The sequence below is a fragment of the Armatimonadota bacterium genome (genome assembly GCA_031432545.1).
In the GTDB taxonomy this organism is placed as follows: Bacteria; Sysuimicrobiota; Sysuimicrobiia; order Sysuimicrobiales; family Sysuimicrobiaceae; genus Caldifonticola; species Caldifonticola tengchongensis.
The window spans coordinates 683,133-727,673 of sequence record JAVKGX010000001.1 but is presented as its reverse complement, the minus strand read 5'-3'; the positions used below and the strand labels follow the sequence as shown (position 1 = coordinate 727,673).

Genomic DNA, 44,541 nt, shown 5'->3' with positions numbered 1-44,541 from the left:
GTTTGAGGCAACATACTTAGTCGCTGTGTTGACGTTAGGCCATATATCTGCGTGTTGAGGCCAGTACGGCTCCCAAATTTCAAAGGTTATGCGTCCTAACAACAGGTCAAATGGCATATTCATCTGACTTCTCAGGAACTTTCCAAGAACATCATCGGGAAATAGACTTATCCACCCGCCATACGGGAAGCCACCGCTTGTATCTTCGTCTGGTCCGCCTGGGGCTTGAATAACTCCATCAAGGGAGATATGTTCAAGCACAATGACTTTTCTCATGATTCAATTCCTTCAACGTTTGGAATACGTAAAGTGATGTTGCATTTTCAGCGAAGCCAGCTAACTCATGTTTAGACCGACCAGCCTAACACCCCGTCCCTGTCAGCCTAAGACGACGGGGCCAGTTGCCCGTCCCACCCGCAGTCGCTTGTCCCCTCCGAGTTCCCGCCATCCCGCCGGGCCCCCCTTGCCAGGCATTATACTGCCCCACCGGTCAGCCTAACACCCCAAGGTCAGCGAGGCTCAACCGGGGTGTAGCCCGTCCATCGGGCTCCTGACCCCCTTCCCGCCGCGATTCAGCACGTGGGTGTAGATCATCGTGGTCTTCACGTCCTTGTGGCCGAGTAACTCCTGCACCGTCCGGATGTCGTACCCGTCTTCCAGGAGGTGTGTGGCGAACGAGTGCCTGAAGGAATGGCAGGACGCGTGTTTGGTCACCCCCACCCGGCGGATCGCCTCCTTCACCGCCCGCTGGATGACCGACTCGTGCAGGTGGTGCCGGTGGCGCACGCCCGTCGAAGGCTCGACATAGTGGGACGAGGACGGGAAGACCCACTGCCAGGCCCACTGGCGGTCGGCCCCTGGGAACTTGCGGGCAAGGGCGTCCGGCATCGGCGCCCGACCCAGGCCTCGCGCCAGATCCTTCGCATGCTGGCGGCGGATCCGCTCGAGATGAGCCTGCAACTGGCCAGCCACGGCGGCGGGCAACATGGTCACCCGGTCCTTACCGCCCTTGCCGTCGCGGACGGTCACCTCGTGGCGCTGGAAGTCGATGTCCTTCACTCTCAGGCGCAGGCACTCCAGCAGGCGCAGCCCGGAGCCGTACAGCAGCGCACAGACCAGACGCGTGGTCCCATCGAGACCGTCCAGTATTGCACTGACCTCCTGACGGCTCAGGACGACCGGCACCCGTCGAGGGCGCCTCGCCCGCACGACCCCTTCGACCCGGCCCAACGGGTGCTGCAAGACGCTGTGGTACAGAAAGAGGAGGGCGGCCAGGGCCTGGTTCTGCGTCGAGGCGGCCACACGGTCGCTGACGGCCAGGTGGGTCAGGAACGCGTTGACTTCCCGCTCTCCCATCTCGCCGGGATCGCGCCCACCATGGAACCCAACGAACCGCGCAATCCAGGCCGCATACGCCTGTTCGGTCCTCCGGCTGTAGTGGCGGGCACGGAGGGCCTGACGGGCCCGATCCAGGAGCCCGGGCGGCCCAGGCAAGGGGTGAGCAGCCGCAGGGTCGGCCGGTGTGGCCGATTCCCGGCGGCGATCTGCAGGGCGAAGCGCAGGGTCCACCTCAACAGGACGGCCCGCAAACAGCGCCAGCAGGCGCGCGAGGACTCCATCGGTGCGGGGAACTGTCCAGTACTTCCCCTCAGGATGCCAGCGGCGGCCGGCGATGGTCTTGATCTTCGCCACGCACTGCGGGTCGTACGGAAAGTGGACGACGAGCCAGCCCACCTCGCCGGGCCCGATCCAGATCGCACGCCGGGCGTGCATCGTGTACCCCCAGTCTCCGCTTCGGTGGATCAAACGCTCGTCGAGCTGGAATTCGCGCCTGAACTGCCCGACGTCCAACCCATGCACAAAACGTTTTCCCGACGCTGCCCGTAATGGGTAGGGGAGCGATCAAAGGAGGGGTGTGACGATGCGCCGCTCGCTGGCCGTACCGCTGGCCGTGACGATCGCCGTCTTCTCCCTGACTCCGGCCCTGGCACACCGGCATTCCGGGCGCGTGAAGTCCGGACGCGTAAAGTTCGAGGGAACCGCCGTCGCCCTGGCGCCCTGGAACAGCACGTTCAGCGTCCACGTGGACCGCAGCGGCTTCGCACTCGTGACGGTTTGGGTCCAGAGCTTCACGCGCTTCGAGGTCGACCGGCGTCGCGACACCCGGCGCGGTAGCCTGCGCGACCTGCGCGTGGGCGACCGCGTGGAGGTCGAGGGGCTGCGGCTGGACGATGGGCGTGTGCTGGCCCTGAAGGTGGAAGTCGAAGGACGCCGCGACGCCACAGCAGGGCGGATCGCGACCGGCGTCATCGTCCTGCGCGGTCCCAACGTGCTCACCGTCTTGCAGCGCGACGGCAGCAGCCTTCGGGTATGGTTGACGGACCAGACACGTGTCGTCGGACAGCGACAGTCCGTCGCCTCCCTCTCCCACGACGACATCGTGAACGTCCGGGGCACGGTCGGCGACGGTGCGCTGGTGGCGAGGCAGATCGAAGTCACGTTCGCCGCCGCGACGTCGATTGGCGGCGTCGTCACCGCCAAGAACAGCCCGACGAGGCTCCTGATCCTCAACGGCCTCGTTGCCGTGGACGTGGCCGGCGACGTCTTCCTCATCTCGGGCGGTAGGCTCGGGTCGTTCGAGGAGATCCCACTGGGCAGCATGGTGACCGTCTGGGGTGCCCCGGCGTCCGGCGCGGGGATCGGCGGTTCGTTTCGGGCGCGGGTGATCGTGTACTGAGACCGCCGGCCTCCGAGGATCGACCCCTACACCCGATACTCAGGCGGCGCAACTCCTCCCGGACGCGCACGATGCAGTCGCCCGCCCCCGGTGCATCAACCGCACGCCCACCCGGTCGGCCTCGAACTCGCGGCTGAACCCCCGCGTGAGCAGGAAGCGCACGAAGTCGGCGACTGCAGCGGCGTCCGGATTCCCGCCCGTCAGCACCGCGGCCACGACGGCCGGCGTGAAGTTCCGTTCGAGCAGTTGCACGTGGTGCCGCTGGTTTGCGTGGGCGACCTCATGCGCCAGCACCGAGCCGAGTTCTTGATCGTTGCGCACGAATTCCAGCATCATACCCGGAGAACGTCGTCCGAAGCGACGCGGTTCGCGGCATCGCGCTAGGCCCGGACCTCCGACCGGAACGCTCTGGCCGCTTCCCCGATGCGCCGGAGCGCCTCCTGGATGTTGGCCAGGCTGTTGGCGTACGAGATGCGCAGATATCCCCGGCCATACTCGCCGAAGGCGGTGCCGGCGAGTACGGCGACGCCGGCTTCGTCGAGGAGGTAGTCGGCAAAGCGCCGGCCGTCCGGGTCGAGCGCACTCACGTTGGGGAACGCATAGAAGGCACCGGCCGGAGGACGGCAACGGATCCCCTCGATCGCGTTGAGACCCGCGACGATGGCATCCCGGCGGTGGCGGAACTCCGCCACCATCGCGTCGACCTCTTCCTGCGGTCCCTCCAGCGCGGCGATTCCGGCGATCTGGGTGAACGCAGCCGTGCACGAGTTCACGTTGATCATCAACTGCGTGACCGCCTGCGCGACGCGCGGGGGCATCACCCCATACCCCAGCCGCCACCCGGTCATCGCGTACGTCTTGGAGAACCCGTCGAGGAGGATCGTGCGCTCGCGCATGCCGGGAAACGCCGCGATGCTCACGTGTTCTGTGTCGTAGAGGATGCGGCTGTAGATCTCGTCCGACAGCACGTAGATGTCGCGCTCGGTGCAGATCTCCGCGATCGCCGCGACGTCCTGAAGCGACAGCACCGACCCACACGGGTTATGCGGCGAGTTCAGGATCAGCATGCGCGTCCGGGGGCTCACCAGGTCGCGCAGTTCGTCAGGGTCGGCCCGGAAGTCGTGCTCCTCGCGCAACGGCAGCGGCTTGGGGACCGCGCCCACCCAGCGGATCATCGACTCGTAAATCGGGAATCCCGGATTCGGGTAGATGACCTCCTCGCCCGCGTCGACGAGCGCGAGGATCGCAAACGACATCACCGGTTTGCCGCCGGGCGTGATCACCACCTCGGAGGGATCCACCGACAGCCCGCGAGTGCGCGAGACGTAGCGCGCGACCGCCTCCCGCGCCTGCGGCAGACCGGCCGCCGGCGTGTAGTGGGTGTAGCCTTCCTCCAACGCCTGCACCGCCGCCTGCTTGATGAACGCGGGGGTGTCGAAGTCGGGTTCCCCAATTTCCAGGTGGACGACGTGGCGCCCCCGCGCCTCCAGCGCCCGCGCGCGCGCCAACACCTCGAATGCCGTCTCGGTTCCCAGGCGCGACATCAGAGAAGACAGCTTGGATTCGTGCACGACGGTGCCTCCCCTCCGCCCTTCAGGCGGTGATCCGCGTCCCCGTATCCCCCCGCAGCGCACTCAGCAGCGAGTCGGGCGAGGTGATCACGACCTGCCTGCCCCCGGCCTCCAGGTAGGCCACCGCCGCTTCGATCTTGGGTCCCATGCTGCCCGGCGGGAAGTGTCCTTCTTCCAGATATCGCCGGGCTTGGGCGGCCGTCATGTGATCCACCCAGCGCTGCGTCGGCCGGCCGAAGTCTAGCGCCACCTGCGGCACGCCCGTGGAGATCAAAAACAGCTCGGCATCGAAAGCCTGCGCGAGCAACGACGACGCCAGATCCTTGTCTACGACCGCCTCGACGCCGCGCAGCGTCCCGTCCCGTTGCCGCACGACCGGGATGCCGCCTCCGCCCCCAGCGATGACGATGTAGCCTTGTTGGAGCAGGATGCGGATCGCATCCAGTTCGACGATCTCCAGAGGGCGCGGAGAGGGCACCACGCGCCGCCACCCCCGCTCCTGCTCCATCATCTTCCAGCCTTCCTCGCGCTGCAGTGCGAGCGCCTCTTCCTCCGTATAGTAGGGACCGACCGGCTTGGTCGGCTGGGCGAAGGCCGGATCATGGTCGTCCACGACCACGCGGGTGACCAGCACCGCGATCGGTCGTCGGACTCCGGGGCGCGTGAACGCCCGTTCGAGGCTCTCGAGCAGCAGATAACCGATGCTGCCCTGCGTCTGCGCGTCGAGGACGTCCAGCGGCAGTCTCGGCAGCAATCCGGCTTTGGCGGCCACCTCCGCCCGCAGCATGTTGAACCCCACCTGCGGGCCGTTCCCGTGGGTCAGCAGGATGCGCCAGCCCTCGGCGACCATGCCCGCGATCTGCTCTGCGGTCTCGCGCACCGCCTCCCGCTCCGCGGCCACCGACACGTCACGTTCATCCCGGATCAAGGAGTTGCCGCCGATCGCCACGACCGCGAGGCCTCGCATGACGATGGGGTCTTCGCCGCTGGCGGCGCGCTTCCCTCGGTCGCACGTGCGCTGCAGGTCGGCTATACTGCCGGAAGACTCACCGGGAGGCAAGCGCGGGTGCGACCGCTGCGCGTGGTGCAGTATGGGCTCGGGCCGATCGGGCTGGGGATCGCCCGCGTACTGCTGGCGCGGCCACACATCGAGCTGATCGGCGCCGTCGACGTCGCGCCCGAGAAGGTCGGGCGCGACCTGGGAGAACTGCTGGGGCGTGAAGCGGTGGGGATCCCGGTCGTGCCAAACGTGCGGGAGGCGCTCGAGGCCGACGTGGTCGTCCACGCGACCCAGTCCCACCTGCACCAGGTAGAAAGCCAGCTCCTCGAGATCTTCGCGGCCGGCGCTGACGTCGTCTCGACGTGCGAGGAGCTCGCCTACCCCTGGTTCCACCATGCGGAGGCCGCACACCGCCTGGACGTCGCGGCGTGCGAGCACGGCGTCACCGTCACCGGCGTCGGCGTGAACCCCGGGTTTGTGATGGACCTGCTGCCGGTCGTCCTGACGGCCCCGTGTGCCGCGGTACGACGGGTGGTCGTACAGCGACGGGTCGACGCGGCCCGACGGCGAACCCCGCTCCAGCGGAAGGTCGGCGTCGGGCTGACGGAAGAAGAGTTCAGGGACCGGGCGGCCTCCGGCGGGTTGGGGCACGTGGGGCTGCCCCACTCCGTGGCGATGATCGCGGCCGCCCTGGGCTGGGAGGTAGGTGCGATCACCGACCGTGTCGAGCCCGTCCTGGCGGAAGGCGGCTCCGAGGTGGCCGGCCTGCACCAGGTGGCATCGGGCATCGGGGCCGGGGAGGAACGGATCCGGTTGGAGCTCACAGTGGCGGTCGGGGCCGAAGCGCCCACAGACGTCGTACGGATCGAGGGGGAGCCCTCACTTTCCGTGGAGATCGTGGGCGGGCTGCACGGGGACGTGGCCACCTGTGCGATCGCCGCCAACGCGATCCCCACCGTGCGGGCCGCCCCCGCCGGGTTGCGGACGGTGATCGACCTGCCGCCGATCCGCTGCGCGGGCTAAGGGTCGCGCACCGTCATCGCCACCGCCGCCGCGCACACCCCCGCAGCGCCCGCCGTGCGCAGCGCGCGGGCGCAGGCGGCCAGCGTGCTGCCCGTCGTCACCACATCGTCGATCAGCAGCACCTGCAACCCGCGCACCGCACCGCGGACGGCGAACGCGCCGTCCACGTTGTCGCGCCGCTCCGACTCGTCTAGGCCGGCCTGCGGTTGCGTATCCCGTCGTCGCGCGAGCAGCCGGCGAACCGGCAGGCCGCAGCGCGCCGAGACGGTCCGGGCGATCTCCTCCGCCTGATTGAAGCCCCGCCGTCCTTCCCGCCGCGGGTGCAACGGCACGGGTACGAGCGCGTCCGTGGCCCCGAGCCGCGACTCGCCGAGGATCGTCCCCGCGAGCATCTCGCCCAGCGGTTCGGCCAGCGCGAGCCTCCTGGCGTACTTGAGGGCGTGGATCGCTTCCCGCAGCAGGCCGTCGTAGACGCCGAACGCCCGGACGCAGTCCAACGGGTGGCGCTTCCACTTGCGGCAGGGGATGCAGGTGAACACCAGGTCGGCAGGACCCCGCAGCGGCCTCCCGCACTGCTGACAGACGGGTGGGGCGATTCGCTCGAACGAGCCCGTGCACGTCGTGCAGACCGGGAACGCATCCGGGGCGCCGCACACCTGGCAGCGGGGCGGGAAGAGCAGGTCCAGCAGCGCCCGCCCCCACGGCTGGAGCACCGACCGCACCGCCGGTTGCGCCGTTCCGTGTCGCATCCCACAGACCGAACGTCCAGGGGCCGCGGATTCGCGCACGCCTCCTTCGGCCGCTCCCACGGGACGGACTCCGGCAGCGGACGGCGATCCGATCCGTCAGGCCGAAGCACCGGTGTAGCGGCGCAGCCCTACCTTCCAGAACGCGCGCGACAGCGCCAGCAGCCCCACCGCCAGTGCGGCCGCCCCCCCGAGGGTGACAGGATCCAGGCGGCCGGTCAGGCCCTCGGCCGGGACGGTTACTGCGAACGCGATGGGCACGACGAACGTGAGCGAAGCCCTCAGCCACGCCGGGTAGATCCCCACCGGCCACTGTCCGGCCGTGTACATGCTCTGGAAGATGACGAGGATGTTTTCGACCCGGACGAACCAGAAAGTGAACGTGGCCAGCGCCAGTAAGAAGCTGTAGACGATGGCGGCGCCGCAGGCGAGCGCGACGCCGAACGCCAGCGCGTCCGCCACCCCGATCCGACCACCCAGCCGACCGACGGCCGCGGCCAGCACCGCCACGCCCACCAGGACATCGACGATCCTCCAGACCTCGACCCGCCGCACACTGACCAGCAGCTGGGCATCCTCGGGTTTGGTGAGGGTGAAGTCGAGCGTCCCCCGGCGCACGTCCTCGAGCAGCAGTTGCATGCTCGGCTGGATGACCGCGTTGATCGCGCCGCGGATGAGAAAATAGACGCCGACCAGCGCCGCGACTTCCTCCGGATGCCAGCCCGCCAGCGTCTGGGTGTGGCCGAAGACGGTCCACACCCCGCCCAGCGCGAACCCCAGCCCTCCCAGGGTCTGCAGCGCCTGCACCGCGAAGTTCGCGCGGTACTGCAGTTCGGCCGCCAGGCCGACGCGCAGGTACGTCCACGCGATCCGGATCAGGCGCATCTCAACCGCCCACCGCCGCGTAGCGGCGCACACCCGCACCGTAGGCGGCCCGCAGCGCGACCACGCCGATCCCGATCCAGGCCAGCTGGGCGGCGAACCCCACCGCGGCCTCCTCCGGTCGCAGGCGGCCGAGGAGGAGTTCGACGGGAAACGCCATCACCCAGCGGAAGGGCAGCCACTCCGCGATTGCGCGCAGCGGCCCCGGAAGCAGGGACAACGGCGCGAAGAATCCCGCGAGCAGGGCGAAGACGTACCAGTATAGGTTGTTCACCGCCGAGATCCGCGTCGTCCAGAATGCGGCCATGGCCAGCGTCCACTCCAGCGCAAAGCGCAGCGCGAACGCCAGCACCAGCGCCGGCACGAACGCCGCCACGGCCCACGGCACGAACGCGACCGACGGACGGAACAGCCACACCAGCAGCGCCACGACGGGGCTGAGCACCACCAGCGTGAGCAGCTTGTAGGCCACGTTGTCGGCCAGATCCGAGACGACGGGGTGGATCGGGCGCAGCAGCACCGTCGAGAAGTCACCGTGCCGGATCCGGTAGTCGTACTCCCACATGATCCACGTGAAGGTCAGGTGGTCGACGACCATCACCGCGAGAAAGTAGGCGGCAAACTCTGCCGGCCCGAAGCCCCCGACGGTCTCCCCGCGGGAACGCGCGACCGCCGACCACACGCCCAGCGCGATCACCGGTTGCAGTACGAGATCGAGCAACCAGATCACCAGCACCGCCCGGTACTGCAGCTGCGCGGCCACCGTCGTGCGGAAGTAGCCGCCGAAGACGCGCAACAGCTGCCTCACGCCGGCACCGAGAAGACCTGCTCGATCACTTCCTCAATAGGCGGATCCTCGACGCTGAGGTCGCTGACCGGGAGATCGGCCAGCAGCCGCGCAATCACACGGGGCGTGTCGGCCTTGGCGACCCGCAGCGTCACGCGGCCTTCCTCGCGCGACAGGATCTCCCCATACTCGCGCAGATCGGGCGACACCCCGTCGGCGAGAGCCACCGTCAGCACCTTCGTGGGAGCGAAGCGCTCGACGAGCGAGGAGAGGTCTCCGTCGAACAGCAACCGTCCGTGGTGAATGACGATCACCCGGCGGCACAGCGCTTCCACGTCGGCCATGTAGTGGCTGGTCAGCAGCACCGTCGCGCCGTGGCGGCGGTTGTACTCGCCCACGAACTGGCGGATGCGCCGCTGCATCACCACGTCGAGGCCGAGGGTGGGTTCGTCCAGGAACAGCACGCGGGGGCGGTGCAGCAGCGCGGCCGCGATCTCGACCTTCATCCGCTCGCCCAAAGAGAGGTTGCGCACCGGCTTGCGCAGCAGGCCTTCGAGGTCGAGCAGTTCGGTCAGCTCGCGCACCGTTCGGCGGTAGTCGGCGTCGGGAATGTCGTAGATCGCGCGGTTCAGCTCGAACGAGTCCGCCGCGGGGATGTCCCAGTTCAGCTGGTTGCGGCTGCCCATGACGAGCGTGATCCACCGCAAGAACTGGCGCTCGCGACGCCACGGCACGTGCCCCAGGACGCGTGCTTCCCCCGCGGTCGGGTGCAGCAGACCCGACAGCATCTTGAGGGTGGTCGTCTTGCCGGCGCCGTTGGGGCCTAGGAACCCCACGATCTCCCCCGCGGCCACCTCGAAGGAGATGGACCGGACAGCCTCCACGGCCCGCCACCGCCGCCGCACCAGGCTGCGGATGGCCGCTGCGAGGCCGGCCTCGCGCTCGGGAACCGTGTAGGTCTTGGACAGCCTGCGGACTTCGATGTCCACCATCTCAGGACGCCTCGCGCAACGGCTGTCCTGGCCGCGCGGGGTCAGGTCCCCTCTTCCCAGGACTCCAGGTAGCGGCGCTGGTCGGGGGTGAGGTCGTCGATCCGGATGCCCATCGCCTCGAGCTTGAGGGAGGCGACCCGCCGGTCGATCTCCTCCGGCACCGGATACACCCGCCGCTCCAGGTTGCGGCCTTCTTGCGCCAGCCACTCCACGCACAGTGCCTGGTTGGCGAACGACATGTCCATCACCGCCGCCGGGTGGCCCTCGGCCGCCGCGAGGTTCAGCAACCGTCCTTCGGCCAGCAGGTACAGGCGGCGGCCGTCGGGCAACGTGAACTCCTCGACGTGCTCGCGTACCGCCCGCCGGGAGCGGCTGATGGCCTCCAGCGCGGGGATGTCGATCTCGACGTTGAAGTGGCCGGCGTTGGCCAACACCGCCCCGTCCCGCATCAGCTCGAAGTGTTCTCTGCGCAGGACATCACGGTTGCCGGTCACCGTGACGAAGATCTCGCCGACGCGCGCGGCCTCGGACATCGGCATCACCGGGAATCCCTCCATCACGGCCTCCAGCGCCGCGAGGGGGCTTATTTCCGTGACGATCACGTGCGCCCCCATCCCCCGCGCGCGGGACGCCACCCCGCGCCCGCACGACCCGTAGCCGCAGACCACCAGACGCCGCCCCGCCAGCAGCAGGTTCGTCGCCCGCAGCAGCCCGTCGATCGTAGACTGCCCGGTCCCGTAGCGGTTGTCGAACCAGTGCTTGGTCTTCGCGTCGTTGACCGCCACGATCGGGTAGCGCAGCACGCCGTCCCGCGCCATCGCCCGCAGGCGGACCACGCCGGTCGTCGTCTCCTCCGTCCCGCCCACCACACCCTCCAGCAAATCCGTGCGCCGGGCGTGCAGCGTGCTCACTAGGTCGGCGCCGTCGTCCATCGTGACGTGTGGCCGGATCTCCAGAGCCCGCTGGATGTGGTCGTAGTAAGTGTCCCGATCCTCCCCCCGGACGGCGAAGACGGGAATCCCGTAGTGCCCCACCAGCGCCGCCGCCACGTCGTCCTGCGTGGACAGCGGGTTGCTGGCGCACAGCGCCACCTCCGCCCCGCCGGCGGCCAGCGTCCGCATCAGGTTGGCCGTCTCCGTCGTGACGTGCAGGCAGGCTGCGATCCGCAGCCCGCGCAGCGGCGCCTCGCGCTCGAAACGCTGCCGGATCGTGCGGAGCACCCTCATCTCGTGGTCCGCCCACTCGATGCGCTGCCGGCCGCGGGGTGCCAGACCGAGATCCTTGACGTCGTGGTGCACTTAACCCTCCCTGGTCAAAGGTGGCGGGGTGGTGGTCCTGGCCGCCCGCCGCCTTCCACCATACAACAGAAGGTATCGCAGGCGGCGCGGACGGAGGATCTCACCGGGGCGGTGGCGGGGGATACTTTCGGGACGATCGCGACCGGTGCTCGCCCCCGGGCGCCGGACGCGCTACTCGATGAAGTCCTTCAGCCGCTTGCTGCGGGAGGGGTGGCGCAGCTTGCGCAACGCCTTCGCCTCGATCTGACGGATGCGCTCGCGCGTGACGCCGAACTCCCGACCGACCTCCTCCAGCGTGCGCGGACGGCCGTCGTCCAGCCCGAAGCGCAGCCGCAGCACGTTGCGCTCGCGCGCGGTCAGCGTGTCCAAGACGCCCTCCAGCTGCTCTTTGAGCATCGTGAACGACGCCGCTTCGGCGGGCGCCAGCGCGTCGGCGTCCTCGATGAAGTCGCCGAGGTGGCTGTCTTCCTCCTCGCCGATCGGCGTCTCCAGCGAGATCGGCTCCTGCGCAATCTTCATGATCTCCCGGACCCGCTCGGTGGGCAGCTTCATCTCCTCCCCGATCTCTTCCGGCGTGGGCTCCCGCCCTTTCTGCTGCAGGAGCTGACGGGCGATCCGCGTGAGTTTGTTGATGGTCTCCACCATGTGTACGGGGACGCGGATCGTCCGCGCCTGATCCGCGAGCGCGCGCGTGATCGCCTGGCGGATCCACCACGTGGCGTAGGTGCTGAACTTGAAGCCCTTGCGCCAGTCGAACTTCTCCACCGCCCGTATCAGCCCCAGGTTGCCCTCCTGGATCAAGTCGAGAAACAGCATTCCCCTGCCGACGTACTTCTTGGCGATCGCGACCACCAGGCGCAGGTTGGCTTCGATGAGCTTGCGCTTGGCCTCCTCGTCGCCGCGCTCCATGCGCTTGGCGAGTTCCACCTCCTGCGCCGCGGTGAGCAGCGGGACGCGGCCGATCTCCTTGAGGTACATCCGGACCGGGTCGTCGATGGAGACGCCTTCGAGCGGCTCGATCTCCGCGGCCTTGGCCTGCTCCTCGTCCTCGTCGTCCTCCTTGTCCTTCACCGCGATGTCCATCTCCTGGAGGACGTTGAAGACGCGCTCCGACTCCTCGGTGTTGTTCTCCACGGCCGGGATCGCCTTGACGATCTCGTCATAGAGCAGATGGCCCTTCTTGCGGCCGAGCTCGATGAGCTCCCGCAACTCCGGCGACAGGTCGTCGCTCAGCGGCCTGACGTCCACGACGGCTTTCTTCCGACTCGCCATGGGGTACGATTCCCTTCCCGAAGACCGCCCTTCAGCCGGTCCTCGCCGTGCTCTCGGTTGGCGCGGCACTAAGCCGCTGCAGCTCCTGCTGGATCTCACGCACGCGGTCCGAGTCTCCGCGGCGCTGGGCCTCCTCAATTGCGGCAACGAGCGCGGCTCGCCGTTCCTTCCGCTGCTCGGCGCGGATGCGCGCGATGCAGCCCTCGACGTCCAGAACCGCCGGACGCTCTCCGAAGATCAGCCGGTTCAGCACCTCCCGCGCCGGCTCGGGCAGATCCCTGCGGATCCGATGGATTTCGGTATCGGTCCCCGAAAGCCTGCTGAAGATCTCCCGGTGGATCGGGTCGCTGAAATCCGCCTCGCCCAACGCCCCGACCAGGCGCAACCGCGCCTGCTCATCCTCTAACATCAGCGTCAGGATGTGCCGCTCTGCAACCGCCCGCGCGTTTCCCCGTTCTGCCCACGCCCGCACGGGATCCGGTGTGCGCTCCGGCCCCGCCGGAGCCCGCCGAAGGGCGCGCAGACGCGCCCGGACGGCCTCCTCCGGCACGGCGAGCCGCTGCGTCAGCTGGGCGATGTGCTCGGACCGGGCGACGTCGTGGCGTACGCTGGCGATCAGAGGCAGGACTTCGTCGATGATGCGTACCTTTCCTTCCGTGGTGTCAGACCGATGGCGCGCCATCGCCTGCTGCAGGGCGAACGGGAACAACGGCAGCGCCCCATCCAGGGCACGGCGGAACGCATCGCGGCCCCGGGCTCGCAGGAACGCGTCGGGATCCAGCCCGTCGGGCAGGAGGACGGCTCGGACTTCGACCCCGGCGTCCTCGAACAGGGGCAAGGCACGTTCCGCGGCCCTGCGGCCTGCCTCGTCGGAGTCGTAGACCAGGATCACCAGCGACGTGAACCGGCGCAACAGGGCCGCCTGGTCAGCCGTGAGCGCGGTGCCCAGCGTGGCGACGGCCTCTGTGACGCCGTGCTGGTGGCAGGAGATCGCGTCCATGTAACCTTCGACGACGACCGCGCGCCCCTGGGACCGGATCGCCTCGCGGGCCCAGCCGAGCCCGTACAACGTCCTTCCTTTGTGGAAGACGGGGCTGTCGCGCGAGTTCAGGTATTTGGGTTGATCGTCGGGCCGCAGAACCCGACCCCCGAAGGCCACGACGCGGTCTTGGAGATCGAGGATTGGGAAGATCAGGCGGTGGCGGAACGCGTCGTAGTGACCCTCTCCGCCCGGCCGCGGGTGGACCAGCCCGACTCTCTCCAGCGTGGCGGCGGTGTGTCCTCCCGCGACGAGGTGCCGCAGCAGGTGGTCCCAGGCATCAGGCGCGTACCCCAGGCGGAAGCGCTCGCGCGTTGCCCCGTCCACGCCCCGCGATTCGAGGTAACTGCGGGCCTCGCGACCGGTCTCGGGATGTGCCAGGTTGCCCTCGAAGAAGCGCGCTGCGCCGTCCAGCGCCCGATACAGCGTCTCCCACTCGCTGCGGCGGCGGCTGTCGTCCCCAGCGGCCTCGATCGCCACGCCGGCGCGACGCGCGAGTTCACGGGCCGCCTCGGTGAACGAGACGTTCTGGATGCGCATCACGAAGTCATAGACATCGCCCCCGGCGTGGCAGCCAAAGCAATAGAACAGGCCGCGCTCGCGGTCGACCGTGAAGCTGGGGGTCTTCTCGCTGTGGAATGGGCACAAGCCCACGTAACGCCTGCCGCGCTTTCGCAGCGTCACGTGGGCGGAGGCCAGCTCGACGATGTCCGTCCGGCTGCGGATCTGCTCGCGGATCGCGTCGGTCACCACGTCGGTTCCACCCGTCTTTCGGGGCCGGAGGTCTCGCGCCGCGTGTCGGGGCGGACAAAAGGCAAGGTATTAGGGCCCTCGGCTGCGGCCGCGGGCCCTACCTGCTGATCCCCCTTTGCCTGTCCCAAACGGGATAACGAATGGCCATTCGGGTACCATCCGGAGAATCCCTGCGTCGCCTCACCCTCAGCGGAACAGGGGCGCGAACACCAAGGCGACGACCGTCATCAACTTGATCAGGATGTTGAGCGACGGGCCGGCGGTGTCCTTGTACGGGTCGCCGACGGTGTCGCCGATGACGGCGGCCTTGTGCGCGTCGGAACTCTTGCCTCCTAGGTGTCCTTCCTCGATGTGCTTTTTGGCATTGTCCCACGCGCCGCCGGCATTCGCCAGGTACAGCGCCAGCGGCACGCCCGTGACGATGGCGCCCGCCAGCAACCCGCCCAGCGATTCCTTGCCGAGCGTGAAGCCCACCAGCAGAGGGATGGCGACGGCGCTGAGGCCGGGGGCGATCATCTCGCGCAGCGCTCCGGAGGTGGCGATCCCCACACACCGCGCATAGTCGGGCCTCGCGCTGCCCTCCATGATCCCCGGGATCTCCCGGAACTGCCGCCGCACCTCGGCCACCATGACCTCGGCCGTGCGGCCGACCGCGCGCATCGCCAGGGCGGCGAACAAGAACGGCACGATCCCGCCGATGAACAGCCCGGCGATGACGTCAGGATCCATGATGTTGATCGCCTCCAGCGCCACCGCCTGGCGGTAGAAGAAGAACAGCGCCAGTGCGGTCAGAGCCGCCGACCCGATCGCAAACCCCTTGGCGATCGCCGCGGTGGTGTTGCCGGCGGCATCCAGCTGGTCGGCGACCCGGCGCACCTCCGACCCCAGCCCGGCCATCTCCGCGATGCCGGCGGAGTTGTCGGCGATCGGACCGTAGGCGTCCACCGATACCGTCATGCCGGTGATCGACAGCATGCCGATGGCGGCCAGCGCGATCCCGAAGAAGTCGGCCAGACGAAACGCGAAGATCGTGGCCAGCGCGATCACGACAAGCGGGACCACCGTGCTCAGCATTCCCTGCGCGGTCCCGGCGATGATCACGGTCGCGGGGCCGGTGCGCGCCGACTCCGCCAGGCGTTGGACCTCGCGTCCGGACGTGTAGTACTCGGCGACGAGCCCGATGACGACCCCGGCCGCAAGTCCCAAGACGACGGCCCAGAACGCCCCGATCTGTCCGAACAGGGTCTGCACGACGACCCACGAGCCGGCGGCCATGAACAGGGCCGAGGCGAACGTCCCCGCACGCAGCGCCGCCTGCGGGTGCCGGCCACGTCCGGCGCGGACGAAGAACGTTCCCAGCAACGACGCGACGATGCCCACGGCGGCCAGGCTCAAGGCCAGCAGCACACCCCGCTCCCCGTGCTGCGCCAGACCGATGGCCAGGCCGGCGATGACCGATCCGACGTAGGATTCGAACAGGTCGGCCCCCATGCCCGCCACATCACCGACGTTGTCGCCCACCGCGTCGGCGATCACCGCAGGGTTGCGGGGGTCGTCCTCGGGGATCCCCGCCTCCACCTTGCCGACCAGGTCGGCGCCGACATCCGCACCCTTTGTGTAGATCCCGCCTCCGACGCGCGCGAACAAGGCCACCGAAGACGCCCCCAATGAGAAACCGATGACCTCGTTGGGGTCGCGCAGCCACAGATAGAGCAGACCCACGCCCAGCAGGCCCAACCCGACGACGGTCATGCCCATCACCGCGCCGCCCGGGAACGCCACCGCCATCGCGCGGTCCACCCCGTCCCGCGCCGCGCTGGCCGTCCGGGCGTTGGCCCGCGTGGCGATCTGCATCCCGAAGTAGCCAGCGAGGATCGAGCATCCGGCGCCGAACAGGAACGCGACCGCCGTCTGCCAGGTGATCTGCGGCACCAGGCCCGGCGCGGCGAGGATGACGAACAGGACCAGCACGAAGACCGCGATCGCCCGGTACTCGCGCGCCAGAAATGCCATGGCACCTTCTTGGATCGCACCCATCAACGCGCGCATCTGATCGGTGCCGGGATCCCGCCGGGAAACCGACACCGCCAGATACCCCGCGTACACCAACCCGATCGCGCCCGCCACCGGTGCCCAAACCATCGTGTCCAGACCCATCACCTCCGTTTCGTGGTCGGCGGTCCGTGGTCGCACGGACACACGTGCCGGCCGTTTGCCGAGCGCAGGCCGCACACCACGGCGCTCACAGTTGCCAGCTTCTCGGCAGAAACAGGGTCTCTCCCATCCGGACAGCGTACCGGTCCGTCATCCCGGCGAGGAAGTCGCAGACGACGCGCGGGATCGCCTCGCCGTGCTTGATCCACCGCCGGTATTCCGGCGAGATCTCCTCGGGGTGCGCCACCAGGTAATCGAACAGCATGCGCACCAGGCGCTGCGCGCGCGGCTCTTCGCTTTTGGCCTGCGGATTCAGATACACCCGCTCGAACAGGAACTCCTTGAGTGCATTGAGGGCTTCCCGCACGGGGTCGCTCATTTGGATCTGGGGGGCGTCCTCGCTGCAGGCGACCACGTCCCGGACCAGCGTGTCCACCCAGCGCCCACGGGTGGCTCCCAGCACGTCGCGCACGCCGCGCGGGATCTCGTCTTCGTCCACCAACCCGCCGCGTATGGCGTCGTCCATGTCGTGGTGCACGTAGGCGATGCGGTCGGCCACCCGCGCGACCTGACCTTCCAGCGTCTGCGGCAGCCCCTCGTCGTCCGGCCCGATGTCGGCCCGACCCTTGCTGTGGCTGCCAATGCCGTCGCGGACTTCCCAGGTCAGATTCAGCCCCCACTCCACCGTCCCGTCCGAACGCCGGTGCGGTTCCAGCAGCTGAACCACGCGCAGGCTCTGCTCGTAGTGCCGGAATCCGCCGTACGGGGCCATCGCCGCGTCCAGGGCCGCCTCGCCGGCGTGGCCGAACGGGGGGTGTCCCAGGTCGTGCGCGAGCACGATCGCTTCGGTCAGATCCTCGTTGAGCCTGAGAGCCCGCGCGATTGTCCGCGCGATCTGGCTGATCTCCAGCGTGTGCGTCAGCCGCGTGCGGTAGTGATCTCCCTCCGGCGACAGGAAGACCTGCGTCTTGTGCTTCAGACGCCGGAACGCCTTGCTGTGGATCACGCGGTCCCGGTCGCGCTGGAAGCAGGTACGCAGGTCGTCTTCGGGCTCTGGCCGCTCGCGGCCGCGCGACCGCGAAGCCAGCGCGGCCCGGGGCGAGAGGGCGCGCGCCTCCCACTCCTCCGTACGCTGTCGAATCCGCCGCAGGTCCGCCACGTTCACTGTGTTCCCCCCGCCGCGCCCGCTTCCCTCGTGGCCCCCGTACCGGGGACGACGAGCCGGCCGAAGTCGGCCACCAGGCGGAAGCTGCGTACGACTTCTGCCAGCAGCGCATGGCGGGCGGCGCGCACCTCGGGATCCGGATCGTTGATCAGCACCGCATCGAACAGCGCCGCTACGGGCTGGCAAAAGCGCGCCAGCTCGGCCAGCGCCTCGTCGTGTCGGCCTTCCGCAACGAGGGCCTGCACCGCGGGTGCGACGGTCTGGATCGTCTCGCGCAGCGCCCGCTCCGCCGGGTGCTCGGCCCGCAGCGGACCTCCCGGCCGGGGGGACTCGGGGCCCAGGATGCGGCTGGATCGGTCGAACGCCTCGTACGCGCGCGGGAAGGCGGGACTGGTGCGAAACCGTTCCAGCGCCGCGGCGCGTGAGGCGACCTCGACCGGGTCGTCGTTCCCCGCGACCCCGTCGGCCAGCACGGCTTCAACGGTGTCGTGCGGGTACCCGCGCTCGCGCAGCCAGCCGACCAGCCGGTCCCGCACGAAGTCTTCGACTGCGGCGGCGGATCGCTCCCCCTCCGGGTAGCCCGACAGCGCCCGGCGGAGCAACTCGTAGATCGAGAGTCGCAGGCGCCAGCGCTCCAGGATGTCCAGCAGCCCGGACGCCGCACGGCGCAACCCGTGGGGATCGGCGGAGCCGCTGGGTGCGTGGCCGGCGCTCAACAACCCCGCCAGAGTGTCGGCCCGGTCGGCCAGGCCGAGCAGCGCCGCCAACAGGTCCTGGGGCAGTTTGTCGTCGGCTCCGCGCGGACGATAGTGTTCGGCGATCGCCCTCGCCACCGGCTCCGGCTCGCCGTCCAGCCGTGCGTAGATCCCTCCGACGATGCCCTGCAGCTCCGGGAACTCCGCGACGACGTGCGTGCCGAGATCCGCCTTGCACAGGTGCGCCGCGCGCAGCAGGTGTCGTCGGCTCTCGGTGTCGAGGCCGACGCGGTCGGCCAGCCAGCCCGCCAGCGCGACCACGCGCTCGGTCTTCTGGAGCATCGAGCCCAGGTCCCGGTGGAACACGACCTCGGCGAGCCTGCCCAGGCGGTCTTCAAGCCGCTGCCTGCGGTCCTCGTCGTAGAAGAACCGGGCGTCGGTCAGCCGCGCCCCCAACACCCACTCGTTCCCCTCGCGCACTGTATCGATCGCGAATTCGTCGCCGTCGCGCACCGCGACGAAGTACGCCAGAAGGCCGCCGTCGCTGCCCCGCACGGGAAAGTACCGCTGGTGGTGTCGCATCACCGTCACGAGGATCTCCGGCGGCAGGGACAGATGCGACGGGTCGAAGCGTCCCAGAAACGCGGTCGGGTACTCCACCAGGAATGTCACTTCCTCCAACAAGGAGGCGGTTACCTCGGCCTGCCCGCCCACCTGCGCCGCGAGGGATACCGCTTGGCGACGGATGCGCTCGGCGCGACGGTCCGCGTCACCGATGACGAAGTGGCGCTCCAAGGTGGCTTCGTACGCATCGGCGCGCTCCAGTACGTGGGGACCGGGACTGAGCGTGCGGTGTCCCCGCGTGCTCCTGCCGCTGTACACCCCGGCGACCTCGAACGGCACTACCTCGTCGTCCAGCAGCACCGCGATCCAGCGGATCGGCCGCCCAAAGCGCAGGTCAAGCGCACCCCAGCGCATCGTCTTCGGGAAGGCCAGACGGGTGACGACTGCGGGGAGCCGATCCGCCAGGACCTCCGCCGCCGGCCTACCCGGTATCCGGACGCGCGCGAAGACGTACTCTCCTCCCTCGCCGCGCCGGCGCTCGAGCATCTCCACCGCGACCCCCACGGAGCGGGCGAAGCCCTCGGCCGCTCGCGTCGGCTTCCCGTCCTCTCCGTATGCCGCTCTGGCCGCCGGGCCCCGCACCTCGCGCTCGGTTTCGGCCTGCCGGGCGGGGATCCCGGCCGCGAGCACGGCCAGCCGCCGCGGCGTGGCCCACGTCCGCAGCGAGGCCGCCGGCAACTGCTCGGCCGCCAACAGATCCGCGATCGCTTCCTGCAGCTGACGGGAAGCAGGACTCACGAAGCGCGCTGGCATCTCTTCGGTTCCGATTTCGAACAGCAGGTCGGGCACGGGACGACCTCGGTGCTCAGTGCTCCTTGCCAAGCAGCGGGAATCCGAGTTCTTCGCGGCTTTTCAGGTACTGTTCGGCCACCCGGCGTGCCAGCCTTCGGTTGCGCGCCAGCAGGGCGGCGCGCTCGTTCACCCCGACCGCGCCGCGCGCATCCAGGAGGTTGAAGACGTGTGAGCACTTCAGCACGTAGTCGTAGGCCGGCAGCACCAGCCCCGTCTCCAGCGCCGTCTGCGCCTCCTGCTCGTAGGTCTCGAACAGCGTCCGCAGCCGCGAGACGTCGGCGACCTCGAATCCGTACCGAGAGAACTCGACCTCCTCCTGGCGGCGCACCTCGCCGTAGGTGACGCCGGGCGCCCACTCCAGGTCGTAGACGCTGGCGCGGCGCTGCAGATACATGCACAGCCGTTCCAGGCCGTACGTGATCTCGGCGGCCACGGGGCGGCAGTCCAGCCCGCCGCACTGCTGGAAGTAGGTGAACTGCGTGATCTCCATGCCGTCCAGCCAGACCTCCCACCCCAGGCCCCACGCACCGAGGCTCGCGTCCTCCCAGTCGTCTTCCACGAAGCGCACGTCGTGCGCGCGCAGATCGATCCCCAACGCCTCCAGGCTGCGCAGGTAGATCTCCTGCACGTCGTCGGGCGAGGGCTTGAGGATCACCTGGTATTGGTAGTAGTGGCCCAGCCGGTTGGGATTCTCACCGTACCTCGCGTCGGCCGGTCGCCGCGAGTACTGGACGTAGGCGGTGTTCCACGGCTCCGGGCCCAACACGCGCAGAAACGTAGCCGGGTGCTTCGTGCCCGCGCCGACTTCCACGTCGTACGGCTGCTGCAGTACGCAACCGTGCTCCGACCAGTAGTGGTCGAGGGCGAGGATCATCTGTTGGAACAGCATCGCGCCTCCTGCCCACCGTGGCTCTCCAAGACAAAAACCCCGTCCCGCTCAGGGACGGGGGCACCGCGGTTCCACCCTGCTTCCGGACGGGCGCACGCGTGGCACGCGCCCCGACCGGCTCTCTGGTGCCCTATACCGGGAGCACCCGTGCGACCCTACCGGCCTGCTCTGCCCTCGGACCGCCCGCTCCGGTGCGCCACGCCGCGTTCTGCCTGCCCGGTTGCACCGCCCCCGGGCTCGCTGGTCGGCCGACCGCGACGCCTCACCTTCCTCGCGCTCCTCGAAAGGATAGCACAACCCCGCCACGCCGCAAGCGCGGCCGCCGTCCCCTAACCGATCCCCAACGGCTCTTCTTCGCGTGCGCGGCCGCCGCGCGGAGCGGAGGTGAGCACCGAAGCGACCGCGAACGCCACCAGCCCGGCCGCGGCCCACGCGACCGGCAGCTCGATCGTCTTGTCCTCCGTCCGGATGCGCAGGACACCGCTGCCATCCGGCCGCACCACACCGCGCAGTGCGTCGATTGCCTCAGACACCATGGCCAGCGCGCGCTTCGCCCGCTCCAGGTCCACTTCCATACCCACACCTCCGCGTGCGTCCTTCTCGAATAGCATAGCAGGAGGTCCGTAGCGGCCAGAAAGCGCTGCCGGCGGTGCGCTATCCGATGTCGCCTCCCAGCGTGTGGAGCACGCGCAGGGTGCGCAGCGGACCCTCGATGCGGCTTTCGGCGTAGACGGCCACCGCGCGGGCGACCTCGCGGCGAGCGCGCCGCGAAAGGCGCAGACGGCCGATGTCCTGTACGTGCGACCGAACCAGAAAGCCGATCGCGCCCGCTGCCTCGCCGCCGATTTCCAAGGCTTGCGGGTCCTCGCGCGCGCACCGGCCGCACACCAGCCCGCCCAGACGCGCGCTCCACCTCGGCGTCGGCTGGCGGCCGCACACCGCGCACCGGTCCGTCACCGGAAGGTAGCCGAGCGCGGCGAACAGATGCAGGGCGTACCAGACGGTTGCGATCGCCGGATCGCCGGAGGCGATCGCCGACTGCGCCGCCAGCAGGATGCCGAACACCTCCGGGTGCGGCTCGTGCTCGGCCAGCAGCCGGTCGGTGAGTTCGGCAGCCAGCGACGCGTACGCCATGCGCTCAAGGTCGTCGCGCAGCGGCACGAAGCCCTCCACGACCTCCACCTGGGCCACGACGTCCAGTGCCCGGCCCCGGGCCAGCAAAAAGCGCCCGTGCGTGAACGGTTCCAGGCGCCCGCTCAGCGGACTGGCCGTGCGGCGGACGCCTCTGGCCCGGGCCGAGATCTTGCCCCACTCGCGGGTGAGCAGGGTCAGCACTCGGTCGGCCTCACCCAGGTTTCGCCGGCGCAGGACCACCCCTTCGGCCTTGTAGACGGGCATCCGCTAACCGCCGAGCAACGGCCGGAAGAACCACACCGCCACGGAGAAGTACACCAGGACGTTGATCACGTCCATCGTCGAGGTGATAAAGGGGCCGGCGGCCACCGCCGGGTCCTTGCGCAACACCGTAAGCACCAGCGGCGCCAACGACCCCAGCACGGAGGCCGCCGACATGGAGACCAGGAGGGTCGTCCCCAGCGTCAGGCCCAGCCGCAGGTCGCCCTGCCAGACCAGCCCGATGGCCAACCCGACCGCGCCGCTGGCCAGACCTGCCGTCACGCCGACGACCCATTCGCGCAGCACGAACTGGCGATAGGAGCGGCGGTCCACCTCCCCCGTCGCGATCGCCCGCACCGCCATCGCCGCCGACTGCACGCCCATGTTGCCCGCTTGGTCGTTGAGCATCGGGATGAAGTACGCGAGCGCGATCACGGCTTGCAACGCGTGTTCGAAGCCGCCGATGATCCGCGCGCCGACGGCCTCCAAGCCGAGCAGCACCAGCAGCCACGGCAGCCTCTTGGAGGCTCGGATGGCTGGCGAGTCCACCGCCTCGACCTCCTCGACGAGGCCGGCCAGGCGGTAGGCGTCCTCCGACGCTTCCTCGCTGACCACGTCCATCACGTCGTCCACGGTCACCACGCCGACCACGCGGCCCTGGCGGTCCACCACCGGGAGGGCCAGCAAGGCGTACTTCTCGAAGGTCCGTGCCACGGTCTCCTGATCGTCGTCCGCGCGGACCGCGATGACGTCCCGCCGGGCGATCGCCGACAGCGGTACGTCGGGGTCGGCCAGGATCAGGTCGCGCAGGGACACCACGCCGCGCAGCCGGCGATCGGCATCGACCGTGTAGACGTAGTAGATGGTCTCGGCATCGGGTGCGCTGGCGCGGAGGCGTTCGAGGGCCCGGGCGACGGTCATGTCCTCCCGCAGCGTGACGACCTCGCTGGCCATGAGGGCACCGGCGGTTCCCTCGGGCCACGCCAGCAGCGGCGCCACGCGGGCCTGTTCGGCGGCGTCCATGTCGCGCAGCAGTTCTGCGGCCCGCGCAAGCGGCAGTTCCCGCAGCACGTCGGCCATGTCATCAGAGGACATCTCCTCCAGCACGCCGGCGGCCAGGTCGGGCCGCAGGCGCTCGAGAACCGACCGCTGGCGCTCGGGCGGCAGGTGCTCGAAGACCACACCCGCCCGATCGCCCAGCGCAGCCAGCACGCGCAGGACGTCCTCGTCGCGCAGTCCCTCGGTGGCCTCCGCGACGTCCGCGGGGTGCGCCGACGCCAGCGCCCGGGCCAGCGCCTCGGCGCCGTCGCCGAGGATGCGGCGGAATTCGATCCGCGAGCGCTCGGTCACCACAGCCCTCCGTGGAACGCGAACGTCGCGAGGAGGAGGTAGATCGTGAGGGTGGTGTTGTCGGTCAGGGTCGTCGTGAGCGGCCCCGAAGCGACCGCCGGATCGAGCCCCAGGCGGTTGAGGGCGAACGGCACGAACATCCCCAGGGGAGCGGCGACCACCAGTGCCAGCCACATCGCCCCCCCAACGACCACTCCCAGGCGCAGGTCCTGTTGCCAGACAGCCGCAAAGCCGCCGACCAACACACCGCACGCCAGACCGACCAACGCGCCGGTCCACCCCTCGCGCCGCGCCTGGCGCCACCGGTCGGGGCCGAACCGACCGGTGGCCAGCCCCCGGACCGCCAACGCCAGCGACTGCGTGCCGACGTTGCCCGCCGTGGCGGCCAGCATCGGCAAGAAGAACGCTACGGCCACCATGGCCTCAAGGACCTCGGTGAACCGGCTGATCAAAGTGGCGGCGATGAGGTTGAGCAGCAGGTTGAAGACCAAGAACAGCGTACGCCGGGCCACGGCGCTCCACGGAAAGGCGTACGTCCGCATGTCCGCGCGTGCTGGGGCACCGACGAGGGCGAGCACGTCCTCGGTGCCTTCCTCTCCCACGACGCGCAGCAGGTCGTCGGCGGTGACGATGCCCAGCAGCCGGCCCGCGCGATCGCAGACGGGCAGTGCCAGCAGGTCGTACTTCTCGAGAATCCGCGCGGCCTCTTCCTGGTCGGTGTCGGGGGAGACGGTGACCGGATCGGTGCGCATGATCTCGCGAACCGGCGCGTCCACGGGTGCGGTGACCAGGTCCCGCAGCGAGACGACGCCCCGCAGGACGCCTTCGCGGTCGGTGACGTAGACGTAGTACGGGAGTTCGATGTCCCGACCGATGCGGCGCAGCTCCGCGATCGCATCTTCGACGCGCAGGTGATCGGCGACCGAGACGAACTCGGTCGTCATCAATCCGCCGGCGGTGTCCTCGGGGTAGCACAGCAGGCCGGAGAACTCCTCGGCCTCCTCGCGGCCCATGCGGGCCAGCAGCCTGCGCGCCCGCTCCGCCGGCAACTCACCCAGCACGTCTGCGGCCTCGTCGGCCTCCATCTCGAGGATCAGGTGAGAGGCCTGCTCGTCGCTGAGCCGGTCCAGCAGCTCGACGCGGACGTCGTCAGGCAGCTCCTCCAGGACGTCTGCGGCCTTGTCGGGTTCGAGGAGCAACAAGAGGAACAGGCGCTCGGGCTGCTCTAGATCGGTGAACAGGTCGGCTAGGTCGGCCGGGTGGAGTTGGGCCACGAGCGCCCGCAGCTCCGGGAGCCGGCGCTCGGCCAGATAGCCCTTGGCGCGTTCGAGGCGGGCGGAATCCATGGGCTACCGCCTGAGTCCTGTCCTGCCGAAGAGGTCGTCATCTCGATGCGCACCCCGTGCCTGCATAGGATAGTCGCTCGCAGGGAAGTGGACAAGCGGAAGGTCGGTCGGCTCGCTGTGGCGAAGGCGTCCGGGTCGATGCGTCAGTTGATCCCCGTCGCCCGCGACGAACCGCTCGACGCTCTCTACTTGGACCTCCAGCTGGGGGAGGGCGGGCAGCGTCCGTACCTGTACGTGAACATGGTGAGCAGCGCCGATGGGGCGGCCACGATCGGCGGGCGGTCGCGGGGTCTGGGCGGGGAAGCCGACCGGATCGCTTTCCGTCGCCTGCGCGAGACCGCCGACGCCATCCTGGTCGGGGCCGGCACGGCACGGGACGAAGACTACAGGCCTCCCCGCCTGTCCGCCGAAGGGCAGCAGAGGCGGCGCGCGCGCGGACAGGCTCTCGCCCCACGCCTGGTCGTCGTGACCGGCCGCGTGAGCCTCGATCCTGCGGCGCGGATGTTTTCCGATCCCGAAAACCGCCCGCTGATCGTGACAACCGAGCGATCCGGTCCGCGGGCCCGGGCGATGCTGCAGGCCGCCGCCGACATCCTCACGGCGGGGGCGCACGAGGTGGACTTCGATGCCGCGCTGCGTCGCCTGCGCGAGATGGGCATCCGCCGGCTGCTGTGCGAGGGAGGACCGACGCTCAACGCGGCGCTGATCTCGCGCGGGCTGGTGGACGAACTGTTCCTGACGATCGCGCCGATCGTCGTCGGTCGGTCCCCGCACCGCATCGTCACCGGCGACCTCCCCGGCCCGCGCCGGCTGGCGTTGCGTGAACTCCGCGAACACAGAGGCGAACTGCTCACCCGGTATGCGTTCGAACCCAGTGAGTCTGAGCCCTAGTCCTCTTCCGCCGGCGGCGCTCGGACCGTCTTCGCGACGTCCCGACTCATTCCACATCTCCGCGTGCCCATCTCGGTGTCGCACCTTCCCGCACGCTGCGCGTTGGAGAACGATCCCACTCACGGCGGTCGGCCCCGGAGGACCGGTGCGGGGCGCCGGCGAAGGCACGGCAAGCAGGACCGCCGCGGGCTCGAAGCGCACGGGTCGGGAACGCCCGCGGGACAGGAGAAAGCGATGCCGCAGGCTGCGGGCACCGAGCAGATCGATCTCGTCGTTCCCAGTCGAGCGGAGTACATGGCGGCCGTACGCCTCGTGACGGCTGCGGTCGCCGCCCGACTGCCCTTCACGGTGGAAGACGTCGAGGACCTGCGCCTGGCGGTCGCCGAGGCCTGTACCGCCGGTGTCCTGGCCGGCGCCGATCCGGGTACGTTTCACGGTCTGCCCAGATCGGCTGGAGATCCGGGTCGCGTACGCCGGCTCCGCCCTGTCCTCGCCCGACCATCCCGAACTGGGGCTGGTGCTCATGCGTGTGCTGATGGACGAGGTTCGTACCCTCGCAGAAGGCTCGGAGCAGGTGACGCTGCTACCCAAGCGGATCGGGGGCTAGGACGCAGACGGCGTGGATGTGCGCGGGCAGTCGCCTCAGGAAGACCTCATTCTGGCATATCACCGGACACGCGACCCGAAACTCCGTGAGCAGGTGGCCCTGGCACATGCGCGCCTGGCCATCTACTTCGCTGTGAAGTTCACCCACCGCGGCGAGGCCCTCGAGGATCTCGTCCAGGTCGCCCACGCCAGAACCCCGATCGCCTCTCCCCCGGCGCACAGGGGGACGCCGAGGGCCCGGCGCACCTCCAGGTCGCGCAGCGCCGCCGCGACATCCACGAGCTCTGCGGGCGGGGCAGCATCGTCCGCCGAGAGCACCAGCGGCGCGTCGCCGTCCAGCAGCCGCGCCACGACCGGATCGCCTCCGGGGACCACCGCGCCGTCTGAGACCAGCGCGCGCAGACGCTCCACCTTCTCCGCGTCGGCATGGTACAGCGCTCCGAGGCGCAGCCGGCCCTCCTCGAAGGTGGCGATTGCGCACCACTCCCCGAACACCTCGGTGCAACGTTGCGCGACGCGGTGCAGCAGAGGATCGAGTTCGCGCTGGCGGGAGAATTCCACCATGATCTCGGTCAGAAAGCGGGCGTGCCGTTCTCTTCGGCTGCGCTCCTCTATTTCCCGCTCCAGCTGTCTGCGGTAGGTGCGGTACCGTGCACCCCTGAGTGCGATCACCCCGGCGCTGAGCAGAAAGAGGGTGGCGGAACCCAGCGAGGCCGGCACGTTCCAGAAGAACGGCCCGTATGGCGCCAGGATGAACAGGTCAGCCAGCACGGTGCTCGCCAGCGCGGCGATCGCGCCCCTGAGTATCCCGTGCAGATACGAGGCGACCAGCACACCGGGCATGTACAGGAACAGGTAGGCGGCGTGCGGATAGCGCGGACGGACCAGCAACGCCGCCCTGGACGCGCTGGCCGAGGTCGAAGACCGCGTCCTGTGCGAACAGTTGCAGGCTCTGCTCGGCCGCATGCCGGCGCGCGAGCGGGCAGTCGTCGAGGCTTGCTGCAGCAGCGGCGAAGCGCCGCGCCGCCTGGCTCGCACTCTGGGCATCAGCCTCTCGCACGTCTACCGACTGCACAAACAGGCCATCGCCCGCATTCGCCGCAGGCTGTCGGCCTGAGCGGCCGCAGACCTTGCCGGCGCTACCCGCTGCGGCGCTGCGGTAGTAGACTCCTGACGGGTCGGGGGAGGGCTAGGTACGTGGAGACGATCCTCCAAGCCGGCGGCCTCCGGCTCCCGGCGCGGGTGGGAGCGGTGGCAAACACGGCGGCTGGCTTGCGGCTGTCCGGCCGCGTCAGGATGCTGCACCCTTTCGGCCCGACGCGCTTCTTCCGCCACGGATGGCAGTCGTGGAGCCTGTGCGGATGGATGCCCCTCGACCGCCCTCCGGCGCCGGGCGACGCACTGCGGCCGCAGACCGACGACCCCGTGTGTGCGGGCGCTGCGGCGTGGACCGGCAGCGGTGTGGGCGCCCTCGAGGTCGGTGACCGCCGCATCCTGCTGCTGGGCGCTCTGCGCCCGGGTGCGTTTCGTCGTCCCAGACCGCGAAGTCGATTTCGCACCCCACGTCCTGTGAGCACCGCCGGCGCCGTGTCCTTTCGCGACCTGTTCGGCAGCCCGCCCGCCGCGGTGGCCTGCGCCCCCGCGCGCGTCAACCTGCTCGGTGAGCACACCGACTACAACGAGGGCTTCGTGCTGCCGGTGCCGCTGCCGCTGGCGACCTGCGTGGAAGCGGGCGTGGCCGAGGGCCTGGTGGAGGCGTACAGCGTTGCGTTCGGTGAGCGCAGGGCCCGCGGGGTCGATGCGGGCCCGCAGGGAGACTGGCTCGACTATCCGGCCGGGTGCGTCTGGGCGCTGCGGCGCGAGGGCTTCGACGTCCCCGGCGTGAGGCTGCGGATCGACAGCACGGTGCCCCTGGGCGTGGGGCTGTCGAGTTCCGCTGCTCTGGAAGTCGCGGTCATGCGGGCCGTGCGCCAACTGTACGGGCTGGCACTCGACGACTTGCACCTGGCGCAACTGGCCCAGCGTGCGGAGGTCGAGTTCGTCGGCGTCCGCTGCGGCATCATGGACCAGATGGTCGCCTCGGTGGGGCAGGCCGGGACGGCGCTGTTGTTGGACACGCGCGACCTCCGCTACGAGCACTTGCCGCTGCTTCCGGGGCACCGGATGGTGGTGATCGACTCGGGCGTGCGCAGGCACCTGGCTGAAGGTAAGTACAATCGGCGGCGCGTAGAGTGCGAGCGCGCTGCGAGGCTGCTGGGTGTGTGTGCGCTCCGCGACCTCACCCCCGACGACCTCCTGCGCGCCGAAACCCTTCCGGATCCGCTGCCACGCCGTGTGCGGCACGTCGTCTGCGAGAACGCCCGGGTGTGGGCGGGTGCACAGGCCCTGCGACAGGCCGACGCCATCACCTTCGGCCGCCTCATGTCGGAGTCCCACCGGTCGCTGCGGGACGACTTCGAAGTCTCCACACCCGAACTGGACCGGCTCGTCGAGGCGGCGTTGCGCGCGCGTGCGCTCGGCGCCCGCCTCACCGGTGCCGGCTTCGGAGGGGCCGTAGTGGCCGTCGTGCCCCTGGAAGCGCTAGACACCTTTGGCAGCGGCCTCGCGCGGGCGGCCCCCTCCGCCCGCATCCTCGTGCGGTGAGTGGCGACGCTAGACGCGCTCGCGGACCTCAGTGCGCGGGAAGTACTCCAGCCCCCTCCGGCGAGCCTGGTACATGTGGCGGTCGGCGCTGGCCAGCAGCGCGCTGGCGCTGTCGCCGTGTTCGGGGAGGCTGGCGATGCCGACGGTGACCTGGATTCCGCCCTGCCAGCGTGCAGTGGCGGCCGGCAACCCCGCCAGCAGCCGGCGCGCCGCCACCTCGGCTTCCGGCAGGCTGGTATCCGGTAGGATGACCACGAACTCGTCCCCCCCGAACCGGCAGGCCACGTCCTGCCGACGGCAGACGGCGCGGATCTGCGAGGCGGCCGCCACCAGCAGCTCGTCGCCCACCCGATGCCCCAGCGTATCGTTGATTGCCTTCAGGCCGACCGCGTCGACCAGCAGCACGGACAGGCGGTGACCGCCGCGCAGCGCCCGGTGGATTTCCTGCACCAACCGTTCTTCCAAGTATCGCCGGTTGTACAGACCGGTCAGCGGATCCGTCCTCGCCTGCACGCTCAGTAGCTCCCGCAGGCGGACGCCCTTGAGGATGGCGGCGACCTGGTCGGCGAACATCCTGGCGACTTCGACAGACTCCCGCCCGAACGCGTCGGATCGGCTGTGGTTGTCCAGGTTCAGGAATGCTTCGAGCCGGCCGTCCAAGACGATCGGCACACCGAGGGTGGAACGCAGGCTGGCCATCGCGCCGTACAGCGCGATCCTCTCCCAGCCTGCGGCCGGACGGCTCTGGGCGACCCGCGCCCGGGCTTCCTCACCCGAAAGGATACGGGGAGTGCCCTGCCGCAGGGAGGAGGCATCCAGCCCGTACCACTTGAGCCGGTCCTCCTCGCTGAACCGCACCTCCCGCAGCCGCGAGACGTCGTAGCCGACCCCAGCGACGAAGGCGAAGCCGTCTGCCTCGCGGATCGACAGGCTGCCCCTCTCGGCTCCCGGGACCAAGGCCACCGCCTCTTCGACCGCGCGCTGGCACAGCGGCTCCAGATCCAGGCTGCCGTCGGCCAGCGTTCGCGTGGTCTGCAGCAGCGCGTCCCGCTGCGACACCGCCCGTGAGAGGGCCTCGTACAAGCGGGCGGTCTCGATGGCGAGTGCGATCGGCGGCCCCACCAACGCCAGCAACTCCCTGTCCTCCGGCGGGATCGCGTCGCGACCGGCGGCATGGATCACCAGCACGCCCACAACACCGGTCTTGCCCTCCAGCGGGAGATACACACCGGACATACGCCCGCCGACGCTGTCCGGCGACACCGGTGGGTACGTGCGCGGGTCGGTCGTCAGGTCGAAGACGTACTCCGAGCGTCCGCTGCGATAGACTTCCCAGCTGACGCCGCGGCCTCGGGGCACCGTCGCGGGACCCCAGCGCCGGGCCAGGCCGGAACACGCGGTGACGACGAGGGCATCACCCGTCTCGTCCGGCAGCAGGATCGAAGTGCCGGCGAAGCCACCTGCAGTGTGCAGCGCGTCGGTGAGCCGCTGTGGCAGGGATTCCGGATCGTGGACACCGACCTGGAACTCGCGGATCAGCCTCCACAACAGGCGGACCCTGCGGTCGGCGTGGCCTACAGTCGCGCCTACGGTCATCGTCACTCCGCCAACTGCCCTGCCCCCCACCCCTTGCAAAAAAGCAATTCCCGTGCCGTGCGGTCGTGGGCCCGGGCACAATCCTGCAGCGGGTGCGGTTGCTTCGGGTGTGCCTTCGCCCCGGGCATCGCGCGGGATCGGAGCCGGGGTCCGGAAGGTGGAGCCGGCGAGGGGATTTGAACCCCTAACCTGCTGATTACAAATCAGCTGCTCTGCCGTTGAGCTACGCCGGCACCCACGACAGCATAGCGCACCGGACGGCGGAGGGGTACCAAACAGTCACCCTAGCCTGCGGGTGGTTCGTAGTAGCAGACGGCTTCGCCGTCCACGGTCGTCTCACCGTGCTGGTTCGTACACCACACCTTCAGCGTGAGGATCGGCTTGTCCTCGCGAATCCGGACGACCTCCGCAGCCGCGGTGATCGTATCCCCGATCCGCGTCGGCTTGAGGAAGCGCATCTGACAGGACAAGAAGATCGCACCGGGACCCGGCAGGTGCATCCCCAGCACGGCCGACAGGAACGCGCCCGACAGCATCCCGTGCGCGATGCGACCTCCAAACCGCGTCTTCTGCGCGTATTCGGCATTCACGTGCAGGGGGTTGTAGTCACCGCTGAGGCCCGCGAACGCCACGATGTCTGCCTCCGTGACGGTTCGCGCCATCTCCGCCCGCTGTCCGAGGCGGAATGGAAACCTCCGTGGGGTGCGCCGCCGACCGCTCATGAACCCCTCCGCACCGATGGGATGCCAAATGCCATCTTGCCCCCGATCCGAGGGTATAATCTATTCACCAACCGCCCGGAGGTCGCCTCTTGCGGGATCAGTACGGCCGGCCCATCCGCGACCTGCGCATCTCCCTGACGGACCGGTGCAACCTGCGCTGCGTGTACTGCATGCCGGCAGAGGGGATCGCGTTCCGCCCGGCCGCCGAGCTGCTGCAGGAGCCCGAGATCTTGCTGCTGACGCGGATCGCGGCGGAGCTGGGCGTGCGTAAGGTGCGGCTGACGGGTGGCGAACCGACCGTCCGGCCGGACCTGGTGGGCATCGTACGCGGCATCGCCTCGATCCCCGGGATCGCAGACGTCGCCCTCACCACCAACGGTGTACGCCTGCGGGACCTGGCCCGACCCCTGGCGCGGGCCGGGCTGCGGCGCGTGAACGTCAGCCTGGACACGCTGGACGCCGAGGCATTCCGGCGGATCACCCGTGGCGGCCGGCTGAGCGACGTGCTCGAAGGGCTGGCAGCCGCAGAAGAGGCAGGGTTGCGACCGATCAAGATCAACGCGGTCGTCGTCCGCGGGTTCAACGACGACGCGGTGGAGGATCTGGCGGCCCTCACCCTGCGCCGACTCTGGGAGGTCCGGTTCATCGAGATGATGCCGTTCGGGACGGTCGGGGACTTCGCGACCGCCGGCGTGGTGCGCAGCGAGGAGACGATGGCCCGCATCGAGGCCCGGTTCGGGCCGCTGCGGCCGGTGGATCTGTCCGGAGAGGACCCCGCGCGCACCTACCGCCTGCCGGGGGCGATCGGCATTCTCGGATTCATCAGCCCCGTCAGCGAGCCGTTCTGCGCGAAGTGCGGGCGGCTGCGGCTGACCGCCGACGGGAAACTGCGGCTGTGTCTGCTGCGCGACGACGAGGAGGACCTGCTGACACCCCTGCGGGCGGGCGCTTCCTATCAGGAACTGCGCGACCTCTTCGCGGCCGCGGCCTACCGCCGGCCGTTCGGCCACGCCCTGGCCGAGCGCATGTACCCGCACAAGCGCGCGATGATCCAGATCGGCGGCTAGATCCGGCCTAGCCGTCTTCTGGGTCCACCCATTCTTCCTCGCGGGGTTCGAACGCCTCCCCGCAGCGCGGGCAGACCACTTCCTCGTCCGGCTCGGCGGGGGCCAACCGCAGGATGGGATGCGCACAACGAGGACACACGACGCGGATCATGATCCGTCCCCGACGCTCGGGCACCGGTCGGCCGAGCGCAGGCCGCCTGCGGATGTCGCTTATTCTTCTTGTTCCAGGTTCCTCTCGAGTTTGCGCTTGACCCGTTGCAGGGCGTTGTCGATGGACTTAACGTGGCGGCGCAGCTCGTTGGCCATCTCCTGGTAGGACTTGCCTTCGAGGTAGGCGCTGAGCACCCTGTGCTCCAGCTCGCTCAGGTTGCGGCGGATCCGGGCCCGCATCCGGGCGGATGCCTCCTCGTTGATGACCAGCTCCTCCGGGTCGGACACCTTCATGCCGCCGATCACGTCCAGCAGCGTCCGATCGGAGTCGTCGTCGTAGATCGGCTTGTTCAAGGAGATGTAAGAGTTCAGGGGGATGTGCTTCTGGCGGGTGGCGGTCTTGATCGCGGTGATGATCTGGCGCGTGATGCACAGCTCCGCGAACGCACGGAACGAGCTCAGCTTGTCGCGCCGGAAGTCGCGTATGGCCTTGTACAGGCCGATCATGCCTTCCTGGATGATGTCTTCACGATCGGCGCCGATGAGGAAATACGCCTTAGCCTTGACGCGCACGAAGTTGCGATACTTGTTGATGAGGAATTCGGAGGCTCGATCGTCGCCGTTCTTCGCCGTCTCCACGAGGTCTTCGTCCACCATCTCCGCGTACGGTGCTGACGCTTCCTTTCGCGCAACGGCCACCGGCATCGCCTCCGATGTCGACTGTGTGGTGGAACCGCTTGAGAGGTCTATAGCCAAAAAGCCAAGCACATTATAGAGACGCTCTATCCGGAGGGTCAAGCAAACGGCACCGGTCCGTCGGCGCGGCCGAGCGCCGACGAAGTCTCGGTGGACCCCGCCGCCGTGCGCCCCTTCTTCAGGGTCCCCTCAGCGCTGCCTGCTTGCGGGTTCCGAACTTCACGATCTTCGGGACGGGCTTGTAGTACGAGTGGGCCACGACCTCGCGGCGGACGACGACACCCTGCTCGCGGACGATACGGACCGTGGTTGCCCGGAAACCGCGCTTGGCTGCCAGCACCTGGGTCGCGCCGACGGGCAGCCCGGGATCCGGCCGGCGGATCTCGCCTTCGGGCGCCGGCAGCACCTGGACGTCAGTCACGAGGATCGCCACTTCACGGCCCGAGCGGCGCGTGCCGTAAAGCGAGATCGTCAGCGCGCGCCCCCGCACCTCCGCCCACATCAGCAGCGGCGGCCCGTCGTTGCGAAACCGCAGGTCCAATGAGCCGTACGAGACCGCCGCGTCCCGGCCCAGCGGCAGGTAGCTCACCGGCGCGCTGTGGTTGGTGCGAGCCAAAATCTTCAGGTCCGCGAACAGCACCACGTTGAACAGCGTCGAGGACACCTGGCAGACGCCGCCTCCGTCGCCCGGCACGAACTCGTCGTTGAGGATCACCGGTGCCTCCCGGTATCCGGCGGCGCGCGTACGCGGTCCGACGACACGGTTGAAGGAGAATTCCTCGCCGGTGAGGAGGAGGATGCCCCGGAGCTTGCTGGCCGCCAGAGCGATGTTGAAGTTCCGGTTGGGCACGTCGGGGAAGTGCGTCGTGTAGGTCGCCACGACCTCCCGGATCCCCATAGCCTGCAGCCGTTCGGCCGTCCACCGCGGCCGCACCGCCGCGAGGGGCAGCGTCACCCGTTCCCACCCTTCCCGCGCGGCGACGGCGAGGATGCGAGCCGCCGCCGCGTGATCGATGGTCGTCCCGTCGCGGCCGGGGACGATGCGGACCTGCCCGTCCTGCACCCAAAGGCGCGCGTCTTGCGGCTGGGTCCCCACCTGGGCGGCGGCCTGGTCGACGAACGCCCGCAGGGCCGCGGGGTCCACACTGAACGGGATCGCCAAGCGGAGTGGTTCGGACCGCAGCCGCCAGCGCATCCGCAGTCTATCTACCAGGCCGCCAGCTCGTCCGACTCCGAACGCCCGGCGGACGGTGCCGTATAGGTCGGATCGAAGCCCCAGCTCACCGGCAGTACGCCGCCAGGTCCGGTCCCCCGCGCGAATGACGATCGGACGCTGCACCCTCGCCTGCACACGCGCACGGAGGTGCTCCAGCGCCTGCTCGCGCGTGAGTCCTCCCAGGTGGAGGTCTTCGATCCAGATGCCGTCGTAGAAAGTGCCGGCATGCGAACGCTCGTCGAGCACGTACGCTGCTGCCGCACCTGCGAGCAACGCGACGAAGACCGCAAGCACGCCGCCGATCCAGCGCAAATCGATCCCCTCCCCAGACAACTGGGGGCTGCGAGCCCCTCAGGGACGCTCCTCGCACGGCTGCCCGCTCCGCTCCCGCGGCCCGCCGTGGCCATGTCGGTGCTGCCGCACGACCTCGAAGAGCAAGATCGCCGCCGCCACGGACGCGTTGAGCGAGGAGATCCGCCCTCGCATGGGGATGCGCACCGTCAGGTCGCACCGTTCCCGGACCAGCCGGCGCACCCCGGACCTCTCCCCGCCGATCACCAGGGCCAGTGGCGGGCGCAACGCCACCTCATCGTAACACCGGAGCGCTCGGGGGTCGGCGGCCACCGTCAGCAGCCCGGCGGCCCGACACGCCTTTACTGCCTGTGCCATGTTCGTCACCATCGCGACGGGCACGTGCTCGATCGCGCCCGCCGACGCCTTGGCCACCGCCGGGCTCAGACCGGCCGCGCGACGCCTGGGGATGACCACGCCGTGGGCACCGGCCGCCTCGGCGGTGCGCACGATCGCGCCCAGGTTCCTGGGGTCCTCGATCCCGTCCAGCAGTACCAAGAACGGCGCGCCGCGCGCTGTGGCCTGCTTGAGGAGCGCTTCGAGCTCGACCGTGCGGTGGGGTGAGATGAGGGCGATCACTCCCTGGTGTGCGCCGGTGGCCGAGACGGCAGCCAGGTGGCGCGGATCGACGAACTGCACGGGGATGCCCCGGCTCTTGGCGTGCGAGACGATGCGGGCCAGTGTCCCGGCTAGACGCGCGGTGCGCGCGATCTGGATCTTGCGGATCGGCCGATCGGCGTGCAGCGCCTCCCAGACGGGGTTGCGGCCCTCGATGAGGTCCGCTACCGAATCCTCCACCGGCTGCCCCCCGGATAGTCCTCCACCGAAACGCCGATCTCCCCCAGGCGCCTGCGGATGCGATCGGCGGTGGCGAAGTCGCGTCGGTCGCGGGCCCGCTGGCGCGCGGCCAGGATCGCGTCGAGGATCTCTTTGGTCTTGCCGGTGGGGTCGATCGAGCGCAGCGCCTCTTCTTCTTCCAGCAGGCGGCGCAGCTGTTGGTCCAGCCACTCCTGGGGGACCGCCGGCGCCAAGCGCAGCCCCAACACACCCGCCAGTTCGCGCAGCCCATCGGCGGCCTGCGCCAGGGCGTCCGCGGCGTCCTCCGGCGCGCCCACGTCCCCCACGCGCTTGGCCAGCGCGTCGGTGAGGCGGTTGGCGTCCGCGGCCAGGGCGAAGATCTCCGCGATCGCCTGCGGCGTGTTGAAGTCGTCGTCCATCGCGGCCCGGAACGCCTCCCGTGCGGACGCGGCGCGCTCAAAGAGCGCCTGCGCTGCTGGCGAACGACGGCCGGACGGCGTACAGCGGCGCAGGACGGCATCGATCGCTTCCACCGCGTGCCGGAGCCGTTCGGCCCCGCGGTCGGCCGCTTCGACGGCCTGTTCCTTCCACGTGAGCGGGTTCCGGTAGTGAGATGACAGAAAGAACAGTCGCAGCCCGTCGGGGCTGTAGCGCCCGAGGGCCTCCTCGATCGAGACGACGTTGCCCAGGTGGCGCGTCATCTTCTCTTCGGCCCCGCCCGGGCGCAGCAGCGCGTTGTGGATCCAGTACTTGACGAAGGGCTTGCCGGTGAAGTTCTCGGACTGGGCGATCTCGTTCTCGTGGTGCGGAAAGATCACGTCCTCGCCGCCGCCGTGGATGTCCAGCTGCGGTCCGAGGTAATGGATCGACATCGCCGAGCACTCGATGTGCCAGCCCGGTAGCCCCTCCCCCCATGGGCTCGGCCACGAGGGCTCCCCCGGCTTGGCCCGCGTCCACAGCGCGAAATCCATCGGGTGTTCCTTGCGCTCGTCCACCGCGATGCGGGCGCCGGCCTGCATCTCTTCCAGGCGTCGCCCCGACAGCTTGCCGTAGTCGGGGTCGGAGGTCACGCGGAAGTAGACGTCGCCGTCTACGACGTAGGCGTGCCCCTTTTCGATCAGCACCCCGATGATCTCGATCATCTGGGGGATGACCTCAGTGGCCCGCGGGTAGGAGTGCGCCCGCAGGACGTTCAGCGCGTCCATCTCCCGATGGAAGCGGGCGATGTACTCCTCGGCGATCGCCTGGATCGTCCGCCCCTCCCGCTGCGATCGGGCCACGATCCGATCCTCGATGTCGGTGAAGTTCTGGACGTGCCGCACCCGGTAGCCGGACCACTCCAGATGCCGACGGATCACGTCGAAGACCACGTAGCTCATCGCGTGGCCGACGTGGGCGGGCCCGTACAGGTTCACTCCGCAGACGTACATCTTCACGTCCGGCGGTTGGAGCGGCTCGAAGCGCTCCTTGCGCCGCGTCAGGGTGTTCGTCACGTGCAGGGCCATCACACCCGCTCCAGCAGCACCACCGCGATCGCCTGGATGCCCTCACCCCGACCGATGGCACCCATGCCCTCCGCCGTCGTCGCCTTGACCGCGACGTCGGCGACCGGCAGGTCCAGGATCTCGGCGATGCGTGCGCGCATGCGTTCGACGTACGGGCTCAGGCGCGGCGCCTCCGCAACGACGACCGCGTCCACCTGGACGACCGCCCATCCCATCTCGCCCAGACGATCGCGTACTCCGCGCAGCAGCGCGGCGCTGTCCGCGTCCCGGTAGCGATCGTCGTCGGGCGGGAAGTGTGCCCCGATGTCGCCCAGCCCCGCCGCCCCCAGCGCCGCGTCCATCACCGCGTGCAGGAGGACGTCGGCGTCGCTGTGGCCCGCCAGGCCTCGCTCGTACGGGATCTCCACGCCGCCCAACCGCAACGTTCTGCCCTGGGCGAACCGGTGCAGGTCCAATCCCAACCCTACGCGCATGCGTCGGGCCGACAGTTCCCGCCTCCCCCGTCCCGGTGGGCACTCACCGACCGCGAGCCCGCGCCGGGCTACCCTTCCCGCCACTGCAGCAGCGCTTCGGCGATGACCAGATCCTCCGGAGACGTGATCTTGAGGTTCTCGGGGCTTCCCGGCACCAAGTGCACCTCGACTCCGAGGCGTTCGACCAGCGCGGCGTCGTCGGTGCCGTAGAACCCATCGGCCCGCGCGCGCTCGTGCGCCGCCCGCAGCAGCTCGTAGCGAAAGCCCTGCGGCGTCTGGGCCGCCACCAGGACGTCGCGGTCGATCGTCTCGCGCACGACCTCGCCGTCGACGCGCTTGGCGGTGTCGCGGACCGGGACCGCGGCGAGCGCCGCACCATGGGCCACCGTCGCCTGTACAACGCGCTCGATGATGTCCGTCGTGACCAGTGGCCGCGCGCCGTCGTGCACCAGCACCACGTCACACTGGTCCAGCGCCTGCAGCCCCAGTGCGACCGACTGCTGTCGCTTCAAGCCCCCGGCCACCACCGCCGACACCTTGCCCAGACCGTACTTCGCGACCAGCTGCGTCACCCTCGGAAGCGCCGCCTGGCTGGCGACGACGACGATGTCGTCGACATGAGGGCTGTGGTGGAAGGGGAGGATCGAGCGGACGATCACCGGTACCTGTCGCAGCGACAGCAGCACCTTCGGCGTGCCCTGCCCCATCCGCGCGCTGCGGCCGGCGGCGGCAATGAGCGCGGCCACACGGGGCCGTTTGTGTCTTGCCAACTCGACCTCCCGGAAGGACAGGGGTGTTGGGCGCGGCCGAGGCGCGTCAACCCGTCGACCGGCGTCCGGCGCCGTCGTGCTTCGGCCGGGCGAAGATCATCCTTCCCGCGGCCGTCTGCAGAACGCTGGTGGCCACGACCTCGACCTCGGTCCCGATCATCCCTCGACCGCCCTCGACGACGATCATCGTACCGTCTTCCAGATAGCCCACGCCCTGCCCCGCCTCCTTGCCCTCGCGCATCACCTGCACGCGCAGTTCCTCACCCGGGAGCACGACCGGCCGCAGTGCACCGCTGAGATCGTTGATGTTCAGCACGCGGACGCCCTGGAGCTGGGCCACCCGGTTCAGATTGAAGTCGGTCGTGACGATGCTGGCCCGATGCGCGCGCGCGAGTTCGACGACCCGCTCGTCCACGTCGCCCCCACCTTCGTCCTCTACGATCTGCAACGCCTGAGATTCCGTCTGCAGGCGGTTGAGCACATCCAGTGCGCGTCGCCCCCGCGCACGGCGCCGCGGGTCGGTGGAGTCCGAAATCGACTGCAACTCCCGCAGCACCGAACGCGGCACGAGCAGCGTACCTTCTAGAAACCCCGCCTGCACCACGTCGGCGATGCGGCCGTCGATGATCGCGCTGGTGTCCAGTACCTTCGGCGCGCCGCGCACCCGCCGTCCGGAGCGGTCGAACATCCCGGCCAGTTCCTCCCGGCGCTGCAGCGCGAACTGCAGGCCGAGGTAGCCAAAGACCACGAGCGCGCCCAGCCGGAGGTACCCCCCAATGCCCGGGATGCCCGAGAGCAGATATCCCACGGCGCTGGCGATCAGCAACCCGACCGCGAGGCCCACGAGCGCCACGCCCAGATCCCGCAGCGGCACACGTCCCAGCCACGCGAGCACCCGCGACATCCCGCGGACGAACAGCGCCCACAGCAAAGGCGCGCTCAGGCGGCCGGCGACCGCGACCACCGCGGCCGCGGCGAACTGCGCGCCCAGCCTGGGCCAGCCACCCGGGAGGAACAGCGCCGCCAACGGCTCCACGGACTGGAACCCGATCACGGCGCCGAGCACGAACCCCGCCCACGCCGCGACCCGGCCGGCCACTTTGGATGCCGAGCTCATTTCGTGGACAGTATAGCAACAGTACTCAGAAAGGCTCCCCCGCCGGCGGTCGCCACGGCGCGAGGTCAAGGGCTTGCGCGATCGTCTGCACACCCACGATCCGCAGCGTGCCCGCACCGGGGACCGGCAGGCTGGACTCGGGGACCAGGGCCATCCGGAATCCCAACTTGGATCCCTCGGCGAGACGGCGCGCGATCTGCGGCACCGCGCGCACTTCGCCCGACAGCCCCACCTCCCCGCAGAACAGCGCCTGCGGGTCGAGGGCGCGATCGCGCAAGGACGAGGCGACGGCCAGGGCGACGCCGAGGTCGGCGGCGGGGTCGGCGATGCGCACACCCCCCACCGCGTTCACGTACACGTCCGCCTGACCGATCGCCAGCCCCGCGTGGCGCTCGAGGACGGCCAGCAGGAGCAGCAGGCGGTTGTAGTCCAACCCGGCGGTCGTCCGACGCGGCGTCCCGAACGGGGTGGGTGCCACCAGGGCCTGGACCTCGACCAGCAGCGGCCGCGTACCCTCGATCGCACAGACGACGGCGGCCCCCGACGCCCCCTCGGGCCGTGGGGTCACAAACGCCGCCGATGGATTGGGGACCTCCCGCAGCCCCGTGCCCTGCATCTCGAAGACGCCGATTTCGTTCGTCGAACCGAACCGGTTCTTGATCGCCCGCAGCACGCGGTACGCCTGGTGGCGCTCGCCCTCGAAGTACAGGACGGTGTCCACGATGTGCTCCAACACGCGCGGTCCGGCGATCGCCCCCTCCTTGGTGACGTGGCCGACCACGAAGGCGGCGATGCCCTCAGCCTTAGACAGCCTGAGCAGCGCCGCGGCACACTCCCGCACCTGCCCGACGCTGCCCGGCGAACTCGGGACATCGGGCAGGTACACGGTCTGGATGCTGTCGACGACCATCACCGCCGGCCGCAGCCGACGCGCCGCCTCCAGCACCGCCCCCAGGTCCGTTTCGGCGACCACGTAGATCCGCGGCGAGGTGGCGCCGATCCGCTCTGCACGCATCCTGGTTTGCTGTGGCGACTCCTCGCCGGCCACGTACAGCACGGTGTGGCCGGCCGACGCCAGACGGTCTGAGGCCTGCAGCATCAAAGTGCTCTTGCCGGCCCCCGGCTCGCCGCCGACCAGCACCATCGACGCGGGCACGATCCCCCCGCCCAGGACGCGATCCAACTCGCCGATGCCGGTCGGCAAGCGTTCGTAGGGCAGGGGTTCGACCTCCAAAATCGGCACCGGCCGGGCGGTCCGGCCGACGGCCCTCGTGCGCACGGCGGCCTCCTCCGCGAAGGTGTTCCAGCCGTCGCAGCCCGGACAGCGCCCCAGCCACTTCGGCGACTCGTAGCCGCACGCCTGACAGATGTAGCGAATCTTCATCCCAATCTCCGCCAAACGAAGAGGAGGGCGGGCGGCGCCCTCCTCCTCAAAGACCTCCAGCCAGACCGCCGGCGCCTACCGAACGAGTCTGCCCAGGTCTATCCCCAGCGTGCGGACCGCGTCCCGAATGGGGTTGAAGTACGAGTCCAGGTCCGGGAAGCGACGCCGGTCCACCCCGTACTTCGTCACGAGGTCCTCATAGGTCGCGTATCCGTCATGCTGGTACAGGTCGTGGATGGCCTGCTTGCCGGACGAAGTCTGCGCGATGCGGAACATCGCCTTGGTCACGCGGTCGACGACCTCCGGATCCAGACCTCGGCGGAACGAAACCGTGTCGTTGGGGATGTACGGCTTGACGTACTCCAGCACGACGACCTTCTGCTTGACGTCGGGGAACTGACGGACCACGCGGTCGCGGGCATCGCTGCCGAACTCGTCTCCGAACGTCGCCCCGCCGTCGACCTGGCCCTGGTAGATGGCGAGCACGACCTTGTCGTGGCCACCCGCGAACACCGTCTGGCTGAAGAACCGGTTGGGATCGAATCCGGCGTTCTTAATGTGGACCGCCGGGTAAAGGTATCCGGACGTCGAAGCCGGGTCGCTGTACGCGAAACGCTTGCCGCGCAGGTCCGCCAGACGGCGGATTCCGGTGTCGGCACCCACGAGGATCTGGGCGCCGTAGTGGGGCTGGTTGAACCGGATCGAGATCAACTTCACCTCCGCGCCGCAGCGCTGGCGCGCCAGGACATAAGACAGCGGCGCCAAGAACGCGATGTCTGCGCGACCGGCGCACATCGCCTCGATCGTCGCCGCGTACGAGGTAGGCACCGTTGCCTCGAACTCATAGCCGGTGGCCACCGCGAGCATGCGCTCCAACGTCTTGCCACTGGCGAGCACCGCCTGCGCGTCCAGCGACGGGACGAATGCGAGCACGAGCTTGCGCCGGGCCTGGCCCCCTGCAGCCAGCCCCAGCGAAAGGACGAGCACGAGGGCGATCAACAGCACACGCATTGCCTTCACGGTATCCCCCTCCGCACGGGTCGGCTCGTTGCGAGCCCGTCTTTCGGACACGAGAACGGGAGAGCTGGTGGGCTCTCCCGGACTCCGACAATCAGCGTAGCGGAAGCCTCAGCGGGGCGCAAGGAGTTTCCGTCACGGTTCGCGGCCCCACTTTTCTGCGAACTCCTCCTTGCTGAGCCTGAAGTAGTCGGCGTTCATCTCCGTATACTCCTTCCACTGCTCGGGTACGTCGTTCTCCGCGAAGATCGCCGTCACCGGGCACACCGGCTCGCAGGCCCCGCAGTCGATGCACTCGTCGGGGTTGATGTACAGCATGATCTCGCCTTGGTCGTTCTCGGCCCGCGGGTGGATGCAGTCCACGGGGCACACCTCGACGCAGGCCCGGTCCTTGGTGCCGATGCACGGTTCCGTGATCACGTAGGTCATCGCGTCCCTCCCGAGGTTGTGGACTCTCGATCCGGCTATCCGGTCTTGCTCTCCGAACGCGACAGGCGGCTTGCCAGAAACTCGATGTACGTGGCCAGCGCTTCCAACGTCTCCGGCGGCGCCTGGCGCAACCGTTCCATACCCGCCTGCACGCGCGCCCACAGCGCCGTCGTAGCCCGCGCGGCACGATGCACGCGGAAGTAGGCGACGTCCTCGTGCGTGACCAGCGAACCCACCCGCTTCATCACGATGGGCGGCACGCGCAGTGCTGCGGCGAGCCGTTCGATGTAGGCGGGCCGTCGGAGGTCCTGCAGACCGCGCTCGCCGCGCGACAGCACGCTGGGGGGGATTCCGGTCTCCACGCTGAGCTGCCTCAGGCTCATGCCCCTACCGCGGCCGTAGAAGTTGCGCCGCAGGGATCGGATGTAGTTCCCGAAGGCCCTGGCCCCCTCCCGCTGCCGATCATCTGCCTGCGTTCCCATCCTGCAACACCCAAGGTCATTCTAGCAGAATGGGCGCGATCTGTCTGTCGGAAATGGGGCGTACTCAGGTCCTCGTGTTCCATGAATGGAACGGCAGTCGATGGGTTTTTGCGCTAGGCCCGCCGTACCGCGAGGTTGTACAGCCAGAGCACGATCAAAGCACCGACGGTCGCGACGACCACCGAACCCACGAACCCCCCTGCACCGACGCCCAGGGCCGTGAACAGCCAGCCACCGACCACCGCCCCGACGATCCCGAGCACGATGGTCATGACGATCCCGTTGGGCTCACGAGGGCCCGGAAAGATCCAGCGGGCCAGCAGGCCGGCGACCAGTCCGACCACAATCCACCACACAATGGCACCCATAGGGTTCCTCCCTGTCCCGAATTTGCGGGGGCCTGCAGTACGGTTCGCCGGGGCGGGCAGCCCCCCTGCAAGCGACCGATCAGTTGCCGCCCCGCTCCCCGCCGCCGCGCGCCACTGCGACAATCGCCACGATCACGACCAGGACGATGATCAGGCCGATGACGATCGCCGTGGTCTGGTCCATCCCAAAGACGGTCTGGCCGGGCGGTCCGGGGGGATCGGGAGGGCCGGGAGGCCCCGGGGGGCTTGGAGCGTCTGGCGGTGCGGGTGTTTGCTGGGCCATCGCCGCCGGACCGAGCAGCACGGCGAGCGAGAGCGCGACGAGGATCGCGAGTGCGGCGTGCTTGGTGCCCATCCAACCACCTCCTGAAGTCTGCGTGGACCGCCACATTAGTATCCCGTCCGGGTCGACGCCGCAGCGGGAAATCTGCGCTACGCCGACTCCACACCCGCCCCTGCGAACGGGTTCGCAGAATGCGACAATGAGTCCGTGCGCGCCTTCAGCCGTACCCTGCTGGACTGGTGGGGTGTCCGTGCGCGGGACCTGCCGTGGCGCAGGAGGCAAGACCCGTACGCCGTCTGGGTCTCGGAGGTGATGCTGCAGCAGACGCGGGCTGCCGTCGCGGTCTCCTACTATCGCCGCTTCCTGAGGGCGTTTCCGACCGTGCAGGCCCTGGCGGTGGCGCGGCTGGACGAGGTCTTAAGGTGCTGGCAAGGACTGGGATATTACGCGCGCGCTCGCAACCTCCACGCGGCGGCCCGGCAGGTGGTTCGCGAGGGGTTTCCCTCCGACGCCTCCGGCTGGCAGCGTCTGCCAGGGGTGGGTCCGTACACGGCTGCAGCCATCGCCAGCATCGTCGGGGGCGAAGAATGCGTGGCGCTGGACGGCAATCTGCTCCGCGTCGGAGCGCGGCTGTTCGGAATCCGGCTGGCGCTGGACGACCGCCGCGCCCGGTTCGAGATCGCGCGGAGGTTCCGCAGCTTGCTTCCGCGGGGCCGCGCCGCCGAGCTTAACCAGGCACTGATGGATCTGGGCTCGACGATCTGCGTCCCCAGGAGGCCACGCTGCGAAGACTGCCCCGTCTGCCGTTTCTGCGCGGCCCGCGCCGCCGGCATCCAGGACCGCGTGCCGGTGCGGCGCCGGCGGCACGTTCGGCCCACCCGCCGCTTCGTAGCGGCGGTGATCACGGACCGCCGTGGGCGGGTGCTGCTGGTGCGCCGGCCCCCAAGGGGCATCTGGGGCGGCCTGTGGACCCTGCCGTTCGTTGAAGCCCGGTCTTGGCGCGACGCGCGGTCCGGCCTATCCAGGGACCTGGGTGGGCGGATGCGCCGCCAGGGGCGCTTCCAGACGGAAGTCGGACACGCGTTCACGCATTTTTCTGCCGTCTGCCGCGCCGTCGCGGTGACCGCAGACTTCCCCGAGGGTACCGCTGCTCACCTCCGGTGGGTGCGACCGGAACGGCCGGGCGTGCCGATGCCGCCCGCGCACCGGAAGATCCTTCGGTCGTACGCGGCCGCCTCCGGGCTACGGGCCTCCGTCTAGCAGCGCGAGTAGCCGCACGACCGGCACGTCGCGCAACCGTTCTGGTAGGCCAAGGTGTCTCCGCAGTCCGGGCACACCCCCGCGAAGGAGGCCACCTCGGCCTCACCCTTGCCGTTGCCGGCCGCCGCATCCGGGGGTGGGCCTGCGTGGAAGCGCAGGGGTTCCTGGCGGGCCCGAGGCTGCGGCGGGGGCAGGGAGAGCGCGCGG

46 protein-coding genes and 1 tRNA gene (1 of these 47 cut by a window edge) are annotated in these 44,541 nt (G+C 69.5%); 8 read left to right on the top strand and 39 right to left on the bottom strand.

The genetic code is table 11. The annotated features are described in order from the left end of the window. Both QN163_03625 and QN163_03620 read right to left on the bottom strand, forming a co-directional pair. Window positions 1-276: dihydrofolate reductase (locus QN163_03625; GenBank protein MDR5683101.1), on the bottom strand; the 276-nt coding region annotated here is incomplete at its 3' end. A 243-nt stretch (window positions 277-519) separates the two neighbouring features. Then, window positions 520-1,773 carry an integron integrase gene (locus QN163_03620; protein ID MDR5683100.1) on the bottom strand — a complete coding sequence of 418 codons (1,254 nt, stop codon included), beginning with the start codon at window positions 1,771-1,773 and terminating at the stop codon, window positions 520-522. A 148-nt stretch (window positions 1,774-1,921) separates the two neighbouring features. On the opposite strand from QN163_03620, the gene QN163_03615 reads away from it, so the two are divergent. Further along, window positions 1,922-2,737, top strand: coding sequence for a DUF5666 domain-containing protein (locus QN163_03615; GenBank protein MDR5683099.1), 816 nt, complete (start codon window positions 1,922-1,924; stop codon window positions 2,735-2,737). Window positions 2,738-2,776: 39 nt separating this feature from the next. On the opposite strand, the gene QN163_03610 is transcribed toward QN163_03615, so the two are convergent. The 3 genes from QN163_03610 to arcC are packed head-to-tail and all read right to left on the bottom strand — an operon-like array spanning window position 2,777 to window position 5,275. Continuing rightward, the gene (locus tag QN163_03610) at window positions 2,777-3,073 is read right to left on the bottom strand and encodes a M48 family metalloprotease (GenBank protein MDR5683098.1); all 297 of its coding nucleotides are present in this window, start codon (window positions 3,071-3,073) and stop codon (window positions 2,777-2,779) included. 44 nt (window positions 3,074-3,117) lie between these two features. Continuing rightward, entirely contained in the window at window positions 3,118-4,281 is a 1,164-nt protein-coding gene (locus QN163_03605) for a pyridoxal phosphate-dependent aminotransferase (protein MDR5683097.1), read from the bottom strand. 49 nt (window positions 4,282-4,330) lie between these two features. After that, window positions 4,331-5,275 (bottom strand): carbamate kinase, encoded by a 945-nt coding sequence (arcC, locus tag QN163_03600; GenBank protein ID MDR5683096.1) that lies wholly within the window; start codon window positions 5,273-5,275, stop codon window positions 4,331-4,333. 99 nt (window positions 5,276-5,374) lie between these two features. On the opposite strand from arcC, the gene QN163_03595 reads away from it, so the two are divergent. Next, window positions 5,375-6,331: a dihydrodipicolinate reductase gene (locus QN163_03595; protein MDR5683095.1), complete on the top strand. Its 957-nt coding sequence runs from the start codon at window positions 5,375-5,377 to the stop codon at window positions 6,329-6,331. Here QN163_03595 and QN163_03590 read toward each other — a convergent pair. From QN163_03590 to mgtE (QN163_03520), 15 genes are all read right to left on the bottom strand, one after another. Next, a complete protein-coding gene (locus QN163_03590; GenBank protein MDR5683094.1) occupies window positions 6,328-7,080 on the bottom strand; it encodes a ComF family protein in 753 nt (250 codons plus the stop codon). The genes QN163_03595 and QN163_03590 overlap by 4 nt on opposite strands. Before the next feature lie 96 nt (window positions 7,081-7,176). After that, entirely contained in the window at window positions 7,177-7,962 is a 786-nt protein-coding gene (locus tag QN163_03585) for an ABC-2 family transporter protein (protein ID MDR5683093.1), read from the bottom strand. Between the two features lies 1 nt (window position 7,963). Then, window positions 7,964-8,767, bottom strand: coding sequence for an ABC-2 family transporter protein (locus QN163_03580; protein ID MDR5683092.1), 804 nt, complete (start codon window positions 8,765-8,767; stop codon window positions 7,964-7,966). Next, window positions 8,764-9,738 carry an ATP-binding cassette domain-containing protein gene (locus QN163_03575; GenBank protein MDR5683091.1) on the bottom strand — a complete coding sequence of 325 codons (975 nt, stop codon included), beginning with the start codon at window positions 9,736-9,738 and terminating at the stop codon, window positions 8,764-8,766. The genes QN163_03580 and QN163_03575 overlap by 4 nt, the downstream gene beginning before the upstream one ends. A 41-nt stretch (window positions 9,739-9,779) precedes the next feature. Beyond that, window positions 9,780-11,036 carry an adenosylhomocysteinase gene (gene ahcY, locus QN163_03570; protein ID MDR5683090.1) on the bottom strand — a complete coding sequence of 419 codons (1,257 nt, stop codon included), beginning with the start codon at window positions 11,034-11,036 and terminating at the stop codon, window positions 9,780-9,782. A 171-nt stretch (window positions 11,037-11,207) separates the two neighbouring features. Beyond that, the gene (rpoD, locus tag QN163_03565; protein ID MDR5683089.1) at window positions 11,208-12,308 is read right to left on the bottom strand and encodes an RNA polymerase sigma factor RpoD; all 1,101 of its coding nucleotides are present in this window, start codon (window positions 12,306-12,308) and stop codon (window positions 11,208-11,210) included. Window positions 12,309-12,339: 31 nt separating this feature from the next. Further along, window positions 12,340-14,097 carry a DNA primase gene (gene dnaG, locus QN163_03560; protein MDR5683088.1) on the bottom strand — a complete coding sequence of 586 codons (1,758 nt, stop codon included), beginning with the start codon at window positions 14,095-14,097 and terminating at the stop codon, window positions 12,340-12,342. A gap of 189 nt (window positions 14,098-14,286) precedes the next feature. Next, complete coding sequence (locus QN163_03555) at window positions 14,287-16,251, bottom strand: sodium-translocating pyrophosphatase (protein MDR5683087.1); 1,965 nt, start codon at window positions 16,249-16,251, stop codon at window positions 14,287-14,289. Between the two features lie 91 nt (window positions 16,252-16,342). Further along, on the bottom strand, window positions 16,343-17,413 hold the full coding sequence (locus tag QN163_03550; protein MDR5683086.1) for a deoxyguanosinetriphosphate triphosphohydrolase: 1,071 nt from the start codon (window positions 17,411-17,413) through the stop codon (window positions 16,343-16,345). A gap of 2 nt (window positions 17,414-17,415) precedes the next feature. Next, window positions 17,416-19,527, bottom strand: coding sequence for a glycine--tRNA ligase subunit beta (gene glyS, locus QN163_03545; GenBank protein MDR5683085.1), 2,112 nt, complete (start codon window positions 19,525-19,527; stop codon window positions 17,416-17,418). Window positions 19,528-19,543: 16 nt separating this feature from the next. Then, window positions 19,544-20,419, bottom strand: coding sequence for a glycine--tRNA ligase subunit alpha (gene glyQ, locus QN163_03540; protein ID MDR5683084.1), 876 nt, complete (start codon window positions 20,417-20,419; stop codon window positions 19,544-19,546). A 329-nt stretch (window positions 20,420-20,748) separates the two neighbouring features. Continuing rightward, window positions 20,749-20,994 carry a hypothetical protein gene (locus tag QN163_03535; GenBank protein ID MDR5683083.1) on the bottom strand — a complete coding sequence of 82 codons (246 nt, stop codon included), beginning with the start codon at window positions 20,992-20,994 and terminating at the stop codon, window positions 20,749-20,751. 79 nt (window positions 20,995-21,073) lie between these two features. After that, entirely contained in the window at window positions 21,074-21,817 is a 744-nt protein-coding gene (gene recO / locus QN163_03530; protein MDR5683082.1) for a DNA repair protein RecO, read from the bottom strand. A gap of 3 nt (window positions 21,818-21,820) precedes the next feature. Continuing rightward, window positions 21,821-23,164 carry a magnesium transporter gene (mgtE, locus tag QN163_03525; GenBank protein MDR5683081.1) on the bottom strand — a complete coding sequence of 448 codons (1,344 nt, stop codon included), beginning with the start codon at window positions 23,162-23,164 and terminating at the stop codon, window positions 21,821-21,823. Then, window positions 23,161-24,510 (bottom strand): magnesium transporter, encoded by a 1,350-nt coding sequence (gene mgtE / locus QN163_03520; protein ID MDR5683080.1) that lies wholly within the window; start codon window positions 24,508-24,510, stop codon window positions 23,161-23,163. The genes mgtE (QN163_03525) and mgtE (QN163_03520) overlap by 4 nt, the downstream gene beginning before the upstream one ends. A gap of 87 nt (window positions 24,511-24,597) precedes the next feature. Between mgtE (QN163_03520) and QN163_03515 the strand changes: the two genes are divergently transcribed. Further along, window positions 24,598-25,401: a dihydrofolate reductase family protein gene (locus QN163_03515; GenBank protein ID MDR5683079.1), complete on the top strand. Its 804-nt coding sequence runs from the start codon at window positions 24,598-24,600 to the stop codon at window positions 25,399-25,401. A gap of 400 nt (window positions 25,402-25,801) precedes the next feature. Continuing rightward, the gene (locus QN163_03510; GenBank protein ID MDR5683078.1) at window positions 25,802-26,008 is read left to right on the top strand and encodes a hypothetical protein; all 207 of its coding nucleotides are present in this window, start codon (window positions 25,802-25,804) and stop codon (window positions 26,006-26,008) included. Between the two features lie 122 nt (window positions 26,009-26,130). Here the strand turns inward: QN163_03510 and QN163_03505 are convergent, their stop codons facing one another. Next, the gene (locus QN163_03505) at window positions 26,131-26,898 is read right to left on the bottom strand and encodes a DUF4118 domain-containing protein (protein MDR5683077.1); all 768 of its coding nucleotides are present in this window, start codon (window positions 26,896-26,898) and stop codon (window positions 26,131-26,133) included. A gap of 73 nt (window positions 26,899-26,971) precedes the next feature. Between QN163_03505 and QN163_03500 the strand changes: the two genes are divergently transcribed. Together QN163_03500 and galK are read left to right on the top strand one after the other, a co-directional pair. Continuing rightward, window positions 26,972-27,124, top strand: a complete 153-nt coding sequence (locus tag QN163_03500; protein ID MDR5683076.1) for a sigma factor-like helix-turn-helix DNA-binding protein — start codon at window positions 26,972-26,974, stop codon at window positions 27,122-27,124. 470 nt (window positions 27,125-27,594) lie between these two features. Then, window positions 27,595-28,650, top strand: a complete 1,056-nt coding sequence (galK, locus tag QN163_03495) for a galactokinase (GenBank protein ID MDR5683075.1) — start codon at window positions 27,595-27,597, stop codon at window positions 28,648-28,650. A gap of 9 nt (window positions 28,651-28,659) precedes the next feature. Here galK and QN163_03490 read toward each other — a convergent pair whose 3' ends face one another. The 3 genes from QN163_03490 to QN163_03480 form a co-directional block, all read right to left on the bottom strand. Further along, window positions 28,660-30,246: a diguanylate cyclase gene (locus QN163_03490; protein MDR5683074.1), complete on the bottom strand. Its 1,587-nt coding sequence runs from the start codon at window positions 30,244-30,246 to the stop codon at window positions 28,660-28,662. Window positions 30,247-30,404: 158 nt separating this feature from the next. Beyond that, a tRNA-Thr gene (locus tag QN163_03485) sits at window positions 30,405-30,479 on the bottom strand. Window positions 30,480-30,530: 51 nt separating this feature from the next. Then, complete coding sequence (locus QN163_03480) at window positions 30,531-30,968, bottom strand: MaoC family dehydratase (protein ID MDR5683073.1); 438 nt, start codon at window positions 30,966-30,968, stop codon at window positions 30,531-30,533. Window positions 30,969-31,057: 89 nt separating this feature from the next. On the opposite strand from QN163_03480, the gene moaA reads away from it, so the two are divergent. Next, a complete protein-coding gene (gene moaA, locus QN163_03475) occupies window positions 31,058-32,035 on the top strand; it encodes a GTP 3',8-cyclase MoaA (GenBank protein MDR5683072.1) in 978 nt (325 codons plus the stop codon). 7 nt (window positions 32,036-32,042) lie between these two features. Here the strand turns inward: moaA and QN163_03470 are convergent, their stop codons facing one another. The 14 genes from QN163_03470 to QN163_03405 form a co-directional block, all read right to left on the bottom strand. Continuing rightward, complete coding sequence (locus QN163_03470; protein ID MDR5683071.1) at window positions 32,043-32,186, bottom strand: hypothetical protein; 144 nt, start codon at window positions 32,184-32,186, stop codon at window positions 32,043-32,045. Window positions 32,187-32,245: 59 nt separating this feature from the next. Beyond that, a complete protein-coding gene (gene sigH, locus QN163_03465) occupies window positions 32,246-32,890 on the bottom strand; it encodes an RNA polymerase sporulation sigma factor SigH (GenBank protein MDR5683070.1) in 645 nt (214 codons plus the stop codon). Between the two features lie 169 nt (window positions 32,891-33,059). Continuing rightward, window positions 33,060-34,409 carry a VanW family protein gene (locus tag QN163_03460; GenBank protein MDR5683069.1) on the bottom strand — a complete coding sequence of 450 codons (1,350 nt, stop codon included), beginning with the start codon at window positions 34,407-34,409 and terminating at the stop codon, window positions 33,060-33,062. Window positions 34,410-34,448: 39 nt separating this feature from the next. After that, a complete protein-coding gene (rlmB, locus tag QN163_03455) occupies window positions 34,449-35,246 on the bottom strand; it encodes a 23S rRNA (guanosine(2251)-2'-O)-methyltransferase RlmB (GenBank protein MDR5683068.1) in 798 nt (265 codons plus the stop codon). Continuing rightward, window positions 35,231-36,751 carry a cysteine--tRNA ligase gene (cysS, locus tag QN163_03450; protein ID MDR5683067.1) on the bottom strand — a complete coding sequence of 507 codons (1,521 nt, stop codon included), beginning with the start codon at window positions 36,749-36,751 and terminating at the stop codon, window positions 35,231-35,233. The genes rlmB and cysS overlap by 16 nt, the downstream gene beginning before the upstream one ends. After that, window positions 36,751-37,224 (bottom strand): 2-C-methyl-D-erythritol 2,4-cyclodiphosphate synthase, encoded by a 474-nt coding sequence (ispF, locus tag QN163_03445; GenBank protein ID MDR5683066.1) that lies wholly within the window; start codon window positions 37,222-37,224, stop codon window positions 36,751-36,753. Before ispF ends, cysS begins: the two co-directional genes overlap by 1 nt. Before the next feature lie 68 nt (window positions 37,225-37,292). Continuing rightward, window positions 37,293-37,994 (bottom strand): 2-C-methyl-D-erythritol 4-phosphate cytidylyltransferase, encoded by a 702-nt coding sequence (gene ispD, locus QN163_03440; GenBank protein MDR5683065.1) that lies wholly within the window; start codon window positions 37,992-37,994, stop codon window positions 37,293-37,295. A gap of 46 nt (window positions 37,995-38,040) precedes the next feature. After that, window positions 38,041-39,093: a TRAM domain-containing protein gene (locus tag QN163_03435; GenBank protein MDR5683064.1), complete on the bottom strand. Its 1,053-nt coding sequence runs from the start codon at window positions 39,091-39,093 to the stop codon at window positions 38,041-38,043. A 43-nt stretch (window positions 39,094-39,136) separates the two neighbouring features. After that, entirely contained in the window at window positions 39,137-40,495 is a 1,359-nt protein-coding gene (gene radA, locus QN163_03430; GenBank protein MDR5683063.1) for a DNA repair protein RadA, read from the bottom strand. A 75-nt stretch (window positions 40,496-40,570) separates the two neighbouring features. Beyond that, window positions 40,571-41,506, bottom strand: a complete 936-nt coding sequence (locus tag QN163_03425) for a phosphate/phosphite/phosphonate ABC transporter substrate-binding protein (GenBank protein ID MDR5683062.1) — start codon at window positions 41,504-41,506, stop codon at window positions 40,571-40,573. A 141-nt stretch (window positions 41,507-41,647) separates the two neighbouring features. Further along, a complete protein-coding gene (locus QN163_03420) occupies window positions 41,648-41,941 on the bottom strand; it encodes a ferredoxin family protein (GenBank protein ID MDR5683061.1) in 294 nt (97 codons plus the stop codon). Window positions 41,942-41,976: 35 nt separating this feature from the next. Beyond that, a complete protein-coding gene (locus QN163_03415; protein MDR5683060.1) occupies window positions 41,977-42,423 on the bottom strand; it encodes a helix-turn-helix transcriptional regulator in 447 nt (148 codons plus the stop codon). 113 nt (window positions 42,424-42,536) lie between these two features. After that, entirely contained in the window at window positions 42,537-42,791 is a 255-nt protein-coding gene (locus tag QN163_03410) for a GlsB/YeaQ/YmgE family stress response membrane protein (protein ID MDR5683059.1), read from the bottom strand. 79 nt (window positions 42,792-42,870) lie between these two features. Then, window positions 42,871-43,146 (bottom strand): hypothetical protein, encoded by a 276-nt coding sequence (locus tag QN163_03405; protein MDR5683058.1) that lies wholly within the window; start codon window positions 43,144-43,146, stop codon window positions 42,871-42,873. Between the two features lie 135 nt (window positions 43,147-43,281). Between QN163_03405 and mutY the strand changes: the two genes are divergently transcribed. Next, window positions 43,282-44,334, top strand: coding sequence for an A/G-specific adenine glycosylase (mutY, locus tag QN163_03400; GenBank protein MDR5683057.1), 1,053 nt, complete (start codon window positions 43,282-43,284; stop codon window positions 44,332-44,334). Here the strand turns inward: mutY and QN163_03395 are convergent. Continuing rightward, window positions 44,331-44,541: the final stretch of an adenosylcobalamin-dependent ribonucleoside-diphosphate reductase gene (locus QN163_03395; GenBank protein ID MDR5683056.1), read on the bottom strand. The gene runs 2,183 nt beyond the window's last position; the window shows 211 of its 2,394 coding nt (coding positions 2,184-2,394); its start codon lies beyond the right edge, outside the window; its stop codon occupies window positions 44,331-44,333. The genes mutY and QN163_03395 overlap by 4 nt on opposite strands.

What these genes read in the sequence shown, in the direction of transcription:
- QN163_03620 (MDR5683100.1), bottom strand. Translation starts at nt 1,773, where the DNA reads ATGCACGCCCGGCGTGCGATCTGGATCGGGCCCGGCGAGGTGGGCTGG.
- QN163_03615 (MDR5683099.1), top strand. Translation starts at nt 1,922, where the DNA reads ATGCGCCGCTCGCTGGCCGTACCGCTGGCCGTGACGATCGCCGTCTTC.
- QN163_03610 (MDR5683098.1), bottom strand. Translation starts at nt 3,073, where the DNA reads ATGATGCTGGAATTCGTGCGCAACGATCAAGAACTCGGCTCGGTGCTG.
- QN163_03605 (MDR5683097.1), bottom strand. Translation starts at nt 4,281, where the DNA reads ATGTCGCGCCTGGGAACCGAGACGGCATTCGAGGTGTTGGCGCGCGCG.
- arcC (MDR5683096.1), bottom strand. Translation starts at nt 5,275, where the DNA reads ATGCGAGGCCTCGCGGTCGTGGCGATCGGCGGCAACTCCTTGATCCGG.
- QN163_03590 (MDR5683094.1), bottom strand. Translation starts at nt 7,080, where the DNA reads ATGCGACACGGAACGGCGCAACCGGCGGTGCGGTCGGTGCTCCAGCCG.
- QN163_03585 (MDR5683093.1), bottom strand. Translation starts at nt 7,962, where the DNA reads ATGCGCCTGATCCGGATCGCGTGGACGTACCTGCGCGTCGGCCTGGCG.
- QN163_03575 (MDR5683091.1), bottom strand. Translation starts at nt 9,738, where the DNA reads ATGGTGGACATCGAAGTCCGCAGGCTGTCCAAGACCTACACGGTTCCC.
- rpoD (MDR5683089.1), bottom strand. Translation starts at nt 12,308, where the DNA reads ATGGCGAGTCGGAAGAAAGCCGTCGTGGACGTCAGGCCGCTGAGCGAC.
- glyQ (MDR5683084.1), bottom strand. Translation starts at nt 20,419, where the DNA reads ATGCTGTTCCAACAGATGATCCTCGCCCTCGACCACTACTGGTCGGAG.
- QN163_03535 (MDR5683083.1), bottom strand. Translation starts at nt 20,994, where the DNA reads ATGGAAGTGGACCTGGAGCGGGCGAAGCGCGCGCTGGCCATGGTGTCT.
- recO (MDR5683082.1), bottom strand. Translation starts at nt 21,817, where the DNA reads ATGCCCGTCTACAAGGCCGAAGGGGTGGTCCTGCGCCGGCGAAACCTG.
- mgtE (MDR5683080.1), bottom strand. Translation starts at nt 24,510, where the DNA reads ATGGATTCCGCCCGCCTCGAACGCGCCAAGGGCTATCTGGCCGAGCGC.
- QN163_03500 (MDR5683076.1), top strand. Translation starts at nt 26,972, where the DNA reads ATGCCGGCGCGCGAGCGGGCAGTCGTCGAGGCTTGCTGCAGCAGCGGC.
- QN163_03490 (MDR5683074.1), bottom strand. Translation starts at nt 30,246, where the DNA reads ATGACCGTAGGCGCGACTGTAGGCCACGCCGACCGCAGGGTCCGCCTG.
- QN163_03480 (MDR5683073.1), bottom strand. Translation starts at nt 30,968, where the DNA reads ATGAGCGGTCGGCGGCGCACCCCACGGAGGTTTCCATTCCGCCTCGGA.
- QN163_03470 (MDR5683071.1), bottom strand. Translation starts at nt 32,186, where the DNA reads ATGATCCGCGTCGTGTGTCCTCGTTGTGCGCATCCCATCCTGCGGTTG.
- sigH (MDR5683070.1), bottom strand. Translation starts at nt 32,890, where the DNA reads ATGCCGGTGGCCGTTGCGCGAAAGGAAGCGTCAGCACCGTACGCGGAG.
- cysS (MDR5683067.1), bottom strand. Translation starts at nt 36,751, where the DNA reads ATGGCCCTGCACGTGACGAACACCCTGACGCGGCGCAAGGAGCGCTTC.
- ispF (MDR5683066.1), bottom strand. Translation starts at nt 37,224, where the DNA reads ATGCGCGTAGGGTTGGGATTGGACCTGCACCGGTTCGCCCAGGGCAGA.
- radA (MDR5683063.1), bottom strand. Translation starts at nt 40,495, where the DNA reads ATGAAGATTCGCTACATCTGTCAGGCGTGCGGCTACGAGTCGCCGAAG.
- QN163_03425 (MDR5683062.1), bottom strand. Translation starts at nt 41,506, where the DNA reads ATGCGTGTGCTGTTGATCGCCCTCGTGCTCGTCCTTTCGCTGGGGCTG.
- QN163_03420 (MDR5683061.1), bottom strand. Translation starts at nt 41,941, where the DNA reads ATGACCTACGTGATCACGGAACCGTGCATCGGCACCAAGGACCGGGCC.
- QN163_03415 (MDR5683060.1), bottom strand. Translation starts at nt 42,423, where the DNA reads ATGGGAACGCAGGCAGATGATCGGCAGCGGGAGGGGGCCAGGGCCTTC.
- QN163_03410 (MDR5683059.1), bottom strand. Translation starts at nt 42,791, where the DNA reads ATGGGTGCCATTGTGTGGTGGATTGTGGTCGGACTGGTCGCCGGCCTG.
- QN163_03405 (MDR5683058.1), bottom strand. Translation starts at nt 43,146, where the DNA reads ATGGGCACCAAGCACGCCGCACTCGCGATCCTCGTCGCGCTCTCGCTC.